The following is a 42,207-nucleotide window of genomic DNA, read 5'->3' on the forward strand; positions in this document are numbered from 1 at the left end:
ACTCGGGAGGGTGTGGGAGAGTAGGACACCGCCGGACAATCTTTGGTTGAGGCCGACCCTTCGGGGTCGGCCTCAACTGTTTTCACGCCCCGAACCCTCCATCGGGTCACACCGTCCACCGGCACGGTCGCGGGACCGGTGCAGCCTGGCAGCACGCGGGCCCGCGTCCAGAGCCACGGGGGCCCGCGTAGAGCCACGGGGGCCCGCGTCCGGAGCTGGTGCCGCCTTCGGTGAATCGCCCCGAGCAGCGGGCTTCACCTCGTACCGTCGATGCGGGACCCGGCTCCGGAGGGACCCACACCCAGCATGGCGGGAAACGTGACGTGGAGTACGTCGTGTCCGCAATCGCAGCGGACCGGGCGGGGTACCTGCTGACCGTACGACCGGAACTGACCGTCGGGACCGGCGGAGGCAGGAGTGGTCATGAAGATCGGAATCATTGGTTCGGGGCACATCGGCGGCACCCTCACCCGGCGGCTGAGCGCCCTCGGGCACGACGTGACAGTCGCGAACTCGCGGGGCCCGCAGAGCCTCACCGAGCTGGCCCAGGAGACCGGGGCCACCGCCGGCACGCTGGACCAGGCCGTCCAGGACGCCGAACTCGTCGTGGTGGCGATCCCGCTGCTCGCGGTGCCGGGGCTGCCGCCCCAACCGTTCGACGGCAAGATCGTCGTCGACGCCAACAACTACTACCCGCAGCGCGACGGTGACATCGCCGAGCTGCTCGACCGCAGCCTCAGCTCCAGCCGGTGGACCGCCGACCATCTCAAGGGCGCCCGGGTGGTGAAGACCTTCAACAACATCCAGGCCGCGCACCTGATGGACCACGGCAAGCCGGCCGGGGCCGGTGACCGGATCGCGCTGCCGGTGGCGGGTGACGACGACGACGCCAAGCAGGTGGTGATGCAGCTCGTCGACGCGCTCGGCTTCGACCCGGTGGACGCCGGCACGCTGGACGAGAGCTGGCGGCAGCAGCCCGACACCCCCGTCTACGGGACCGACCGCGACGCCGAGGGCGTCCGCCAGGGACTCGCCGACGCCCGCCCCTGACCGGGGCCGACCCGAAAGAGCACGAGAGCCCCGCCGGTGTCGCCGGCGGGGCTCATCCGTGCCCAGCCCACCCCGGGTCAGAGCGGGCGGGTGGGGAGAGGTGAGGGGGATCAGGAGGGTTTGGGACCGCAGACGAAGTTCGGCTCGGGGTCGTAGGTCCAGCTGAACTTCTCCCGCTTGACGACCTTGCCGTCCTTCTTGATGACCCGGAACGCGTCCTGGGTGAAACCGGTGCTGCCGGCGGCAGCGATGCACGTCGGGCCGGGCTCCAGGTAGACGGTCCTGGGACTGGTGACGTTGCGGCGTGGGCCGTACTCGGTCTTCACGCTGTCGTAGATCTTGGTGCTCCACATCGACACCGTGATCGTGTTCGAGGTCCAGGCAGTGTCGATCAGCACCCCGTGCGGGGTGTTGTTGCGGAACTTGAAGTCGAGGTCGGGCCAGAAGATCGTCGACTCGATCACCGCCGGGTAGCGGCTGAAGTAGAACGAGTGCGGCTTGTGCTCGACGTCCTGGAGGCCGGCGTAGTAGCTGGCGTTGAACAGGGTGGTGGTGAACTGGGAGACACCGCCGCCGACCCCGGGGACCAGCTTGCCGCCGAGGATCACCGGGGCGTCCTTGTAGCCCTGGGCGTAGCCGCGCTCGCCGGTGTGCGCGTTCAGCGAGAAGGTCTCACCCGGCTGCACGATCGTGCCGTCGACGTCCTTCGCCGCCTGGATGATGTTCTGGCTGCGCGGTGAGGACAACCCGCCGGGGAACTTCGTGGAGAAGGTGGAGACCCGCTCCTTGATGCCCAGCTCGGCCAGCTTCGCCTCGGTCAGCTCGGGCTCGGCCTCCTTCAGCTGCCCGGTGACCGTCCGGCCGTCCGCCTTCGGCAGCACCGCGAGCAGGTCCCGGCTCAGCGCCGCCGAGTCGAGCTGCTTCCCGGCCCGCCCCGGGACCACCTTCGGCTTGCCGGCCGAGATGGTCAGACCGGCATCCTTGGGCGTCGACTCGATCGCGGCCAGCTTGCTGCCCAGCGCCGACCGGAGCCGCTTCACGTCGACCTTCGGCGTCAGCTTCCCCTCGTCGTCGGCCGAGAAGCGCAGCGCGCGGGCGATCGCCGCCGGTGGGACGCTCACCGACCCCTTGTCGGAGGTGATGGTGACCGGAGCGGCGACGGCCGGCTTCGCCAGCTCGGCGACCAGCCGGTCCACCTCCTCCCGGGTCGTCACCGGGTTCTTCTCCACCACCGGCACCGTCACCGGTTGCCCGGCCAGCCAACCCGTGCGGACCACCCGGGCGGACTGCTCCGCATCGAGGGTCAGGCTCGGCTTGGGGTAGACCGGCTTCGGGGTGGTGCCGGTGAAGATGATCGCCGGCATCGTCATGTCCCGGCCCTGCTTACCGAGGATCTGGCGCAACGCCGCGTCCAGCTTGGCGGCGTCCACCGTCACCACCGGCTCGACCGTACGGGAGCCGAACAGCCGGTCCACCGGGTGCGCCTGGGTGTCGGTGGCGGCGGCGACGGTGGCGTCCACGTCCACCGTCAGGCCGACGTCGGCGGGATTGACCTCCGCCCGGTTCTCCCCCACCACCACGGTCAACGGCGCGTTGAGCCTGCCGGCGCGCTTCTCCAGCTCTGCCCGCAGCTCCTTGGCCGCGTCGGCGCGGCTGCGGCCACCCAGCTCGGTGCCGAGCACGCTCGTGCCGCGCGGGACGTCCCCGGCGTACGCCCAGGCGCCCACGCCGACCACCCCGGCCAGCACCGCGGTGGTCACGCCACCGGCGAGCAGCACCCGCCCGCGTCGCCACCACGGCCGACCACCGGTGCCCGAGCCTGCGGCCCCGCCAGCCGTCGGAGGCTCGTCCTCGCCCGGCCAGCTCACCGCGGTGACCTGCACCGTGGGGCGGTCGTCGGAGACCTGATTGTCGCCGTACAGGGTCACAGCCACCTCGATCGGACGTACCACGTGGGGGGTTGCGGCCCCCAGGGACACCTACGGTAGCCAACCGGACGGCCAGCCGACAGCGTGCGTCCGGCCATCCTCACCACCGCGTGTCGTAGCCGGTCACACGGTGTATGACCGATCGTGGCACGGTGTCCGGATGCGCCGACCGGGGCCGCCCTGCGGGGGCGGACGAATCGGCCGGGCGGGGGCGTCGCGCGGTGACCCGGAGTGGCTGGCGGCACAGTTGCGCACCCCCGATCAGCCGGCCGCCGCCGGCCACCGCGACCCCGTGGCGTCTGCACGCCGGGGGCCGTGGCGGGGTCGGGACGTTCGCGGCGGAAGCGGAAGCGGGGCCGGGACGGTCGCGGGCGGGGGCGGAACGGCGGAAGCGGAGGCGGGGTCGGCGAGGGTCGACGCCCGCCGATCAGCGGACCCGGACGCCGACCTCCGGGGACGGCGGACCGTCGTCCCGCCCGTCGGTCACGGCGACCCGGAACCGGTAGTCGTGCCCCCGGGCCAACAGCACCGCCTGGTGCCGGGTCTCCCACACGGGGTACGGGCCGACCCGCCACCGCTCCCCGGTGGTGGCGTCGCGCCAGTGCACCCGGTAGGCGAACCCCGGCCCGGCCGACCGCCAGGTCAACCGGACCTCGCCGCTGCCGGTGGCCGTCACGTCGAGCCCGGTCGGGGTGGGCAACTGCGGGGTGACCCGGACCGGTGCGCTGCGGGGGCCCGCACCCGCCTGGTTGGTCGCGGCCACCGTGAACTCGTACTCGTGCCCGTTGCGCAGCCCCGGCACGACGGCCCGGGTGCCCCGGGTGGGGATCTCCTCGGCGGTGAAGTCGCGTTCCCCGGCGCTGACGTCCCGCCGGTACACCCGGTGCCACCCGTCGGCCACCGAAGCGCGCCAGGTCAGCTCCACGCTGCCGACCCCGGCCTCGGCGCGCAGGTCCGTCGGGGCGACGGTGGGGGCGGTGAACCGGGCGCGGGCCCGCACCGGCGCGGACCGGGCCCCCGCTCCGCCGTCGTTGACCGCGTCGACCGTGAACTCGTACTCGTGGCCGTGGGTCAGGTGCCGGGCGACGTGCCCGGCGCTGACCTCCACCGCCGGTGGGCCGTCCTGCGGGGCGCCGGCGGTCAGGTCGCGGCGGTACACCCGGTAGGAGACACCCGGGCCGAGCGTCCGCCAGGACAACCGTACGGTGCCGTCCGGCTGGCCGACGGCGACCAGCCCCGGCGGTGGGGCGGGCGGGGTGACCAGGGCGGTCGCCCGGACCGGCTCGGACGGTGGGCTGTCCCCGCCACCACCGACCGCGACCACGGTGAACGCGTACGTGTGCGCGTGCCGGAGGAACCCGACGGTGGCGGTGGTGCCGGTGAAGGTGCCGACCGTGGTCTCCTCCCCGGTGCCCAGGTCGTGCTGCGTCACCCGGAAGAGCTGGACGAACGGCACCGGCTCCCAGCCCAGTGCGACGTCACCGGCCCGGCCGGGCACCGCCCGCAGGCCCTGCGGTGGTGGCGGTGGCGGCACCGTGGCGGTCACCCGGCCGACCGGTGAGGGTGCGCTCTCGCCGCGCCGGCCCAGCGTGCTCACCCGGAACTCGTAGTCGTGCCCGTTGGTCAGGAAGTCGGCCGAGAACCGGGGAGTGGTGGTCGGCTCGCCGATCCGGACGAAGTGGGTCTGGCCGGCGGTGACGTCCCGCCGGTGCACCTGGTAGCGCAGCTCGTCGTCGGCGCGTACCGGCGGCCAGTCCAGTTCGGCGGTGCCGGCGCCGCCCGGTCGGGCGGTGAGCGTCGACGGCGCCGGGGGGAGGTCGGCGTGCTCCGGTCGGTCGCGGGGCCACACCAGCTCGACGAAACGCGGCCGGTAGAGGCCCGCGTCGGCGTAGGTGACCGAGTCGTCGACGTCGTTGACGTTGTAGGACAGGAGCAGCCGACCGGGGCGGGCCAGCTCCGGGTGCAGGTCGACGTCGTAGACCAGGTGACCGGCGGCGGTCTCCGGGGCGTGGTGCAGGTAGTCCGGGCCGGTGAACGGGCCGGTCGGCGCGTCGGCCGAGTAGGCCACCAGATCGCCGCTGAACACCAGGTTGTTCTCCTGGGTGACCAGCACGTACCGACCGCCGATCCGCTGTACGCCGTAGGCGGTACCGACGCCGCTGAGCAGCCGGGTCGAGGCGCGGTCGTCGGTGGACCAGCCGTCACCGGTCCAGAACTCCCACCGGCCGGTCAGGTCGTCCCCGGTCACCCGGGCCAGGTGGGCGAACTTCGCCCCGCCGGCCGCCTCGGTGCCGTACACGTAGGTGTGCCCGCCGTCGCGGAGCAGCTCCGAACCCCAGGAGACCCGGGCGCCCAGTGGCAACGGGCGGACCCCGGTGGGGGTGAGCGTGGGCAGTGCGAAGCTGGCCAGTGCGGTGCCGACCAGGGTGTGGTCGAGCGGGCTGAGGCCGGTGCGCCGGTAGCGGTGGACCAGCACCTGGAGGGTGTCGCCGCAGACGGTGGCGTCGCCGATCCAGGAGAACTCGCCGGGTGCCGTCGGGGGCACCAGGTCGCGCGGGTCCTCGGTGGTGCCGCCGTGCACCGTCTCGGCGAGCCGGTCGCCCCGCTGCACGATGGCCGAGTTGTGGATGAAGGGTGCGGTGCGGGGCCGGGAACCGTCGGGGTGCACCGGGCCGAGGAACGTGTCGGAGAAGAGCCAGAGCAGCCGGCCGTCGGGCAGTCGTACCGAGGCCGTCCGGTCGGCACCGTTCCACCGGCCGGAGGTGTCGCCGTAGTCGTCGAAGGCGGCGGTCAGCCGGGCGGCAACCGGCCCACTGTCCGGCAGGGCCCGGTGCGGTGCCGCCCCGGGCACGGTGGCGAGCAGGACGAGCAGCCCGACGACGAGCAGCCAGCGCACCGGCCGGCGGGTGCCGGTCAGCCCACGGCGGACGCCGGCCAGCTGCCGGACCGGGTCGACCACCGCCACCAGAAACCCCCGTCTACCGGTCACCTACCGGCAGGGTGTCACGACCCGGGACGGCGACGGTAGCCGTCGGAAGGGTGGAGGCGACCGACGCATCCGTTCTGCGGTGGATTGTCGACACTGCGGTGCCGACGGCGGTGACCGTCGCCGTGACCAGGGCCGCCCCGGCGATACCGGCGACGGTGTGCGGCACGACCGTGGCGGTCGCGGCCACGAAGCCGACCGTGGAGATCCACAGTGGTGCCGAGGGCCACCGGGCCGACGCCGCGACCCGGGCGTTGATCAGCACGAAGACCAACGCGTACAGGGCCCCGGTGGCGGCGAAGAGCGGTGCGAGGCCGCCGTACCGGGCGTACTCCGGGCCACCGGCCAGCCCGAACGCCAGCCCGCCGGCCAGCGCCGAGGCGAGCACCAGCGCCGCCCCGGCCGCACCGACCAGGAGCAGCGCCGTGCGCAGCGTCCCCCGGTCGCCGCGGGCCAGCCGGGGCAGGGCGATGACCGTCACCACCTGGGGGGCCCACAACGCGCCCTTGGTCAGCACCGTGCCGACCGCGTACGTGCCGGAGGCGTCGGGGGGCAGGAACCGGCGGGCCAGCAGCAGGTCGGCGTACGACACGACGAGCATCGCCAGGGTCGCCCCGCTGGCGGTGAGCACCGTGCGGGTGGTCAGGGTCGGGGCCACCGGGTCGAGACCGGCCCCCCGGTTGAGCCGGACCAGCAGCGCCAGGACCAGTACGGAGGTGACCGCCCCGGCCAGCAGCGCCCCGGTCAACCCGCCGCCCAGCGCCAGTCCGGCGATCATCCCGCCGTAGCGGCCGGCGGCGAGTAGCGCCATCCCGCCGGCCAGCCGCAGGAAACGCTGGTCGCCCTGGAGTTCGCCCAGCCACCGGCCGGCGGCCACCACCGCCACGGTCAGCACCCCGAGCAGCAGCACCGCCGGGCCGGTCAGCCGCAGCCCGACGGCGGCCACCGGCAGCAGCACGGCCAGCAGCGCGGCGGTCACCGCCACGGTCAGCAGGGTGGGGCGGGCGGTGGCGGCCCGGCCGTGCCGGGCCCGGTGCACGGCCACCGCGATCTGGAGGCCGGTGCTGGCCACGCCGCCGATCGCGCCGAGCGCCAGCAGGGTGGCCAGCGCGCTCAGCTCCGCCGGGGCGAGGTGCCGGGCAGCGAGGACCGGCACCACGTAGGCGAGCCCGTTGACGAAGACCCCGGCCAGGGTGACGGCCACCCCGGCGACGCCGATCCCGACCGTCCGACCGCGCCCGTCGCCCGACCCCGTACCTGGCCCGTCGACCGACCCCTGACCTGGCCCGTCGCCTGATCCCTGACCTGGCCCGTCGCCCGGACCCCGGCCCGTGACGTCGCCGGGTCGCCGGCTGTGCCCGTCGGGGGCCTCGGGTCCTCCGACGGCCCCGGGTCGCCGGCCGTGCCCGTCGTCCGATGTTGTGCCCATCACCGCTCCGTGTCGCCGGCCGCGCCGGTCGTCCGCTGCCCGCCCGTGACCGTCCCGGGTCGCCGGCTCCGCCGGTCACCAGCAGCGCAAGTACAGTGTCGCCACGCCGGCGCCGATCGCCGGGTCAGCCTAGTGAGGAGGTCAACCCCTGCGGGAGAGGTCGATCCTCGTCGCCACCGGGCTGGCCGTCACCGCGCTGGTGCTGGCTCCGCTGGCCGCGCCCGGCTATGTGCTCAGCTATGACATGGTCTTCGTGCCCCACCAGCCGTGGCGGGCCGAGCTGGTCGCCCCGGTCGACTCGCTGCCCCGGGCGGTGCCGCTGGACGCCCTGGTCTCGCTGGCCAGCCAGGCGGTGCCGGGATGGCTGCTGCAACGGGTGGTGCTGGCCGGGGTGCTGCTGCTCGCGGCGATCGGGGCCGGCCGGCTGGTGTCCACCGGGCAGCCGGTCGTGCGGGTGGTCGCCGCCGTCGGATACGCCTGGACGCCGTACCTGGCGGAGCGGCTGCTGATCGGGCACTGGGGGCTGCTGCTGGCGTACGGGGCGCTGCCGTGGCTGGTCGACGCCGCGATCCGGGTGCACCGGCCAGGGGGGCTGCGCCGGCTGCTGCTGGTCGCGCTGCCCGCCGTGGTGACCCCGACGGGTGGCCTGATCGCCCTGGTCACGGTCGCCGTGCTGGTCGCCCGACGGGGTGCCGCCCGGACGACCACGGTGGCCGTCGGCGCGCTGCTGGTGCTGAACCTGCCGTGGCTGGTGGTCGCCGGGTTGAGCGCGGCGGACGCCCGGACCGACCCGGCCGGGGTGGCCGCCTTCGCGGCGCGGGCCGAGAACTGGAGCGGGGTGTTCGGCGCGCTGGCCGGCACCGGGGGGATCTGGAACGGGCAGACCACCCCGCTGAGCCGCTCGTCGCCGTTGACGCCGGTGGCGACGGTGCTGCTGCTGGTGCTGGCGGGGTACGGCGTCCGGACGTTGCGCGGACGCTGGCCGGTCGGGGTGGCGGACCGGCTCGCCGGGTTGGCCGCCGCCGGATTCCTGACCGCCCTGCTGGGGGTGCTGCCGGGGGGTTCCACCCTGCTGGGGTGGGCGGTGGCGTCGGTGCCGGGGGCCGGGGTGCTGCGCGACGGGCAGAAGTTCCTCATCCCGTACGCGCTGCTGCTGGTGGTGGCCGGGGCGCTCGGCGCGGAACGACTGGCCGACCGGGTCGCCGCCCGGGGGGCGACCGGTGGCGCGCGGGCGTTGCTCGTCGCCGTCCTGCTGCTGCCCGTGGTGGTGCTGCCCGATCTGGCGTTCGGTGCGGCGGGCCGGCTGCGCCCGGTGACGTACCCGGCGGACTGGGACGCGGTGGCCCGCCGGCTCGACGGCCGGTCCGGGGAGGTGCTGTCACTGCCGTTCGGGGCCTACCGGGCGTACCCGTGGAACGACGGCCGGACGGTGCTGGACCCGTTGCCCCGCTACGTCGACGCCGACGTGCTGGTGGACGACACCCTCTGGGTGGGCGCGACCGGGGTGCGGGGGGAGAACCCGCGTGCCGCCGAGGTGGGCCGGGTGCTGGCCGCCGGTGGCCCGGTCGCGGTGACCGGGGTGCGCTGGGTGGTGGTGCAGCGGACGGTCGACGGCCAGCGGGTCGACCCGGCGGCGCTGGTCGGGTTGCGCGAGGTGTACGCCGGTGTGGACCTCACCCTCTATGAGAATCCGGCCGGGCGCTGACCGGAGCGGTCAGCCGTCCCGGGTGGGCGGCGGGGCGGCCGTCGACACCGACAACGGGCGGGTGCGGGCCGAGGTCCGGTCACCGGCGCTCCGGGCCGCCCGGCGGGCCGGCGGTGATCACCCGCGCGACTCTCCCGGTGTGGGCTACTTGGTGGTAACGTGCCGCGCACGCAGCTCACGAGGAGGAAAACAGCACCATGCGCAGTGCTCTCTCGTTGGTTCTGGTCGCGGTAGCCGCGATCGCTCTGGGTGCCTTCGGCACGGTGGCGTTGGCCACCACGCTGACCGGTACGTCGGCGGCCGAGGCGGCGAAGGCCGAGCAGGCCGCCCGCACCGAGTCCGGCGGCGGCAACGGTGGTGCCAACCAGCCGCTGGTCTACGGCACCAAGTAGGACTGTTCCACCTGCGCGACCGGTGACCCTGCCGGATCCGTCCGCCCGACCGGCGGCACCGCCGGACCCGATCGCCCGACCGGTGACCCTGCCGGCCCTGACTGCCCTGCCGGCGATCCCGCCGGAGCCTGCTGCTCGACCGACGATCCTGTCGTACCGTTCGCGGCCCTCGTGACGAGGGCCGCGAACTTCTTTCCCGAGACCGGCCAGGTGAACCGGGCGGCGTGGGCGCGGGCCGCCGTGCCCATGGTGGCCCGGTAGCCGTCGTCGGTCAGCAGCAGCCGCACCTTGGCCACGAAGTCGTCGACGTCCTCGGCGAGCAGGCCGGTCTCCCCGTCGACCAGGGACTCCTCGACCCCACCGGCACCCCGGAACGCCACCGTCGGGGTGCCGACCGCGCCGGCCTCGACGATGGTGAGCCCCCAGCCCTCCTTGAGCGACGGGGTGAGCGCCACCCAGGCCGAGGCGAGCAGGTGCCGCTTGTCGGCGTCGGAGACGAAGCCGGTGAACCGGACCCGGTCGGTGAGGCCCAGCTCGGCGGCGGTGTGCCGCAGCTGCGCCTCCCACCAGCCCTGCCCGGCGACGGTCAGGGTCAGGCCGGGCAGTTCGTCACCGAGCGCGGCGAGGGTGGCGAGGGCCACCTCGACCTGCTTGTGCGGGACCAGCCGGCCGAGCACCACCAGCGACGGTTCCGGCGAGCGGGGCACCGGGCCGACGGTCATGTCGGGGGTGCCGTTGTGCACGATGTCGACCCGGGCCGGGTCGATGCCGAGGGTGGCCAGCTCGTCACGGGTGGCGGCGGAGACGGTGACGTACCGGCAGCGGCGGTAGACCCGGGGGGCGAGCCAGGACTCCACCCACCAGCCGAACCGGGCCAGGCTCGGGCCGAGCACCACCGGCCACTGCTCCCGGTGCACGTGGTGCACCAGCGCGATGACCGGCCGGCGGGCGTAGAGGGCGGACAGGAAGGGCAGGCCGTTGCCGACGTCGACGATCAGGTCGGGTCGACCGCCGTGGCGGCGGCTCAGCGGGCCGAAGCCGAGCGCGCCGGCCAGGTACGCCAGGGCGGCCCGGAGGTAGACGGTGTGCCGGCCGCCGCGCCGCAGCACCCGTACGCCGTCGGGGGTGGTCTCCTCGGCGGGGCCGGCGGGGTGGGTGGCGCAGAGCAGGGTGGCCCGGTGGCCGTGCCGGACGAGTTCCCCGGCGATCCGCTCGACGTACACCTCCGAGCCGCCACCCTCCGGATTCCGGGTGTCCCGCCAGTTGAGGAACAGTACGTGCCTGGTGGTGGCGGCAGCGGGTGCGTCCAACACTCAACTCCTACTGCCGAGTAGTCTTCGCGGTCGCGTCACACTATGGGCTGCGTCACGCACGTCGCAATGCCCGATCGGAGGCGAGATGCAGCAGTCGCCGGGCCGTCCGGGGGCGGCCGACGGGCCGGACGACACATCCAGCACGGTGTGGCGTGTGCGGTTGGTTGCGGTGTGTCTGGCTTTGTCCGCACTGGCTTTCCTCCAGGACCCCGGCCTGATCGCCATCGACACCAAGGTCGACCTGGCCATCGATCCGGCCGGATGGCTGACCCGGGCCCTGCACGTCTGGGACCCCGACGGCACCTTCGGGCAGTTGCAGAATCAGGCGTACGGCTACCTCTGGCCGATGGGACCGTTCTTCCTGCTCGGCAAGCTGCTCGCCGTACCGGCCTGGGTGGTGCAGCGGCTGTGGTGGGCGTTGCTGCTGACGGTGGCCTGCGTCGGCGTCGTCCGGCTCGCCGAGCGGCTGCACGTCGGCACCCCGTGGGCCCGGTTGCTCGCCGGGGCCGCCTTCGCGCTCTCCCCCCGGCTGCTCACCGAACTCGGCCCGATCTCGGTGGAGGCGTGGCCCAGTGCGCTCGCGCCGTGGGTGCTCGTCCCGCTGGTCGGGCTGGCCGACGGGGTGCCGCTGCGCCGGGCGGTCACCAGGTCGGCCCTGGTGGTGGCGTGCGCCGGTGGGGTCAACGCGACCGCCGTGCTGGCCGTGGTGCCGCTGGCCGCGCTCTGGCTGCTCGGCCTGCATCCGCTGCGTCTGCGGGTGAAGGCGCTGTTCGCCTGGGGGCTCGCGGTGGGCGCGGCGACCGCCTGGTGGCTGGTGCCGTTGTTGCTGCTCGGCCGGTACAGCCCGCCCTTCCTCGACTACATCGAGACCGCGCCGGTGACCACCACCCCCACCGACGCCACCACCGTGCTGCGGGGCGCCTCGCACTGGCACGCCTACCTCAACGGCGCGTACGGGCCGCCGTGGACGGCGGGTTGGCGGCTCGCCACCGAACGACCCCTGGTGGTCGCCACCCTGGTGGTCGCCGGGCTGGGCATCGCCGGGCTGGCCCGCCGGGGCATGCCGCACCGGCGGTTCCTGGTCACCGGCCTGCTGGTCGGGCTGGCCCTGGTCGGGCTCGGGCACCTCGGCCAGCTCGACGGGTTCGGCGCACAGACCCAGCGGACCTTCCTCGACGCGGCGGGTGCACCGCTGCGCAACGTGCACAAGTTCGACGTGGTGCTCCGGCTGCCGCTCATCCTCGGCCTGGCCCACCTGGTCGGGCTGGTGCTGCGGGCCGCCCGCACCGGCGACCGGCCCGAACTGGCCGCTCTGCTGCCCCGGCCGCTCCAGCCGGTGCGGCTGCGTGCCGGCCTGGTCACCGGCACCGCCCTGGTCGCGGTCGCCGCGGTGGCCGCGCCCGCGCTCGGCGGCGGGCTGGCCGCCCCGGGCAGCTTCACCGGGGTACCCGGCTACTGGCAGCAGGCGTCGAACTGGCTGGACCGGGCCGTCGGCGACGACCGGGTGCTGGTGGTGCCCGCCGCCCGCTTCCCCCGCTACCTGTGGGGCAGCCCCAGCGACGAGATCACCCAGCCGTTGTCGAACCGGCCGTGGGCGGTGCGCAGCTCGGTGCCGCTCACCCCGCCCGGCACCATCCGGCTGCTGGACACCGTCGAGTCGGCGCTGGCCGACGGGCAGGGCTCCGCCGGCCTCGCCGACCTGCTCGCCCGCTCCGGGGTGAAGTACCTGCTGCTGCGCTCCGACCTCGACTACGGCCACAGCGGCGCCGTCCGGCCGGTGGTGGTCCGGCAGGCGCTGCTGCGTTCCCCAGGCATCGAACCGGTGCGTGGGTTCGGCCCCGAGGTCGGTGGAGGTCGGCTGCCCGGCAACGTCGTCGACCGGGGACTGGACGTCGGGGTCCGGGCCCTGGAGGTGTACGAGGTCCGCCGCGCCGTCGACCAGGTCGTCGCGTACGACGCCGCCGACCTGACCACTGTCGTCGGCGGCCCCGAGTCGCTGCTGCCGCTGGCCGCCGCCGGCCGGCTCTCCGCCGCGCCGACCGTGCTCGCCGGGGACCGCCCGGCCGGGCTGGCCGCGTCACAGGTGACGCTCACCGACGGGTTGCGCCGCCGGGAGGTGGCCTTCGGGCAGCAGCACGACAACGCCTCGGCCACCATGACCGCCCGGGACCGCCCCCAGCTCGACGCCCCGGCCCGGGACTACCTGCCGCCGTGGGCCGAGGGGGAGTCCACCGTGGTGCGCTACCTCGGCATCGGCGGGGTGTCCGCGTCCAGCTCCTGGTCGCAGGCGCAGCCGCTGGGCGGTGGCCGCCCCGAACACCAGCCGTACGCGGCGGTCGACGGTGACCTGAGCACGTCGTGGCGGTCCGCCCCGGGGACCCGCGCGCCGGGGCAGTGGTTCGAGGTGGAGCTGGACCGGCCGCAGGTCGTGCGGCAGGTGCGGATCACCTTCGACACCGGGGCCGATTCGCTGCCCACCAGGATCACCGTGACCGCCGGCCGGCAGCAGGCCACCGTGCAGACCGCCGGGCAGAGCGTCGAGGTGACCCTGCCCGACGGCTACCCCACCCGGTTCGTCCGGGTCACCGTCGAGGAGGTCTTCGACGTCCGGGCCGGCTTCGGTGGGGTGGGCATCGCCGAACTCGTCATCCCCGGTGTCGAGGCTGCCCGGACCCTGGTGGTGCCGGCCCCACCGGCCACCGACCGGCCGGCCACGATGGTGTTCGGCGCCGCCCCGGCCACCCCGGCGTGCGTCTTCGACGAGGGCCGGCCGCTCTGCGCCGGGGCGATGGCCCGCGCCTCCGAGGACAGCGACCGGATCGACCGCACCGTGCAGCTGCCGGCCGGCACGGACTACCGGGTCGCACTGTGGGCCCGGCCCCGGCCCGGCGGGGCGCTCAACGCGCTGCTCGACCCCGGTGGGGCGGCGGCGGTCACCACCGGGGTCACCCCGACCGTGGCCGCCTCGACCGTCGGCGTGTCCCACCCGACCGCCCGCCCCGGCGCGGTGGTCGACGGGAACCCCGCGACCATCTGGTACGCCGCCGACGCCGACCGGCAACCATGGCTGCGGTTGACCTGGCCGAAGGCGCGTACCGTCACCGGGCTGCGGATCGCCCTGCCACCCGGTGCGGCGGCGGCCCGCCCCTGGCGGGTCACCGTGCTCGGCGACGAGGGGATGCGCGGCGGGGTGCTCGACGAGGGCGGCACGCTGCTGTTCGACCGGCCGATGCGCAGCGACGACCTGACCGTGCTGATCGCCGACGTGGTGCCGGTGGCGTCGTACGACCCGTACGGGCGGGTGACGCAGGGCCTGCCGGTGGGGGTGGGTGAGCTGACCGTGCTGCCGGACGGCCCGGCCAGCCCGGCGGACCCCGCGAGGCGGGTGACCCTGCCCTGCGGCACCGGCCCGACGGTGACCGTGGCCGGTGGGCAACGCCGGACCGCGCTGGTCGCCAGCCGACGGGACCTGGTGGAACTGCGCGAGGTGCCGGCGGTGCTCTGCGGTCCGGCCGCGAAGACGCCGCTGCGGCTGACCGCCGGGGAGAACCGGGTGGTGGCGGCGGGGACCCGGCTGACCGTACCCACCCTGCTCGCCCTCACCCCGACGGACGCCCCAGCCGGCGGGACCTCCGCCCGCCCGGCGACAACCGGCGGGTCGGGGATCGCCGGCACGGACGGTGGCAGTACGGCGGCACCCGGGGCCGGCGACGCGACGAACGGACCCCGACAACCCGGGGCGACCCGGACGGTGCTGCGGGTCGACGAGTGGTCGGCCACCCGGCGGGTGCTGCGCCTGGAGAGCTACCCCGGCCAGCGGGTGCTGGCGCTGCGGGAGAACGCCAACGCGGGTTGGGTGGCCACCGCCGCTGGCCGGACCCTCACCCCGTTCGTGGTGGACGGCTGGCAGCAGGGCTGGCTGGTGCCGGCCGACGTCGCCGGTGCGGTGACGCTCCACTTCGCCCCGGACCGGGGGTACGTGGCGGCGCTCGGGGCCGGGGCGGTGCTGCTGACCGGGGTCGCCCTGCTGGCGGTGCTGCCGGCACGGCGTACCCCGGGGATGGTGGCGGTGGTGCGGCGCAGGCGCGGACGGGTGCTCGCCGCGCTCGTCGGTGGTGGGGCGTTGCTGCTGTTCGGCGGGCCGGCGGCGGTCGGGGTGGCACTGGCGGTGGTGGTCGTGGTGCTGGCCGGGCGGGCCCTGGAGCCGCACCTGCACCCGCCGGACCGGCGGGGTATGCACCGGCTGCGCCGGGCGACCGTGCGCTGGCTGCCGGTGGCGTGTTTCGCCGTGGCCGGCTGGTGGGCGGCGACCCGGGGTGGGCACACCGCCTGGCTGCCTCAGTTGGCCGCGGTCGCCACCGCCACCCTGCTCTGGCTCTCGCTGGTGCTGCGCCGACGCGGCCACCGCCCACCCCAGCGCTGGAAGGGGCGCTCCACCGCGTAGTAGCTGACCGCCGCGAGGACCAGCCCACCGGCGACGGTGAGGATGAACGTGCCGAGCGGGTCACCGGTGAACTCCGGCCGGCCGTCGACCAGGTAGATCCCCTCCAGCACCAACGGGTGCCAGAGGAACAGCCCGTACGACACCCGGCCCAACCACCGGCCGACGATGCTGTCGAAGACGCCCTTGGTGCGGGTCTGCGGCCCGAACGCCACCGGCACGATCAGCAGCACCGCGACCACCAGGTAGAGCACCAGCTTGGTGGTGAACTGGCCGGCGGTCGGCTCGGCCAGGTCCCGGGGGCCGGTGACCGGGGTGGTGGCGACGGCCAACGCGCCCAGGGCGATCGTCCAGCAGGCCAGCGGGGCCCGGCCCAGGTCGTCCAGGAAGCGCCAGCGCACGCCCCGGCCGGTGCGCAACGCGACCTGCGCGCCGGCCAGGGCCATCCCGGCACCGAACCAGCCGGCGTACGAGGGCAGCCACATGGTGTGCAGGCCGAGGCTGAGTACGCCCGTACCCATCAACGCCACCCAGCCCCCGGTCACCACCGTCGCGGCCACTGCGATTCGCAGCACCCCGTCCGGGTGGGCCGACGCCGGCGGGCCCGGTGTCGGCCGTCGCCGGCCGAGCAGGAGGACCGCCAGCACCGGCAGCAGCAGATAGAACGTGACCTCGGTGGCCAGGCTCCAGGTCTGGCTGATCCCGTGCCGGAGCTGACCGTGCTGGTAGATCTGGGTCAGCGTGAGGTGCCGCAGCCAGTCACCTGTCGACGCCGGCCGGTTCTGCGGCAGCACCAGCAGGCAGACCACCACCGCCACCCAGTAGGCGGGCAGGATCCGGGTGGCCCGCCGCCACAGGTAGCGGCCGGTGCCCGGGGGCTGCTGACCCGTCGCCCGCGCGTGCGCGTACGGCCGGAACAGCAGGAAACCGGAGAGGACGAAGAAGACCGCGACCCCCACGTCGAGCCGGGACAGCCAGGCCCCGACGGCGGTGTCGCCGGTGTTGCGCCCGGTGGCGAAACCGACGTGGTGCCCCACCACGGCGAGTGCTCCGATCACCCGGACGGCGTCGAGCGCGGGCAGCCGCCGCAGGACCTGATCGGGAATCGGGGCAGACATCAACCGTCCAGAGGGTCGCGGGCCTATGTGACTCGGGAGTAACGTGCGGCCAAGTTTTACATTCTCGATCTTCCGCCGGTAACCGGCTGACCGTCTTGTTAGGGGAGGACCAGTGAAGACTCGCCTGGGTGCCGCGCTGTTCGGCATCGGCGTGCTGTCGCTCGCGGTCGCCGCGGGAACGGCGTACTACGTGGCGCCGTCGGTGACGAAGCTGCCGTACGACCTGACGTTCTGCAACGCGGACGGCAAGCCGGACGGTTGCCTGCGGGCGAGCGTCGCGATCGCCGAGAACGCCACCTACATGCAGGTGCTCAACGGGAAGCCGACGATCCAGACCGGTCAGCTCAAGGCCACCACCGAGGTGGTGCCGCAGGCGGCGACGACCGAGAAGGAGATGACCGGTGACCTGCGGGGCGAGGCGGTCGTCTGGGACGTCTACGGCACCGTCGTACGCACCGACAACGGCTCGGACGTCAGTAAGTACGCGGCCGAGTTCGCCCTGGACCGGGTGAGCGCCGCCGCCCGGGACTGGGACAAGCAGTACCTGGACACCGACGGTCCGGGCGGCACCGACGACTCGGTGACCTTCGCCGGGCAGACCTACAAGTTCCCGTTCCGTGCCGAGCGCAGGGACCACACCTTCTTCGACCGGGACCTGCGCAAGGGGCTGCCGATCGCCTTCGACGGCACCGAGCAGATCAACGGCACCGAGGCGTACCGGTACGTGCAGCAGATCCCGGAGAGTGACCTGGTCACCCCGGCGGGCTCGCTGACCGCGCTGGCCGGTGCGCTGGCCCCGGGCGCGACCACCGGAAAGGTCACCTACAGCAACACCCGGACGATCTGGATCGAGCCGGTCAGCGGCAACTTCGTCAAGGTACGCGAGCAGCAACGCAAGAACTTCGTGCCCAACCAGGGCAGCCCGGTGACCCTGCTGGACGCGGACTTCGTCTATGACGAGGCCACCATCGCCAACAGCGTGAAGTCGGCCGGCGTGACCCGGGACAAGCTCCAGCTGATCGGTCGTACCCTGCCGATCGGGCTGGCCGCCCTGGGTGCCGTTCTGCTGCTGCTGGGGCTCTGGCTGATGGTCTCCGGGCGGCGCGCGCCGGTGGCCGAGGCGCGGCGTCGGCCGGACGGGGCTCCGACCGGGGGGTCGGTGCGGGACGCGTCGACCAGGGTCGAGCAGCCGGCTGCGGTGCGCCAGGGCGGCCCGCTCAGCGACGAGATCCCACCCGCGTCGACGAACTGGCGGGCCGAGGACGAGGTCGGCAAGCGCTGAGCTGATCACCTGTCGGCGGGCGGGTCGGGCTTCCGGCCCGCCCGCCGGGTCGGCACCAGCCCGAGGAGGAATCCGTGCAGAATCGATCGACCTGGCGTTCGTCGACTCCGACACGCTGACCGCCCGACCGGCGCTGGCGTCGAGCCTCTCCTGAGCCTTACTCCACCCCCACGGTGCGTCGGGGGCGGGCCCTCGCCCGCCCCCGACCATCCGTCTCACCCGCTGGGCGTCCCCACCTGGCCGGCGGCGCGGTTCGACGCCGGCCAGCGCCCGGTGCGTGCAGTTCAGAGGCCGGCCAGCGCCCGGTGCGCGCAGTTCAGAGGCGGGCCAGCGCCCGGCGCAGCGGATCGAGCCCGAGCGCGCCCAGGTCGAGCGCCTGCCGGTGGAACTCCTTGAGGTCGAAGTCGGCACCCTTGCGGGCCTTCGCGTCCTCCCGGGCCTGGAGCCAGATCCGCTCGCCCACCTTGTACGACGGTGCCTGCCCCGGCCAGCCCAGGTAGCGGTTCAGCTCGAAGCGGAGGTTCTCTTCCGGCACCCGGCAGTGCGAACGCATGAACTCCCAGCCCAGCTCCGGCGTCCACCGTTCGCCCGGGTGGAAGCCGAACGGGTTGTCCCGGGGGATCTCCAGCTCCAGGTGCATCCCGATGTCGATGATCACCCGGGCCGCCCGGAACGCCTGCCCGTCGAGCATGCCGAGCTTGTCACCCGGGTCCTCCAGGTAGCCCAGCTCGTCCATCAGCCGCTCCGAGTAGAGCGCCCAGCCCTCGCCGTGGCCGGAGACCCAGCACAGCAGCCGCTGCCAGCGGTTGAGCAGCTCCGCCCGGACGGCGGTCTGCGCGACCTGGAGGTGGTGCCCGGGAACACCCTCGTGGTAGACCGTGGTCACCTCGCGCCAGGTGGAGAAGTCGGTGACGCCCTGCGGCACCGCCCACCACATCCGCCCCGGGCGGGAGAAGTCCTCGCTCGGCCCGGTGTAGTAGATCGCCCCGTCGCTGGTCGGGGCGAGGCAGCACTCGATCCGGCGGACCTGCTCCGGGATGTCGAAGTGGGTGCCGTGCAGCTCACCGATCGCCTTGTCGGCCAGCGCCTGCATCCAGTCCCGGAACGCCTCCTTGCCCTGGATGGTCCGGGCCGGGTCGGCGTCCAGCACGGCCACCGCCTCGTCGATGGTCGCGCCCCGGCCGGCGATCCGGCCGGACACCGTCCGCATCTCGGCCTCCAACCGGGCCAGCTCCGCGAAACCCCAGGCGTACGTCTCGTCCAGGTCGACCTTCGCGCCGAGGAAGTACTGCGAGGCCAGCTCGTAGCGTTCCCGGCCGGCGGCCTGCTTGTCCCGCCCGCGCGGGACCAGCTCGGTGCGCAGGAACTGGCCGAACTCGACGGTGGCCGCGGTTGCCGCCGCAGCGCCCCGGCGCAGCTCGGCACCGAGCGTGCCGTCGGCGTCCAGCCGCTGCACCAGCCCGTGGAAGAAGTTGTCGCCGTGCGGGTCGGTCCAGATGTCGCACTGCTTGGCCACCTCGGTCAGCTGCACCTTGGAGCTGACCCGCCCGGCGGCGGCGGCCTCACGCAGCGTGGTCTTGTAACCCTCCAACGTGGCGGCGAAGCGGTTGAGCCGCGCGGCGACGGCGGCCCGGCCCTGCTCACCCTCGGTGGGCATCAGGTCGAAGACCATCCGGATCTCGTGCAGGCCACTGGCGATGACATTCACCTCGCTGGTGATCTCACCCGCGTCGTGCCGGGCCAGCTCCAGCCCCAGGCGCTCCTGCATCGCCTCCTTGGCGGTCCGTTCCGCCTCGGACTCCGGCTCGGTCACGTCCAGGTCGGCGAGGGTACGCCGGGTCAGCTCGGCCCGTGCCTCGTAGCCTGCGGGCGAGAGGTCGTCGAGTTGGTCGTCGTAGCCGGCGATGCCGACATAGGTGGCACCGGTCGGGCTCAGTGGCGCCCAGTCAGCCACGTACCGGTTCGCGAGGTCATCGATTCGTCCCACGCTGCGACCCTACGTGACCAGCGGGTCCGGTTGTCGAGCGCGTTTGCCGGACCCGGCTGTCGGGTTGCGGCGACCGCCGGTCAGGGGCGGGGCAGCAGGCGGGCCGGAGCGAAGTCGATCGGGAAGGGCAACCGGGTACGCAGCCGCTGGTGGCCGACCGCCCGGCCGACGACCGGGTAGCCGCCGTCCTCCCGGCGGAGCAGGGTCGCGGTCATCCGGTGGGGCCGCCGGTCCAGCTCCACCCGGAGGAACCAGGGCACCCCGGCGGCCGCGCAGCGGCGTAACCGGTCGACCGGGTCGCGTCGGGTGCCGCGCCGGACGAACTCCACCGCCATCGTGCACAGGGTCGCCGGCACCCAGCGTTCCTGCTCGTCGCCGGCCGGCAGGGTGTGCAGGACGGTGACGTCCGGCTGGATCCAGCAGGACGCGGTGAAGGTCAGGTTGACCCGGCCGAGCACGTGCCGCCCCGTCGCCTCGGCCGCCGGGACGAAGGCGCTGGCCAGGGTGGCCGTCGCGACACTCTCGACAGCGGGCGGGAACGGGGTGACCACCAGCCGGCCGTCGACGCACTCGTGCCGGGTGCCGGCCAGCGCGCCGACCGGCAGGTGCCGCTCCGCCCGCCGTACGGTCCAACCACCGGGCAGCTGCGGCACCGGTCCCGTACTGCCCGTCGACGATCTCAACCACGCCACCTCCGGTCGATCAACGAGGCGGGGCCGTCGGGGTTCCTGGCGCGGCCCGGCGGGCTCGCGGTGGGTGCCGGGTCAGGCGCGGCTACGGGCCCAGTCGAGCAGGCGGTCCGTCGGCCAGGTGTTGACCACCCGGTCGGCGGGTACGCCGCACAGCGCCGCCCGTTCGCAGCCGTACCGCTGCCAGTCGAGCTGCCCGGGGGCGTGCGCGTCGGTGTCGATGGCGAACCGGCAGCCGGCCTCCAGGGCGCGGCGGATCAGCCGCTTCGGTGGGTCCTGCCGCTCCGGCCGGGAGTTGATCTCGACGGCCACGTCGTGTTCGGCGCAGGCGGCGAAGACCGCGTCCGCGTCGAAGTCGCTCTCGGCGCGGGTCCGGGCCCGGTGCCCCTTGTCACCCGGCCCGGTCACCCCGGCGGGCCGGGACGACACCATCCGCCCGGTGCAGTGGCCGAGGATGTCCAGGTGCGGGTTGGCGATCGCGGTGAGCATCCGGCGGGTCATCCGGGCCCGCTCGTCGCGCAGCCCGCTGTGCACCGAGCCGACCACCACGTCGAGCCGGGCCAGCAGCTCCTCGTCCTGGTCGAGGGTGCCGTCGGCGAGGATGTCCACCTCGATCCCGGTGAGGATGCGGAACCCCTCGGGCAGCGCCGCGTTGACCGCCGCCACGTGGTCGAGTTGCCGGCGCAGCCGGTCGGCGGTGAGGCCCCGGGCCACCGTGAGCCGGGGCGAGTGGTCGGTCAGCACCACATACTCGTGGCCGAGTTCGACGGCGGCGAGCGCCATCTCCTCGATCGGTGACCCGCCGTCGGACCAGTCCGAGTGGGTGTGGCAGTCGCCGCGCAGCGCGGCCCGCAACGCGGCGGCCGCCTCGTCGAGGTCGACGCCTTCGGTGGCGACCAGCCGGCGCAGGTAGACCGGTTCCTCGCCGGCCAACGACTCGGTGACGCAGCGGGCGGTGACGTCGCCGACCCCGGGCAGGTCGGTGAGGGTTCCGGCCCGGTTCCGCTCGGCCAACTCCGCCGCCGGCAGCGCGGCCAGGGCGGTCGCCGCGCTGCGGAACGCGCGTACCCGGTAGGTGGCCTCGTTGGCGCGTTCCAGCAGGAACGCGATCCGACGCAGGTCGGCGACGGGGTCTCTGGCGCTCATGGATGGCAACCTACGCGCCCGCGCCGCCGGTCGGGGGACGACCGGCGGCGCGGGGTGTGGACAACGGGGACCGGATCAGGAGTACGGCAGCTTCACCACCGACTGGTTGCCGGTGCCGAGGGTGGACGGGTTGACGCCGATCGCCGACCAGATCTCCACCCTGACCGTGCCGCCGGCGAGGTTGCCCAGCGTGCCGGTGGCCGAGTGCAGGCCGGCGTTCTGCGTGTAGTGCTCGTAGCCGGGCACCGGGTCGGTGGCGAAGTACCGGTAGGTCTCCACCCGGTCGAAGGTGCCGTCCCCGGTCAGGTCGTAGGAGACCCGGGCCTGCACCCCGTTGCCGACCGACTGGCCGGCGTCGAGGAACAGGTCGAACCCGGTCTGGCCCCCGGTGTAGGCGAGGTTGAGCCGGGTCGCGGTGAACACCACCGGGTTGCTGGGGGTGCCGTCGTGGTTCGCGCCCCCGGAGCCGGGGACGGTGGTCGTCGCCGCGTTGCCGGCGGAGCCGAGGCCGCCACCGGGCAGCAGGAACCGGGTCGGCGAGCCGGGCGGCGGGGTGGTCGGCGGCGGGGTCGGGCTGGTCGGCGTCGGCGACGGCCCGGTCGGGGTGGGCGACGTCGTCGGGGAGGTGGTCGGCGTGGGGCTCGGGTTGGTGCCGCCGGCCGCGTTGCCACCACTCCAGGTGTACGCCCCGGTGGTGGCGGTCTTCCCGGCGGCCACGGTGAGACTGGTCCCGTCGGAGAACCGCACGGTCAGCGGCGCGGCGGTGATGTTGCTGGCCACATAGGTGCGTGCGCCGTTGCGGCTGAACACGGCGGCCAGCGGGTGGCTGGCGGTGACCGTGGTGTCGACCTGGCCGAGCGCGGCGAGGTTGCGGATCCAGTGGAAGGTGTGTGCCCGGCTCTCGCCCTCCTCCGGGGTGTAGCCGGGGTTGGCGCGCAGCTTGGCCAGTGCCGCGTCCGGGTCACCGAGGGCGAGGAACTGCCAGTGGATGTCCTGCCACACGGTGGGTTCGCCGCCGTTGTTGCGGACCAGTTCGGCGTAGTTGGTCCGGTTGTAGGCCGGCCGGTAGCCGAGGTAGAGGTGCCCGCCGGTGACGGGGAGCATGTTGATGCCCTGGATCATCTCCGGTTCGGCGCTGAACCAGGTCGCGTACGCCCCGCCGTCGCCCCAGACCATGCCGACGGTGGAGTGCCCGAACGCGGCCGGGTAGTTCTCGTCGTCGACGTCGAACCAGTACTCTCCGATGGCGGCGGCCTGGGTGGTGTAGATGAACACGCCCGCGTCCCGGACGGCGGTGTCGCCGGTGGCCTGCCCCCACTGGATCAGCGCGTTGGCGAAGTTCATCCCCTCCGACGAGGACTCCTGGTTGTTGCCGGCGTTGAACGAGCCGTGCCCGGCGGCCCAGTCGTGCCCGGCGTAGATGTCGAAGTCCCGCAGGTAGGGGAAGCGGGTGTCGGCCCGGTTGTAGTTGTTGGCGTCCCGGATGAGTAGGTCGACCATGCCGCCGTACTGGTTCTGGGTGGCCCACGTCGGGTCGAACTTGGCGAGCGTCGCCGCCGCCGCGATGAAGTACCCGTAGTGGAAGTGGTGGTCGTTGAGTTCCTGGTCGGACCCGTACGACGCCGGGTAGCCGATCAGGGTGCCCCAGTTGCGGTCGTAGTAGAAGACCTTGGCGGTCTTGCCCGGGGTGGCGGTGAACCAGTCGGTCAGGGTGCTGCGGATGGCGGCCAGCGCCGCGTTGCGGGTCTCGGTGTCGCCGACCTGGTCGGCGATCTCGGCGATCCGGGCGGCCCGGCCGAGGCCCTTGCCGGTCCAGTAGGTGTCGCCGCCGCGCTGGTCCATCGGGTTGCCCCGGACGGCGGCGAGCTGCTCCTTGAGCTGGGCCAGGTCGGTGCCGGAGCCGGTGGCCACGGCGGGCACCTCGGGCAGCACCCCGTGGAACTTCATCGCGGTTCGGAAGGAGGCCACCCCGGTCAGCACCTTCATCCGGCCGCGCGCCGACGGGTAGGTCTGGGTGAGCGGGGTGCTGCCGGCGAGCGCCTTCCACTGGTGCGGGTAGAGGCTGACCACGGTCTGGGTGGCGGTGCCCTCCCGGGCGGTGGTGGTGAACGAGTAGGTGGTGTTCACCGCGCTGGTCGCCGGGTCGTAGGTGTAGCCGACCCGGGTGCCGGTGACGTGCGCGTGGGCGTACCGGCCGTAGCTGGTGGCGAGGGTGGCGCGGGCGGTGGCGTCGGCGGTGGGCGGCAGCAGGGCGATCGAGAAGTAACCCTTGCCGGCCAGGGTGGAGCTGATCCGTCCGTTGGCGACGGTCCAGGTCGCTCCGGTCGGGGCGTACCCGACGTAGTCGTGGCCGCGGACGGTGAAGCCGATGGTGGCGCCGCTGTTGGACCAGACGGTGGCCGCGCCGCCGGTCGGGTTGATCTGGGCGTCGCCGCCGCTGGCCTGGAAGTAGGCGAACGGCAGTCCGTGGCCGATGGTGGCGCGCAGGGTCCGCGACCCGTCAGTCCAGTACGGGGTGACCGTCCAGTCGGACCAGTCGTCGACCTTGACCACCGGTGCGCCGAGCGCGGCCACGCCGACCCGGATGTCCTCGGTGTAGGTGTACTTGAACTCGCCCACCCCGGTCGCGGTGCCGCTGACGGTGGCGGCCGAGGGTGCCGAGAAGCCGAGCCCGTCGCTGAACGGCTGGTAGGACACCGGGTGGGCGTGCAGCGGTTCGCTGTAGGAGCAGTTCGTCTTCTTCCACAGCAGCGACGACCACCAGTCGTTGGTGGGCACCGGCCCGGCGGGGGCGTTGGCGGTGGCGAACTGGCGGGGGTTGGTGGACAGGGTGCCGCAGCCGGTGGGCAGCGGGCCGACCGGGTCGGTGGTGTAGCTGCCGGCGCCGACGGTGGCGGCCTCGGCGGGGGTGCCGGCGGTGGTGAGGGTGAGGCCGCCGACGAGGACGGTCAGCGCGGTGGTGGCGGCGAGCACCCAGGGGGCGCGGCGCCGGGGGACGGGAGGTGTCATCGTGCCTCCTCCGCGCGGGGTCGCCGGAACGACCACCTGCACGCGGTACGTCGGAATTCGGGAGGTTAGTGATTCGAGAGAGCGCTCTCTCACCTCGGGACGTTAACCGACGAGTAATACCCACGTCAATGCGTACGACCGACGACGCGACAGTCGACGCTGGTCAGCCCGCGCCGGACGAGCCACGCGGCGCGCGCGGGCAACCGTGCTCACGTTCCCACGCGGCCACCGCCGCCACCGGTGACCGGTTGCCCTTGCCCCGCCAGGAGTCCAGGTACTTCGCCGGCCACACCACGCCCCGCCGGATCCACCAGTCGTCGTGCCCGGTGCACTTCGGCGACAACCCGAAGTGCAGGTGACAGACGTTGTTCGCGTTCCCCGTCCGGCCCACCTCGCCGAGCTGCCGGCCGGCGGACACCCGGACCCCCACGTCGATCCCCGCGCTGATCGCGCTCAGGTGCGACCCGTAGTACCGCACCCCGTCGTCGCCCAGCAACGACACCGACAGGCCACCGTTGTACGGCCCCAGCGGCCCCTTTTTGTCGAACCGGTCCACCCGGCTCACCTCCAGGACCGTCCCGTCGGTCACCGCCACCACCGGCTCACCGCAGTCGGCGAAGATGTCGGTGCCCGGGTAACCCGAGTGCGTCGGGTGGTAGGAGACGTTGCCCGCGCGTACCGGAAAGACCCGGCGCAGGGCCGTCGGGTCCGGGGTGGCCGACGGCGACGCGGTCGGGCCGCCGGTGCCCGAGGGGGTGCCGGCCGGGCCCGTCGGCGTCGCCGGCTGGTCGCCCGTCGCCACCGCCGTCGGAGCGTCCCAGACCGGGGGCGCGGCCGGCTGGTTCGTCCCGCAGCCGGCCAGCACCGCCACCACGACCAGCAGCGCGGGGTACGCCGGACGGGTGCGACGTCGGTCGGGCCGGAGCAGGGACATTCGGACATCCTGACAGACGGCTACCGTGGAGGTCGCACCGCCAGCAGCACCCGGCCGACAGGGTGGCCACCCGTCGGCTCCCCGACGCGGCCGGCCGGCCCGTTACGGCCAGCAGCCCCGGGGCCGGATGCTGCGGGATCCGTCCCGGCCGCCAGGGGGAGCGCAGTGACGACGAACCACCAGCCCGGCCCCGTCGGGGGTCACGTCCCGTACGCCGCCTCGGGTCTGTTTCCCTCCGGGCCGCCCCGACGACCGACCTGGCGGGAACCGCACCCGGTCACCGGCGCCGCCGTGGCCTCGGGCGGCGCGTTAGCCGCCGCCTGGCTGGTGCTCTTCGGCCTGCTCGGCCGGGACGTCGCCAGCTACGCCTGGTGGACGGTGATCGCCGGTGCGCTCGCCTGGCTCGCCGCGCTGGCCCTGGTCCGCTACGGCGACCGGGGTGTCGGTACCGGCGTCGCGATCGTCACCGCAGGCGGCTGGAGCATCGCCTTCGGGATCGTCGTGGTGCGGTGGGCGACGAGCGCGGACTGGCCGATGTGGTGACTCTGCGTCGTTGCACGGCTTCGTTTGCCGCACCATCTTGACGTACCCGCTGTGACTGGGGACGCTCTTCGGTATGGCCTGGAACACCCCGCGGCTCGACACCGAGCGGAGCCGCCGCCGCCTCCAGATTCTCGCCGAGCTGGCGGGAGCCCGCGCGGTACGCCAGCGGGAACGGCCGCAGCGGGAACGCACCGAGCGGCTACGCCAACTCATCGCCACCCGTCGCCGCGTCGCGGGCTGACGAACTTTTCCCGGATCGGCCCGCCCTTCGGGGCGTTGACCGGCCGGCTGCCGACCCGACCGGTTAACGTGCACGCGTAACGGTCGGCTGTGCCGAGTTCTTTTTTGGGGGAACCATGTCGTACTTCGCTGCTGCCGTGGTGCGCGAAGAGGGCGGCTGGAACGCCGCCGAGGTGAACCTGCGGGGTGCCACCGACATCGACGAGGTCGCCGACCGGCTGCGCGACGTCGAACCGGACGCCGACGTGTCGTTGCTCTTCGTCGAGGCCGACGACGCGTACCTGGTGCTGCTGCGCCTCGACGAGGGGGAGGACCTGCGGGTCTTCGGTTCCGACTCGGCGTACGCGGAGGAGTCCCGCCTCGGTGCGTTGCTCGTCGGCGACCTCAAGACCTCGGTCACCGGCCTCGACGACGTCGACGAACCGCCGTCGGCCACCACCAGCGGCGACGAGGAGAGCGAACAACCGGTCGTGGACCCCGAAGCGGACCCGGTCGGTGACGCCGACATCCTCGCCGACCTGGGCATCTCCGCCCAACGTCTGCTCAAGCTCTGCGCCCACGAGGGCATGCTCCCCGCCGACGTGACCGCCGAGGTCTGCCAGGTGCTCGGCTGCGCCGACGAGGTCGAGGAGCTGCGTGAGGTCTGACCGACCCGCGCAGCCACCCGACGCCGACGATCCGGCGTCGCTGATCGACCCCGGTCCCGCCGGCCGCCGGCAGCGGCACGAGCGGTGGATGCGCCGCGCGCTGGAGATCGCCACCACCAGCCCGGCACCCCTTCCCGCCAGCAGCTCCGCCGGGCCCGATCCTGGTGCGCCTGGTGCCGGGGAGTCGGCCGGGGCGGTGGGGGACGTGCCGGTGGGGGCGGTGGTCTACGGCCCGGACGGCACCGAACTGGCCGTCGGCCGCAACGAACGGGAGCTGACCGGCGACCCGACCGCACACGCCGAGGTGCTGGCGTTGCGCCGGGCCGCCGCACGGTTGGGCCGGTGGCGGCTCGACGACTGCACGCTGGTGGTCACCCTGGAGCCGTGCACGATGTGCGCGGGCGCACTGGTGCTGGCCCGGATCTCGACCGTCGTCTTCGGCGCCTGGGAGCCCAAGACCGGTGCCGCCGGGTCGCTGTGGGACGTCCTGCGCGACCGCCGCCTCAACCACCGCCCCGAGGTCTACTCCGGTGTCCTGGAGACCGAGAACGCCGCCGTCCTGCGCGCCTTCTTCCGCTGACCCCGCGTCGGGTCGACGGAGCCGGGTTGGGTTGGGACGACGGGGCCGATGTTGCGGTATCGCCGGGGCGGGGACACCCCAACATCGGCCCCGTTGCGAGCCGGAGCCGTCGGGGCGGCGGTCAGGAGGCGACGGCGGTGTCCAGGGCGATCTCGACCATCTGGCCGAAGGTCTGCTCACGCTCCTGGGCGGTGGTCTTCGCGCCGGTCTTGATGTGGTCGCTGACCGTCAGCAGGGTCAGGGCGCGGGCCTTGAACCGGGCGGCGATCGTGTAGAGGGCGGCCGACTCCATCTCCACCGCCAGCACGCCGTAGTCGGCGAGGGTGTCGTACAGGTCCGGCCGGTCGGTGTAGAAGGCGTCGGCGGCGAGGATCGGCCCGACGTGCATGGTGATGCCGCGCCGCTCGGCCACCTCGACCGAGGTACGCAGCAGCCCGAAGTCGGCGACCGGGGCGTAGTCGATCAACCCGTCGAAGCGCATCCGGTTCATGTTCGAGTCGGTCGACGACCCGATCGCCGCGACCACGTCCCGCAGTTGCAGGTCCTCGGTGAGCGCACCGCAGGAGCCGACCCGGATCAGGGTCTTCGCGCCGTACTCGTTGATCAGCTCGTGGGCGTAGATGGAGGCGGACGGCATCCCCATGCCGGAACCCTGGACGGAGACGTCCACGCCGTTCCAGCGTCCGGTGAAGCCCAACATGCCCCGCACCGTCGAGTAGCACGTGGCGTCCTCGAGGTAGGTCTCCGCGATCCACTTGGCCCGCAGCGGGTCGCCCGGCATCAGGACCCGCTCGGCGATCTCGCCCGGCTTCGCGCCGATGTGCGTACTCATGGCAAAGATCCTGCCAGGCCGGCCGGAGCGATACCGGTGCGGCATCCGAACCCGGGTTCCTGTACCCTCGTCGGCGGTGGCGTGTCCGAGTGGCCTAAGGAGCACGCCTCGAAAGCGTGTGAGGGTTTACGCCCTCCGCGGGTTCAAATCCCGCCGCCACCGCTCGTGACAAGCGAGAACGCCCGGTGCGATCCGTGAGGATCGCACCGGGCGTTCCGCGTTTGCCGGACCGGGTCGGCCCCTGGTCGGAGCCGGCCCGCGACCCGGTCAGGACGTGCCGGCGTTCCGCTGACCCACTCGGTAGGTGGCGGTGTTGCCGTCGGTGCCCAGCAGCACGGTGACCGGGCCGGGAGGCAGCGCGCAGGTGACAGTGCCCTGGGCGGCGCGGTCCGTCCCGCACGTCGACCGACCCGTCGGGTCGAAGACGGTCAGCCGGGCCCGGCCGGTGCCGGCGGTGCGCGCCCAGGTGAGGGTCTGCCGGGCGGCGTGCTGGTCGGCCGGGACGGTGAAGCAGGCCGCGAGGCGGTCCGGGCCGGTGGTCACCGTCGTGTCCGTGGTGTCCCGGGGCAGCGTCGGGCAGGCCGGCGCGTCGGTCCGGGCGAAGCCCACCGTGTACGCCAGCTGCGTCACGAAGGTGTGCCCGGTGAGCAGCGCCGAGTGCGGTGCCGGGCCGTCCAGTACGCAGCCGTGCCAGGTGTACCACCAGAGGCTGCACTCCGGCTCGCCGTCCGCGTCCACGATGTCGACGTTCAGCTCGGCGTCGACAGGCAGCAGCGTGGCGATCGACGCCCCGGACGGGGTGGGCAGGACCACGCAGTCGATCTGGCCGGAGGTGTCGATCCGGCCCCGGTACGGCGCGTCGGCCCAACCGGCGTCGGAGACGGGTGTGCACCCGGTCGGCCGCAGCGGCAGCAGGGACACCGCGAACTCGGTGGTGCTGGTGGCGTCCCTGCTGGCCAGCAGGGTGTGCCGGCCGGCGGGCAGCGGGCAGCGGACCTGGGCGCAGACCGTCCGGCCGGCGGTGTCGAGGACCCGGGCGAACGTGGTCACGTTGTCGCTGTGCAGGGCGGTCACCCGGTAGACCCCGGCGGCCGGGACGTCCAGGATCCGGCACGCGACCGGGGCCGGGGCACCGGTGGGTGCCGTGCCGTAGCTGCCGGGCCGGACCGTGGGGCAGCCCACCGGGTCGGAGATCCGCCTGATGGCCAGCGGGTACGTCTCGGGGGTGTTCCCGGTCCACTCCCGGTATGAGATCACCCGGTAGTCGCCGTCGGCCGGGAGCACGCAGCCGACCTGGTCGGAAGGCTCAGTGCAGATCCGTTCGCCACCGCTGTCCATCGTCCAGCGTGCGCCGGACACGATGACCCGTTCACCTGCCAGGCCGGTGAAGGGATGGCAGTCGGTCTGTACCCGGGCGAGCTGGCGTACCTGGAGGGCCGGTTGGTCCCAGGGGGTGTAGCCGGTGTTCGGCGCGCATCCGTCGGCCCGGTCGAGCGGGTTCAGCGCCACCTCGTACCGGTGAGGCCGGTCGGCGTAGAGGGGACTGCTGACCAGCAGGGTGTACCGGCCGGCGGCCGGCACGGTGCAGACCGGGATGCCCTCCCGGGCGCAGACCTGAGCGCCCGTGGCATCCAGCACCTGCCAGTCGAAGCTGGTGGCGTCGAGGCTGACGGCGCGGACGAGCAGCGGCCGGGCCGCGTCGGTGCTGAAGGTGTGGCAGGTCGTCTCGCCGGCCGGGGTAACGCCACTGTTCACGGCGCTGCCCGGGTCGCCGTACGGGGCGAGCGGCAGGCTCTGGCAGCCCGCCGGGTCGGACAGTCGCCGCGCCTTGACCAGGTGGGTGCCCTCCTTGCCGTACTGTTCCCAGCTCAGCAGCCGGTAGGGGCCCGGCCGTTCGAGCCAGCAGTCACCGCCGCCGTAGCTCAACTCGCAGAGCGTTCCGAACTGCCCGTCGAGGATCAGCCCACGGATGTCGCGCGGACCGCCCGGGTCGACGAACCGCAGCAGCGCGCCGCGCGGCTGGTCGAACAGGTGGCACCGGGCCGCCGCCCCGGCCGGCAGTGTCACCGTGCTTCCCGGTGACCCGAAGTCGAACAGGTCCGCCGGCAACTGCCCGCAGCTCGACGGGGTATGCGTCGACTCGGCCGCGATCGTGTAGTTCCCCCGCCCGGTCGAGTACGGCAACCGCAGGGTGATCCGGTAGGTCCCGGCGGCACCGACCCGACAGCGGTTCGCGTCCACGCCGAGCCGGCACAACTCGCGACCTGCGGCATCGGCGACCCGGCCGCCGACGGAGTCCGGCCCGGAGCCCCGCCCGAGCTGGATCAGCAGCAGATCGTCGGCGGTGGTGGTGACGGTCCAGACGTCCTGCGCCTGGTCGACGATCGCGGTGCAGGTGAAGACCCTGCCGAGGGCCAGAACGCCGCCGCAGCGGGAGCGGGGTGGCTTGGCCGGCCGGACGATGGTGGTGGACCGGGTACGTGGCTGTCCGGTGCTCAGCCCGGCGGCCTGCGTACCGGGGGCCGGGGTCGTCGCCAGTTGTGGTGCGGTCCGCTCGGCTGCGGGAACCGGCACGTCCCGGTCCGGTGTGTTCCGGCCGGATCCGGTGGCCGGCATCTTCCGGGCGGTGGCGGCCGGCGACCCCGGGTCCGATGTGGCGGGTGCCGGCGGGTGGGTCGCCGCGCTGTCTGACGTACCGACCGCCGCAGCCGGGGTCGGTGCCCCGTCACCTGCGGCGATCGGGCCGACGGCCAGGGCCGGGACGAGCAGGGCGGCCAGCGCGAGGCGTGGCAGTGACTTCCCGGCCCGGATCACCGGGCGGGACAGGACGGTACGTGACATCGATCCCCCGTGTGCTGCCGACGCCGACCGCGTGGCCAGGAGATGGTCCCATCGGGGCCGGTCGCGGACAATCCACGTCGCGGTTGCAGTTCAGCAGGGGCTGTGGCCTTCGTCGAAGAGGCGGCGGGCCCAGTCGGCGTACCCGGCGATGATCTCCCGGACGGCCGTGCCGTCGTGCAGGAAGAGGTAGCCCCGGTCGCCGTCGCGGGCCAGCAGCCCGTCGAACCGGTACGTCCGTGGTGGCGCGTGCAGCCGGACGGATGACGGGTAGCGGCTCAACACCTCGGCGACGGGGGTGCCGACCGTGATCCCCTCCGGGGTGCTCATCGGGTCGTCGAGCCAGAGCAGCACGAGCCGGTCGTCGACGAAGATCGGGCTGGCCGTGCCGTGCCCGGCCAGCGTCATGCCGCAGGTGTCGGCGTCGGCGCGCAGCACCCCGCGTCGGGCCAGCTCGGTCTCGCTGGCACCGAACTCGGCCCCGGCGAGGCCGTGCAGCCCGACCACCTGGCTGGCCCCGATCGGCCGCGCCGGGACGTCGGGCCCCGACGGATGGGTGCCGCTGCCCGACGCCGAGGCAGCCACCAGTAACGCCGCAAGCACGGCAATTTGTCGCAATTTCATGGAATCCCCCAGTCCCCAACGGGACCGGGGCGTTCAGGTTGCTGGTCAGCCGGGAATTGCTGCTCTTCCCATTCCTCGGCCAGCTCGTCCCAGTAGTCGGCGGTCAGCCCACGCCGGCCGTGCGCCAACCAGCCGGCGGTGTGCCGTTCCAGGTGCAGGCCCAGCTCGGCGAACGGGTCGAGCCACCGGCCGGGCTCCACGCCGAGCCGGGCCAGCGCCGCGTTGATCGGCCACTCCCCGCGCGGCAGCGTGAAGGCGGCGTCGAAGCGGGGACCCCAGCTCAACCGGCCGCCGAGCCACACCGCCGACGCCTGCCGGCCGAGACCCCCGGCGAACTCCGCCTCCAGGTAGGCCACCGGCCCTCGCCGCGACCAGCGGTCCAGCAGCCCACTCAGGGCCGGCGACAGGACCAGCTCGAACGGCTGCTCAACGGTCGGTTCCTCGGGGTGGAAGTCCGGCAGCGCGCCGGTCAGCTCCTCGACCAACTGCGGGGTCACCGGCAGCAGCGCGAAATCCTGCCGCAGCGCCGCCAGCACCGCGTGATCCAGGTCGGCGGTCTGCTCACGCAGCAGCTCGACATCCGCGACGACCGCGCTGAGCTCGTAACTCATCCGATCCCCCCGCCATCCACACCCTGTGGATAGCACATGTGTGCGACGGTTCCGGGGCCGCCGCGAGTGTCCGCACCGTACCGGGGTTCGCGGTGGGGGCATGCCGGTGTTGCTGCTGCCCTGCCCGACGGGTCGGGCGGCTACTCGTCGTCTTCCGCAGGTGGGCGGGGCGGGCGGTGGTGGCGTGCCCACTCGTCCACCTCGTCCGCGTCCCAGACCGTGGTGCCGATCAGGCGGGCGAGTGGTTCGGGGAAGCCGGGTCGGCGGGTGATCTGTAGGACCCGTTGCCGCGACACGTTGAACAGGGCGGCCAGTTCGCCCGGTCCGTACAAGCGCGGTCGCTTCACCGTTCGACCGTAAGCACGGCGTCAGCTTGACTATCGCTACTTGCTGATTGACAAGTGCATGCCGGGTGGGGTGAGGTAGAGATGGCCCCTGGCCTGCTGGAGGAGCTTCCCGGCGGGTCGGGGTGCCGTGAAGACCGACCCCCACCTCGGAGGCGAGATGCAGAGACACGCACCGCTCAAACCCCTCTGGATCTGCACGGCCGATGCGCTGCCCTGGCCCTGCGGGAGGGCTCGACTCGACCTGGTCGCCGACTACGCGGGGGAGCGGGTCAATCTCGCTGTCGACCTTGCCGAGTTGTTCCGGGAGGCGATGGCCGATCTCACCCGGATCTGCCCCGAGCCGCCCGACCCGATCGGCACGTACCAGCGCTTCCTCGGCTGGGTGAAGACGACGCCCCGGTCCTGAACAGGCCGGTGTGACCTTGATCGGTCCGGGAACGACGAAGGGCCGGCTCCCGATCGGGGCCGACCCTCGCGTTGGTGCTGCTCAGACGAGCGGAGGATACGAGATTCGAACTCGTGAGGGTTTTATCCCAACACGCTTTCCAAGTCTGTCGTATAACGTTCGCTCGGACTCGTGGCGGTTCCAGCCAGCGACGTCGGTGCGGGATGGACGTCGCTGGATGACCTTGGTTGTAGCTGAACGAGACGACAACTGAGACTGCCTTGGGCGGCCCATACGCTTGGGGCCTGGACCTACATCCATACCGGATCCGCAGCCCATATGACCGGCAGTGCTGGCGCGCGGGTACCGGCGGCCTAGTCACCGGGTACGGCAACGGTGGGCCTCAGATGAGACCTTCGTCCCGACCGAACAGAGCCCCGGCCTCAGCTGTCCCGTCGCAACCGTACACAGGTTCTGCGCACTCTACGCGGGTACATCCGGGACCCGTATCCTGCTTCTACCTCGCGGCTCAACTGGACTAGCAACAGGAACCAGTGCGTCTCCGATAGGCGGGCACAGCGTTCCAGCAGCGAGGTGGCGCGCACCTACTAGATGTCATGGGGGAGCCACGGTAGATTGCGGTCCTGATCTCATCCGTTGCATGGACGGACCCTCGGCCCATCACCCCCGTGGAGTCGCTATGGAGCCCACAGTTTTAGACGCACCCGGATATTGGACGGGCCCCGAGCGTCAGTTATGGAGTGCCTTCAGGAAGGGGGAGACCCTAGTCCTCGATGGTGCGAACCCTGTAGCGAACCAGCTTCCAGTAGATTTCTGGGGGGCGGAGAAGACGATCAGAGCGAAGGTTCTGGCTGAGATTTTAATGCATAGCCCAGGTCAGGAGGCCGGTTATCCGCCACGCCTAGTGCTCGCGGGTGCGCGGATTACAGGAAAGCTTGATTTGGGGTGCGGCAGTGTGGGCCCATTCTATTTTCAAAGGTGCATCTTTGACGAGCAGCCACTTCTAAACGATGCTTCGGCGGAGTTCATCGGATTTACCTCGTGCGTATTGCCGGGACTCTCGGCGGTGCGGACAGTTTTACGCGGGCCGGCTCTAGTTACAAATTGCAAAGTTACGGGACCAGTCGACTTCGAAGACGCCAGAATAGTAGGGGATGTGTCCTTTGCTGGTACTGTTTTCGACGTATCCACCCCCGATTATATGATTGATTTGTCGGGTGCCGATATCGGGAGCGATCTGGTTTGCAGCCGAATTTCCGGGAACCGGCCAATTCATCTGCACAACGCGAGGATTAACGGCGATATCAGGCTATCTGATTCCAAGATTTCCTGCGGCAGCGAGTTCGCGTTGCTTGGTAGGCAGGTCAAGGTCGGCGGCTCTGTTATATGCGCCAATGACTTCAATTGTGAAGGTGGGATTATTCTTGAGGGTGCTCGAATAGAGGGGCAACTGCTTCTGCCTAAAGCTCGAATTAGCCGACCGAACGGCATTTGTTTAAATATTGATCACGCGGTAGTCGCCCTTGGTGTGAGATGTGAAGATGCGCACTTTCGGGGTGCGGTTCGAATGCATCATGCTCAAATCGGTTGCCAACTCTCTTTTGATCGTGTTCGTATCTCGGACTGCGGGCGGCTTGCTTTGCTTGCAGACCATTTAGGGGTCGATGGGTCCGGCCATTTCAGGAATTTCCGCGCGGAGGGTGCTGTCCACCTCCATGGCTCCCGCTTCGAATGCAATCTTCTCGTCGACAATGCAAAGATTTCCTCGGACGCGGGCACTGCGTTGACGCTGGATGGGACGACAATTGGCGCAGCATTAGCGGTTGAAGATTGCGAGATCGCAGGCTCAATTCTATTAATCGCAGCTACGGTTCAGGGGGCGCTAACGCTTCGGAATACGGAGATATCTCCCCATGGGTCGTGGGCGGTGGATGCGCGACGAGCAGATATACGGGGCGGTGTCGACGGGGCAAAGGGTTTTACAGCCCATGGGAGCGTATCCTTCGCCAATGCAAAAATAAGTGTGACATTAAACCTGACTGAAGCAGCCATCGTAACCCCGCGCCGCCATGCCCTTATCGCGGCGGGTCTGGTTCTTGACGGTGACCTCATTGGCGATCGCGCAAAAGTCGAAGGTCTCGTGGACCTTACGGCCGCAAATGTTACCGGAAACGTGAGGCTTGCGGACGCCGAGTTGACTGGTGTGCCTCTAGAAGAATCTTCCCGAGGGAGGGAGATTGATCAGTTGAGGCGAGGCGATTGGCGGGGGGTGTCCTTGCGGGCAACCGCTAGCATTATTCACGGAGATATCGACCTTCGTGGTGCACGACTGAAGGAGAGTCTGGTTCTTGAGTCGGCGACTGTGCAGCGCTCGGTGCTCTTGGATGGCACTACGCTTGAAGTGAAGGACTCGATGGCTATCCGCGCCGATGGTATGAAGGCTGCGATGCTAAGCCTGAGATTCAGAGATGCTCCAACCGGTGGGATATCTCTGGCAGCAGCTGCGGTTGGGACACTTCGCGATAATGAGCGTTCGTGGCCGAAAAGCGCTGCCGTGGTACTCGAAGGATTTACCTACGGCCTTCTTGACACGAATCTTACGGTCGTAGATCGATTGAGGCTTCTGCAGCATGCTACGCCTACATATTCACCGCATCCGTATGAGCAACTTGCCTCGAATTTGACGGCAGCGGGACAAGATGACGATGCCGATATTGTTCGCTTGGCGTCTATTCGTAGATCACATGCCTCTTCACGTTTCCTTATCCGAATTTGGGGTAAGCTGCAAGACTATGTCGTGGGATACGGCTTCTCGCCAATGCGCGCCCTCGCGATCTTTCTAGTCCTCTTCATTGGTGCAAGCGTGTGGTTTACAGTCACGCCTTACTCGTGCGGTGAAGCCGCATACGCTGATCTCCCGATCTGTCCAATTAAGGCGGATGAGCATCCTACGTGGGATCCGTGGCTATATTCCCTCGACTTACTTATTCCGCTAGTAAACCTCGGGCACGATAACGCCTGGGATCCGACGGGTAGCTCTAAGGCGGTGATGTATGTTCTAGTGATTGGAGGCTGGGTCCTGACGACTACCATCGTTGCCGCCGCAGGTCGCTCGCTTAGGAGGTAAGGCGTAGTTGAATATCTCCAAGCGTGGGGCGGATCTCCTAGTAGGGAAATCGCGGCGGCATCTGCGATTTGGGGCAAACCTCTGGGTCTTCGAATCGTGTCGTACATGAGCGTGGGCGGGCTACGCCGATATCCCTGGGGATCAGACTACTTAACTCACTCTGCTTGTAGGGCGTCTTGATTCTCGCAGCGGCGGGTTCGTCAGCCCGTCACTAAGGGGTCGAAACAGTTCCCGACCACGTCTCCCATGCATCTGCGAGGATGTCTGTCAGTTTAGGTCTTGTCACAGTCCAGCCGAGAACGCTACGAGCCTGGCTGATGTCCGCGATCAAGTTCGAGGGTTCAGGCTTGGGCGGCTGGCGGTAAACGACAATCGGGCGGCCGGTAACCTGCTCGGCGGTGGCTACCACGGTGGCCATGTTCGTTCCGACGCCCGAGCCGACGTTGATCGTCCGGCAGACCCCGGGAATGCCGGCGTCCAGTGCCAGCCGGACAGCGGCGGCTACGGCACTGACGTGCATAAAATCCCGTACTGCTGATCCGTCGCCGTTGAGGGCCCCATGGTCGCGTTGGCCGGTGATCGCGCGGAAGACGTTGGGGATGATCCTTGCGCGGTCGGTGTCAGTGACGCCGTCGACCGCTCCGGCGATGTTGATGGGCCGGACGGTGATCGCGCCGATCGCTCCGGTCGCTGCGTAAGCCGCAACCATCTGCTCGGCGGCGACTTTCGAGGCCGCGTAAGGGCTTTCGGGGTGTGGGTCGAGGTCTTCGGAGAGTGCGCCGTGGTGCTGTGATCCGTGCACGATGTTGGTGGAGGCGAAGACCAGCGCGGCCGGCCCGGTGGTCGTCCGCGCGGCGTCCAGGGCCATGAGTAGGTTCAGGGTGCCGGTCGCGTTGACGTCGAAGTAGCTCAGTGGGTCGGCAAACGAGTCCCGGCCGCTGGTGAGTGCGGCGAGGTGCACGACTCCGCTGTACCCACCCTGCTGGACGAGACGTCGACACCACCGAAGTACATGCCGGTGGTGAAGGTGAGCGCCCGATCGGGCTGACTCCAGTCGACCCACCAGGCGACGGACTACGACGAGTGGAAACGGCTGCTCAAGCTCGCCGGAGTGCGGGACGGCCGGCTACACGACGCCCGGCACACCGCCGCCACCGCGCTCCTGGTCCTCGGCGTCTCCGGCCGCGCCGTGACAGGCATCATGGCTGGTCGAACTCGGCCATGGCCGTTCGCTACCAGCACATGACCGATCAGGTACGCCGGGACATCGCGCAGCAGCTCGGCGGACTGCTCTGGGGCGACCCGCCGGCCGGGCCGGGGGAGAGGGTCACCAAGCCGCCGCCCGACCAGCCGGAACAGGGCAACCGAGACGACAACTGAGACGAGAGCGACGGTAGAGACGATTCAGGGCCGGTCCCCGTGGGGGCCGGCCCTGTCGTTTTTCCTGCTCAACAGAGCGGAGGATACGAGATTCGAACTCGTGAGGGTTTTATCCCAACACGCTTTCCAAGCGTGCGCCCTAGGCCTCTAGGCGAATCCTCCGCGAGCCAGGATACAGGTCCCCGCCCGCCGGGCCACCCCACCACCCCCTGAAGATCCACCGGGGGTCGGGTAGGGTGGGCGTTACCTCCCGTGCGGCGGTATCTCGTGAACCTCCCCAGGGCCGGAAGGCAGCAAGGATAAGCGAGCTCTGCCGGGTGCACGGGAGGCCTTTTTGTCTCCGCCCACCGGTACCGTACCTGCGGGTCGGGTCCCGGGGTGGTGGGTGGTCACCCGCGCCCGACCGGCGCAGAATGGCTCGGTCGAGAGGAGGCGGGGCGAGTGACGCTGGCGCTCTACCGCAAGTACCGGCCGCGCACCTTCGCCGAGGTCATCGGCCAGGAGCACGTCACCGAGCCGTTGTCGCAGGCGCTGCGCAGCGGGCGGCTCAACCACGCCTACCTGTTCTCCGGTCCCCGGGGCTGCGGCAAGACCTCCAGCGCCCGGATCCTGGCCCGTTCGCTCAACTGCGAGCAGGGGCCGACCCCGGAGCCGTGCGGGCAGTGTGCCTCGTGCCGGTCGCTGGCCGTCGACGGCTCCGGCTCGATCGACGTGATCGAGATCGACGCGGCCAGCCACGGTGGTGTCGACGACGCCCGTGAGCTGCGGGAGAAGGCGTTCTTCGCGCCGGCCCAGAGCCGTTTCAAGATCTATGTCATCGACGAGGCGCACATGGTCTCGTCGGCCGGCTTCAACGCCCTGCTCAAGCTGGTCGAGGAGCCCCCGGAGTACGTCAAGTTCATCTTCGCCACCACCGAGCCGGAGAAGGTCCTCGGCACGATCAAGTCGCGGACCCACCACTACCCGTTCCGGCTGATCCCGCCGAAGGTGCTCCGGCCGTACCTGGAGCAGCTCACTCAGGCCGAGGGCGTCACGGTCGATCCGGCGGTCTTCCCGCTGGTGGTGCGCGCCGGTGGTGGCAGCGCCCGGGACAGCCTCTCCGTGCTCGACCAGCTCATCGCGGGTGCCGGCCCGGAGGGGGTCACCTATGCCCGGGCCGCCGCGCTGCTCGGCGTCACCGACGCCGCGTTGATCGACGAGATGTGCGACGCGTTGGCCGCCGGGGACGGCGCGGCGGCGTACGCCACCGTCGACCGGGTGGCCGAGGCCGGGCACGATTCGCGCCGGTTCGCCTCCGACCTGCTCGAACGGCTGCGCGACCTGATCGTGCTCCAGCAGGTGCCGGACGCCGCCGGCAAGGGCCTGATCGACGGCCCGGCCGACCAGATCGAACGGATGGCCGCCCAGGCCCAGCGGCTCGGCCCGGCGACCCTGTCCCGGTGCGCCGACATCGTGCACAACGGTCTGGTCGACATGCGCGGCACCACCGCGCCCCGGCTGCTGCTGGAGCTGATCTGCGCCCGGATGCTGCTCCCCGGCGTCGACGACGCCACCGGTGCCCTGCTCCAGCGCCTCGAACGGATGGAGCGCCGGCTCACCCTGGGTGGCGGGGAGCTGCCGCCGGCCGCCGCCGGCTCCGCATCCCCCACCCCCACTCCTGCGGTACGTCAGGAGCCTCCCGCCCCGGGCGCGGCTGCCGCCGCGTCCGACCCGCAGACCGCCGGCCCGCCGGCGGCTGTCGATGCGCTGTCCGGGGCGGCTGCCGCCCGCGCCGCTGCCGCGTCGGCCGCTTCCCGGCCCAGCGGGCCCACCCCGCCCGCCGCCACCCCGCCCGCCCCTGCCGGCCCGCCCCGGGACGACTCCGTCCCCACTGTCGGGGGGCCCGCGACTGACGGCTCCACCCCGACGGCCGGTGGCCCGGGCGTCGGTGACCCCGACCCGGCGGCCCGTCGGGTGCCGCCCTCGGCCGTCATGCCCGACCCGGCCACCCCCGAGCCGCCGCGTCCGGGTGCTGCGACACCCGGTGCCCTCGACGCCGTCGCGGTACGCCGGGTGTGGCCGGACGTGGTCGGTAAGGTCGGCCGGAAGAGCAAAAAGGTGGCGGCCTGGGCGCGGGAGGCCACCGTCCGGGAGGTCGACGGGCAGTCCCTCCTGCTCACGTTCCGGTACCCGTTCCACGCCCAGGCTCTCTCCGCCGAGCCGGACCTCCTCCTCGAAGCGCTGTACGAGGAGTTCGGCGGTCGGTGGCAGATCCGCTGCGAGGTGGCCGGTGAACGGGGTGGCGCGTCGTCCGGCGCTCCGTCCCGCCCTGCTGCCGCCCCGCCCCGACCGGCACCCGCCCCACCCACCGCACCGGCCGGGCCGGTCAGCGGCGCTTCGTCCGGCCCGTCCAGCGGCACCCCGGCCGGCCCGTCCAGCGGCACCCCGGCCGGGTCCACCGGCTCGTCCGGCCCCACCGCACCGGGCGGTTCGCCTGGCCCTACCGCCCGAAACGGTGCGGCTAGCGGCGGCGGTGCGGCACGGTCACCGGGTGGGCCGCCCGACCAGGTGGGCAGGGCGGGCAGCGCAGTCACCCCGGCCGACGCGGTCGGTGGGGGCGACGACGAGGGCTGGCCCGAACCGGCCCGCCCCGGCGGGTCCGCCAGCGCATCCTCCGACGAGTGGCCCGAACCGGCCCGCCCCGGTGGGGCTACGGCGACCGCGACGGCAGCCGCCCCGGCGGTGCCCGCTGCGCCCGCCGTACCCAGACCGGCCGGTCCGCCACCGACACCGCAGCCGGCGCCGGCCGGGGCCACCGGTGCGCCGGTGAGCAGCGCGATCGCGGCGGCGCGGGCGGCTGCGGCGGGTAAGGGACCTCGGGCCGCCCCGGCGGGACGCAGGACCGCCGACGCGGAGTGGGCGGGCGAGCCGCCCTACGACCCGGACTACGACGGTCCGGTCCGTGCCGGTGGGGCACCGGCGGGCGCGACCCGGGCCACTCCCGCATACGAGGGGTTCGACCCGGGTGACGAACCGCTGGACGAGGTGATCGACGAGCGGACCGCCCGGCAGTCGAGCGAGGAGCAGGCGGTGCAGTTGCTCCGTGAGGCGTTCGGTGCCGAGAAGATCGACGAGGTGGACGCGCGCTGACGCGCCGTTCCCCGGACCGGACCACCGGTCGCCCCCGACTAGGCTGGGCGCGGCCGAGCAGACGAGTGCGAGAAGGAGCCATCCGTGCGCCCAGGTGGACAGCCGAACATGCAGCAGATGCTGAAGCAGGCGCAGAAGATGCAGCAGCAGATCGCCAAAGCGCAGGCCGAGTTGGCCGAGGCGGAGGTGACCGGCACCGCCGGTGGTGGGCTGGTCACCGCGACCGTCTCCGGCTCCGGTGAGATCAAGGGCATCAGGATCGACCCGAAGGCGGTCGACCCGGAGGACGTCGAGACCCTGGAGGACCTGGTCGTCGCGGCCCTGCACAACGCCGCCGAGGCGGCCAAGGAGCTGACCGACCAGAAGATGGGCCCGGTGGCCGGCGGCATGGGCGGCCTCGGCCTGCCCGGATTCTGACCCGCCGATGTACGAGGGTGCCATCCAGGACCTGATCGACGAGTTGGGGCGGCTGCCGGGCGTCGGCCCGAAGAGCGCCCAGCGGATCGCGTTCCACGTTCTGTCGGCGGACCCGGCCGACGTCACCCGGCTGGCCGGGGCGTTGCGCAAGGTCAAGGACCTGGTCCGGTTCTGCACCACCTGCTTCAACGTCGCCGAGTCGGAGCAGTGCCGCATCTGTCGCGACCCGCGCCGCACCGACGAGGTGATCTGCGTGGTCGAGGAACCGAAGGACGTGGTGGCGATCGAGCGGACCGGTGAGTTCCGGGGCCGCTACCACGTGCTCGGCGGGGCGATCAATCCGCTGGAGGGGATCGGCCCGGACAACCTGCGGATCCGTGAGCTGATGACCCGGCTCAGCGCGGGGACGATCCGTGAGCTGATCCTCGCCACCGACCCGAACACCGAGGGTGAGGCGACCGCGACGTACCTGGCGTTGATGGTCAAGCCGATGGGGATCGCAGTCACCCGCCTCGCCAGCGGCCTGCCGGTCGGCGGCGACCTGGAGTACGCCGACGAGATCACCCTGGGCCGGGCCTTCGAGGGCCGCCGCGCGGTCTGACGCCCGGTCTCCGGTGCCGAGACGGTTCGTGGTCCCCAGGGCAGGCACCACGGCGACACGGTGGACATGCCGATGGCCGGCACCCCGGGCGGGGTGCCGGCCATCGTGTCGTACGGGGGTCAGCTGTTCCAGTGGTGGGCGACGAGCTCGGCGGCCTGGGTTTCCCACTGGGCGTAGTGGTCGGGGTAGGCGGAGACCTGGACGGTCTGGGCGGCCTTGGTCAGGGGCATGTCGTGCCAGCCGTCGACCTGCTTGAGGCCCTTGAGGAACGCCAGGGTGGCGTATTCGGGGTCGGTGATCTGCTCCACCGTGCCCCAGCCGGAGGACGGGCGTTGCTGGAACAGGCCCTGGGAGTCGTGGTCGTTGCGGTCGCCGAGGTGGCCGAGGTTCTCCAGCTTCGACTCCTGTAGGGCGGTGGCGATGGAGACCACGGCGGCGCGTTCGTCCATGCCGGCCTTCTTCGTCGCGGCGATGAT

Annotated in this window: 27 protein-coding genes, 2 tRNA genes, 1 other RNA gene and 5 pseudogenes; 17 read left to right on the plus strand and 18 right to left on the minus strand. The window is 72.1% G+C overall.

From position 1 onward, the window contains the following. Positions 1 to 414: 414 nt before the first annotated feature. A pseudogene (locus AB0K25_RS30245) lies at positions 415 to 1,050 on the plus strand (NADPH-dependent F420 reductase); the annotation flags it as partial. 110 nt (positions 1,051 to 1,160) lie between these two features. Here the strand turns inward: AB0K25_RS30245 and AB0K25_RS30250 are convergent. From AB0K25_RS30250 to AB0K25_RS30260, 3 genes are all read right to left on the minus strand, one after another. Further along, on the minus strand, positions 1,161 to 2,984 hold the full coding sequence (locus tag AB0K25_RS30250) for a VanW family protein (RefSeq protein ID WP_357536599.1): 1,824 nt from the start codon (positions 2,982 to 2,984) through the stop codon (positions 1,161 to 1,163). A 421-nt stretch (positions 2,985 to 3,405) separates the two neighbouring features. Further along, positions 3,406 to 5,967 carry a DUF5005 domain-containing protein gene (locus AB0K25_RS30255; protein WP_363823856.1) on the minus strand — a complete coding sequence of 854 codons (2,562 nt, stop codon included), beginning with the start codon at positions 5,965 to 5,967 and terminating at the stop codon, positions 3,406 to 3,408. Then, positions 5,957 to 7,168: a polysaccharide biosynthesis protein gene (locus AB0K25_RS30260; protein WP_357536595.1), complete on the minus strand. Its 1,212-nt coding sequence runs from the start codon at positions 7,166 to 7,168 to the stop codon at positions 5,957 to 5,959. The genes AB0K25_RS30255 and AB0K25_RS30260 overlap by 11 nt, the downstream gene beginning before the upstream one ends. Before the next feature lie 373 nt (positions 7,169 to 7,541). On the opposite strand from AB0K25_RS30260, the pseudogene AB0K25_RS30265 reads away from it, so the two are divergent. Then, a pseudogene (locus AB0K25_RS30265) lies at positions 7,542 to 9,089 on the plus strand (hypothetical protein); the annotation flags it as partial. Between the two features lie 206 nt (positions 9,090 to 9,295). Then, on the plus strand, positions 9,296 to 9,490 hold the full coding sequence (locus AB0K25_RS30270) for a hypothetical protein (RefSeq protein WP_208570806.1): 195 nt from the start codon (positions 9,296 to 9,298) through the stop codon (positions 9,488 to 9,490). 173 nt (positions 9,491 to 9,663) lie between these two features. On the opposite strand, the pseudogene AB0K25_RS30275 reads toward AB0K25_RS30270, so the two are convergent. Further along, positions 9,664 to 10,800: pseudogene (locus AB0K25_RS30275) on the minus strand (glycosyltransferase family 4 protein); the annotation flags it as partial. Positions 10,801 to 10,984: 184 nt separating this feature from the next. On the opposite strand from AB0K25_RS30275, the gene AB0K25_RS30280 reads away from it, so the two are divergent. Beyond that, positions 10,985 to 15,247: an alpha-(1->3)-arabinofuranosyltransferase gene (locus tag AB0K25_RS30280; protein ID WP_363823857.1), complete on the plus strand. Its 4,263-nt coding sequence runs from the start codon at positions 10,985 to 10,987 to the stop codon at positions 15,245 to 15,247. Here the strand turns inward: AB0K25_RS30280 and AB0K25_RS30285 are convergent. Then, a complete protein-coding gene (locus AB0K25_RS30285) occupies positions 15,142 to 16,362 on the minus strand; it encodes an acyltransferase (RefSeq protein WP_363823858.1) in 1,221 nt (406 codons plus the stop codon). The genes AB0K25_RS30280 and AB0K25_RS30285 overlap by 106 nt on opposite strands. 112 nt (positions 16,363 to 16,474) lie before the next feature. Between AB0K25_RS30285 and AB0K25_RS30290 the strand changes: the two genes are divergently transcribed. Continuing rightward, entirely contained in the window at positions 16,475 to 17,644 is a 1,170-nt protein-coding gene (locus tag AB0K25_RS30290) for a DUF3068 domain-containing protein (protein ID WP_363823859.1), read from the plus strand. A gap of 316 nt (positions 17,645 to 17,960) precedes the next feature. Here AB0K25_RS30290 and AB0K25_RS30295 read toward each other — a convergent pair whose 3' ends face one another. The 5 genes from AB0K25_RS30295 to AB0K25_RS30315 form a co-directional block, all read right to left on the minus strand. Further along, positions 17,961 to 19,631: a DUF885 domain-containing protein gene (locus AB0K25_RS30295; protein ID WP_363823860.1), complete on the minus strand. Its 1,671-nt coding sequence runs from the start codon at positions 19,629 to 19,631 to the stop codon at positions 17,961 to 17,963. Between the two features lie 80 nt (positions 19,632 to 19,711). Further along, positions 19,712 to 20,314: a Uma2 family endonuclease gene (locus tag AB0K25_RS30300; protein ID WP_219465159.1), complete on the minus strand. Its 603-nt coding sequence runs from the start codon at positions 20,312 to 20,314 to the stop codon at positions 19,712 to 19,714. 81 nt (positions 20,315 to 20,395) lie between these two features. Continuing rightward, positions 20,396 to 21,466, minus strand: coding sequence for a PHP domain-containing protein (locus AB0K25_RS30305; RefSeq protein ID WP_363823861.1), 1,071 nt, complete (start codon positions 21,464 to 21,466; stop codon positions 20,396 to 20,398). A 75-nt stretch (positions 21,467 to 21,541) separates the two neighbouring features. After that, positions 21,542 to 24,475, minus strand: coding sequence for a glycosyl hydrolase (locus tag AB0K25_RS30310; protein WP_363823862.1), 2,934 nt, complete (start codon positions 24,473 to 24,475; stop codon positions 21,542 to 21,544). Between the two features lie 163 nt (positions 24,476 to 24,638). Next, positions 24,639 to 25,409 (minus strand): peptidoglycan DD-metalloendopeptidase family protein, encoded by a 771-nt coding sequence (locus AB0K25_RS30315; protein ID WP_363823863.1) that lies wholly within the window; start codon positions 25,407 to 25,409, stop codon positions 24,639 to 24,641. A 165-nt stretch (positions 25,410 to 25,574) separates the two neighbouring features. Here AB0K25_RS30315 and AB0K25_RS30320 point away from each other — a divergent pair, with 165 nt between their 5' ends. From AB0K25_RS30320 to AB0K25_RS30335, 4 genes are all read left to right on the plus strand, one after another. Continuing rightward, positions 25,575 to 25,952 carry a hypothetical protein gene (locus AB0K25_RS30320; protein WP_208570816.1) on the plus strand — a complete coding sequence of 126 codons (378 nt, stop codon included), beginning with the start codon at positions 25,575 to 25,577 and terminating at the stop codon, positions 25,950 to 25,952. 73 nt (positions 25,953 to 26,025) lie between these two features. Then, positions 26,026 to 26,193, plus strand: a complete 168-nt coding sequence (locus AB0K25_RS30325) for a hypothetical protein (RefSeq protein WP_208570817.1) — start codon at positions 26,026 to 26,028, stop codon at positions 26,191 to 26,193. A 115-nt stretch (positions 26,194 to 26,308) separates the two neighbouring features. After that, positions 26,309 to 26,839, plus strand: a complete 531-nt coding sequence (locus AB0K25_RS30330; RefSeq protein WP_208570818.1) for a tRNA adenosine deaminase-associated protein — start codon at positions 26,309 to 26,311, stop codon at positions 26,837 to 26,839. An 88-nt stretch (positions 26,840 to 26,927) separates the two neighbouring features. Continuing rightward, positions 26,928 to 27,419, plus strand: coding sequence for a nucleoside deaminase (locus tag AB0K25_RS30335; RefSeq protein ID WP_363823868.1), 492 nt, complete (start codon positions 26,928 to 26,930; stop codon positions 27,417 to 27,419). Between the two features lie 121 nt (positions 27,420 to 27,540). Here the strand turns inward: AB0K25_RS30335 and deoD are convergent, their stop codons facing one another. Further along, positions 27,541 to 28,251 carry a purine-nucleoside phosphorylase gene (deoD, locus tag AB0K25_RS30340; protein WP_363823864.1) on the minus strand — a complete coding sequence of 237 codons (711 nt, stop codon included), beginning with the start codon at positions 28,249 to 28,251 and terminating at the stop codon, positions 27,541 to 27,543. 75 nt (positions 28,252 to 28,326) lie between these two features. Here deoD and AB0K25_RS30345 point away from each other — a divergent pair. Continuing rightward, positions 28,327 to 28,413 (plus strand) — tRNA-Ser (locus AB0K25_RS30345). A gap of 105 nt (positions 28,414 to 28,518) precedes the next feature. On the opposite strand, the gene AB0K25_RS30350 is transcribed toward AB0K25_RS30345, so the two are convergent. The 4 genes from AB0K25_RS30350 to AB0K25_RS30365 all read right to left on the minus strand — a co-directional run bounded on the left by AB0K25_RS30350 (position 28,519) and on the right by AB0K25_RS30365 (position 32,671). After that, the gene (locus AB0K25_RS30350; protein ID WP_219465149.1) at positions 28,519 to 31,092 is read right to left on the minus strand and encodes a hypothetical protein; all 2,574 of its coding nucleotides are present in this window, start codon (positions 31,090 to 31,092) and stop codon (positions 28,519 to 28,521) included. Between the two features lie 90 nt (positions 31,093 to 31,182). Then, positions 31,183 to 31,713: a hypothetical protein gene (locus AB0K25_RS30355; protein ID WP_357536580.1), complete on the minus strand. Its 531-nt coding sequence runs from the start codon at positions 31,711 to 31,713 to the stop codon at positions 31,183 to 31,185. After that, positions 31,710 to 32,324: a hypothetical protein gene (locus tag AB0K25_RS30360; RefSeq protein WP_363823865.1), complete on the minus strand. Its 615-nt coding sequence runs from the start codon at positions 32,322 to 32,324 to the stop codon at positions 31,710 to 31,712. The genes AB0K25_RS30355 and AB0K25_RS30360 overlap by 4 nt, the downstream gene beginning before the upstream one ends. Before the next feature lie 140 nt (positions 32,325 to 32,464). Next, positions 32,465 to 32,671, minus strand: a complete 207-nt coding sequence (locus tag AB0K25_RS30365) for a hypothetical protein (protein WP_088646531.1) — start codon at positions 32,669 to 32,671, stop codon at positions 32,465 to 32,467. A gap of 157 nt (positions 32,672 to 32,828) precedes the next feature. On the opposite strand from AB0K25_RS30365, the gene AB0K25_RS30370 reads away from it, so the two are divergent. Together AB0K25_RS30370 and AB0K25_RS30375 are read left to right on the plus strand one after the other, a co-directional pair. Next, a complete protein-coding gene (locus AB0K25_RS30370) occupies positions 32,829 to 33,077 on the plus strand; it encodes a flavin reductase (RefSeq protein ID WP_357536576.1) in 249 nt (82 codons plus the stop codon). Positions 33,078 to 34,233: 1,156 nt separating this feature from the next. Continuing rightward, positions 34,234 to 36,204 (plus strand): hypothetical protein, encoded by a 1,971-nt coding sequence (locus AB0K25_RS30375; RefSeq protein ID WP_363823866.1) that lies wholly within the window; start codon positions 34,234 to 34,236, stop codon positions 36,202 to 36,204. Positions 36,205 to 36,415: 211 nt separating this feature from the next. Here the strand turns inward: AB0K25_RS30375 and AB0K25_RS30380 are convergent, their stop codons facing one another. Further along, positions 36,416 to 37,267: an NAD-dependent epimerase/dehydratase family protein gene (locus AB0K25_RS30380; protein ID WP_357536572.1), complete on the minus strand. Its 852-nt coding sequence runs from the start codon at positions 37,265 to 37,267 to the stop codon at positions 36,416 to 36,418. Positions 37,268 to 37,273: 6 nt separating this feature from the next. On the opposite strand from AB0K25_RS30380, the pseudogene AB0K25_RS30385 reads away from it, so the two are divergent. Further along, positions 37,274 to 37,584: pseudogene (locus AB0K25_RS30385) on the plus strand (tyrosine-type recombinase/integrase); the annotation flags it as partial. 77 nt (positions 37,585 to 37,661) lie between these two features. Here AB0K25_RS30385 and AB0K25_RS30390 read toward each other — a convergent pair. Continuing rightward, positions 37,662 to 37,746 (minus strand) — tRNA-Ser (locus tag AB0K25_RS30390). Between the two features lie 82 nt (positions 37,747 to 37,828). On the opposite strand from AB0K25_RS30390, the gene ffs reads away from it, so the two are divergent. The 4 genes from ffs to recR all read left to right on the plus strand — a co-directional run bounded on the left by ffs (position 37,829) and on the right by recR (position 41,731). Further along, an RNA gene (gene ffs, locus AB0K25_RS30395) (signal recognition particle sRNA small type) lies at positions 37,829 to 37,918 on the plus strand. Positions 37,919 to 38,025: 107 nt separating this feature from the next. Then, positions 38,026 to 40,713: a DNA polymerase III subunit gamma and tau gene (locus AB0K25_RS30400; protein WP_363823867.1), complete on the plus strand. Its 2,688-nt coding sequence runs from the start codon at positions 38,026 to 38,028 to the stop codon at positions 40,711 to 40,713. A 108-nt stretch (positions 40,714 to 40,821) separates the two neighbouring features. Beyond that, complete coding sequence (locus AB0K25_RS30405; protein WP_219470436.1) at positions 40,822 to 41,130, plus strand: YbaB/EbfC family nucleoid-associated protein; 309 nt, start codon at positions 40,822 to 40,824, stop codon at positions 41,128 to 41,130. A gap of 7 nt (positions 41,131 to 41,137) precedes the next feature. Further along, entirely contained in the window at positions 41,138 to 41,731 is a 594-nt protein-coding gene (gene recR, locus AB0K25_RS30410) for a recombination mediator RecR (RefSeq protein ID WP_208570826.1), read from the plus strand. A 119-nt stretch (positions 41,732 to 41,850) separates the two neighbouring features. Here the strand turns inward: recR and AB0K25_RS30415 are convergent. Then, positions 41,851 to 42,207 (minus strand): annotated as a pseudogene (locus AB0K25_RS30415) (hypothetical protein); the annotation flags it as partial.

The sequence above is a fragment of the Micromonospora sp. NPDC049257 genome, from assembly GCF_040678915.1.
In the GTDB taxonomy this organism is placed as follows: domain Bacteria; phylum Actinomycetota; class Actinomycetes; order Mycobacteriales; family Micromonosporaceae; genus Micromonospora; species Micromonospora antibiotica.

Excerpts from the sequence above, each read along its gene's own strand:
- AB0K25_RS30335 (WP_363823868.1), top strand. The coding sequence starts at position 26,928 with ATGCGCCGCGCGCTGGAGATCGCCACCACCAGCCCGGCACCCCTTCCC.
- AB0K25_RS30270 (WP_208570806.1), top strand. The coding sequence starts at position 9,296 with ATGCGCAGTGCTCTCTCGTTGGTTCTGGTCGCGGTAGCCGCGATCGCT.
- AB0K25_RS30360 (WP_363823865.1), bottom strand. The coding sequence starts at position 32,324 with ATGAGTTACGAGCTCAGCGCGGTCGTCGCGGATGTCGAGCTGCTGCGT.
- AB0K25_RS30350 (WP_219465149.1), bottom strand. The coding sequence starts at position 31,092 with ATGTCACGTACCGTCCTGTCCCGCCCGGTGATCCGGGCCGGGAAGTCA.
- deoD (WP_363823864.1), bottom strand. The coding sequence starts at position 28,251 with ATGAGTACGCACATCGGCGCGAAGCCGGGCGAGATCGCCGAGCGGGTC.
- AB0K25_RS30405 (WP_219470436.1), top strand. The coding sequence starts at position 40,822 with ATGCAGCAGATGCTGAAGCAGGCGCAGAAGATGCAGCAGCAGATCGCC.
- recR (WP_208570826.1), top strand. The coding sequence starts at position 41,138 with ATGTACGAGGGTGCCATCCAGGACCTGATCGACGAGTTGGGGCGGCTG.
- AB0K25_RS30370 (WP_357536576.1), top strand. The coding sequence starts at position 32,829 with ATGCAGAGACACGCACCGCTCAAACCCCTCTGGATCTGCACGGCCGAT.
- AB0K25_RS30355 (WP_357536580.1), bottom strand. The coding sequence starts at position 31,713 with ATGAAATTGCGACAAATTGCCGTGCTTGCGGCGTTACTGGTGGCTGCC.
- AB0K25_RS30310 (WP_363823862.1), bottom strand. The coding sequence starts at position 24,475 with ATGACACCTCCCGTCCCCCGGCGCCGCGCCCCCTGGGTGCTCGCCGCC.
- AB0K25_RS30285 (WP_363823858.1), bottom strand. The coding sequence starts at position 16,362 with ATGTCTGCCCCGATTCCCGATCAGGTCCTGCGGCGGCTGCCCGCGCTC.
- AB0K25_RS30315 (WP_363823863.1), bottom strand. The coding sequence starts at position 25,409 with ATGTCCCTGCTCCGGCCCGACCGACGTCGCACCCGTCCGGCGTACCCC.
- AB0K25_RS30330 (WP_208570818.1), top strand. The coding sequence starts at position 26,309 with ATGTCGTACTTCGCTGCTGCCGTGGTGCGCGAAGAGGGCGGCTGGAAC.
- AB0K25_RS30325 (WP_208570817.1), top strand. The coding sequence starts at position 26,026 with ATGGCCTGGAACACCCCGCGGCTCGACACCGAGCGGAGCCGCCGCCGC.
- AB0K25_RS30305 (WP_363823861.1), bottom strand. The coding sequence starts at position 21,466 with ATGAGCGCCAGAGACCCCGTCGCCGACCTGCGTCGGATCGCGTTCCTG.